The organism is Caenispirillum salinarum AK4 (assembly GCF_000315795.1).
Taxonomy (GTDB): Bacteria; Pseudomonadota; Alphaproteobacteria; order Rhodospirillales; family Rhodospirillaceae; genus Caenispirillum; species Caenispirillum salinarum.
The window spans coordinates 1-57,205 of record NZ_ANHY01000006.1 but is presented as its reverse complement, the minus strand read 5'-3'; the positions used below and the strand labels follow the sequence as shown (position 1 = coordinate 57,205).

Here is a 57,205-nt window from a genome sequence, read left to right as displayed (position 1 = left end):
CAGCGGGCAGACGCGGTAACAGACGTCGCACCGCAGGCCCAGCATGTTCAGGCAGGTGGTGCGGTCGATGAGCACCGCCACACCCATGTCCGCCTTGGTGATGTCGGTCAGGCCGTGGTCCAGGGCGCCCGTCGGGCAGGCGACGACGCAGGGGATGTCCTCGCACATCTCGCAGGGCACGTCGCGCGCCGTGAAGAAGGGCGTGCCGATGGGCGCCTCGTCGGCCACCCCGGCCAGCTTCAGCGTGTCGTACGGGCAGGCGCGGACGCACAGGCCGCAGCGCGTGCAGGCGGCCAGAAAGTCCCGCTCGTCGGCCAGCGCGCCCGGCGGACGCAGGGCCTGGGCGGCCTTCACCGTGGCCTGGCCGGCGACGATGGTGTGCAGGCCCAGCCCGAAGACCGCCGCCACACCGACCGCCTTGGCGGTACCGGTGAGCATGGCGCGGCGGCTGGGACCGCCCTGTCCTGTTCCCTTGCGTGTCGTCATCTCTTAGTCCCCTCTCGGGAGGGGGCGGGCGGCGGTTCAGGGTTCTTCCGGGCCGCCGCCCGTCACTCTCCGCGCACCTGCGCTCAGGCCTTCACCACACGGCAGGCGGCCTTCTTGAAGTCCGTCTCCTTGGAGATCGGGCAGGTCGCGTCGAGGGTGAGCTTGTTCACCAGCTGGCTTTCATCGAACCAGGGGATGTAGACCACGCCCTTGGGCGGCTTGTTGCGCCCGCGGGTTTCGACCGTTGTGGTCACGGTGCCGCGCCGGGTCTGCAGGTCGACCGGCTGGCCGCGCCGCAGGCCGCGTTCCTTGGCGTCCAGCGGATGCATGAACAGCACCGCGTTGGGGAAGGACCGATGCAGTTCGGGCACGCGTCGGGTCATGGAACCGGAGTGCCAGTGCTCCAGCACGCGCCCGGTCACCAGCCACAGGTCGTACTCGTCGTCGGGCACCTCGGCCGGCGGCTCGTAGGGCAGCGCGAAGATCACCGCGCGGCCGTCGGGCTTGCCGTAGAACTCCACCTCCTTGTCACCGTTGACGTAGGGGTCGTAGCCCTTGCGGAAGCGCCACAGGGTTTCCTGGTCGTCCACCACCGGCCAGCGCAGGCCGCGCGACTGGTGGTACATCTCGAAGGGCGCCAGGTCGTGAGCCTTGCCGCGGCCGAAGATGGCGTATTCCTCGAACAGGCCCTTCTGGATGTAGAAGCCGAAGTCGCGGGCCTCGTCGTTGAGCTGGTCGTCGGCCAGTTCCGTCAGCGGGTAGGCGTCCACCTGGCCGTTGGCGTACAGCACGTCGTAGAGCGTCTTGCCGCGGTACTGCGGGTTGGCGTCCAGCATCTCGGCCGGCCACACCTCGTCGGTGGTGAAGCGCTTGGAGAATTCCACCAGCTGCCAAAGGTCGGACTTGGCGCCGTTCGGCGGGCTGACCTGCTGGCGCCAGAACTGGGTGCGGCGCTCGGCGTTGCCGTAGGCGCCTTCCTTCTCCGCCCACATGGCGGTGGGCAGGATCAGGTCGGCGGACAGGGCGGTGACCGTCGGGTACGGGTCCGAGACCACGATGAAGTTCTCGGGGTTGCGGTAGCCCGGATAGGTCTCCTCGTTCAGGTTGGGCGCCGCCTGCATGTTATTGTTGCACTGGACCCAGTAGGCGTTGAGCTTGCCGTCCTTGAGCATGCGGTTCTGCAACACGGCGTGGTAGCCGGGCTTTTCCGGGATCAGGCCGGTGGGCAGCTTCCAGACCTTTTCGGCGTAGGCGCGGTGGTCGGGGTTCATGACCACCATGTCGGCCGGCAGGCGGTGGGCGAAGGTGCCGACCTCGCGCGCGGTGCCGCAGGCCGACGGCTGGCCGGTCAGGGAGAACGGGCCGTTGCCGGGCTCGCTGATCTTACCGGTCAGAAGGTGGATGTTGTAGACGAGGTTGTTGGCCCAGGTGCCGCGGGTGTGCTGGTTGAAGCCCATGGTCCAGTAGGACACGACCTTCTTGGACGGATCGGCGTACAGCTTGGCCAGCGCGATCAGGTCCTTTTCAGGCACGCCCGAGATCTCGGCGGTCTTCTCCACCGTGTAGTCGGCGACGAAGGCCTTGAAGGTCTCGAAGTCGATGGGATCGGAGGCGCCCGCCTTGTCAGCGTTGGCGGCGGCCTGCTCCAGCGGGTGTTCGGGGCGCAGGCCGTACCCGATGTCCGTGGCGCCCTTGCGGAAGTTGGTGTGGGCGTTGACGAAGTCCCAGTTCACCGCGTCGTTCTGGATGATGTAGTTGGCGATGAAGTTGAGGATCGCCAGGTCCGAATGCGGCTTGAACAGCATCGGCAGGTCGGCCAGTTCGAAGCAGCGGTGCTCGAAGGTCGACAGCACGGCGACCTGACAGCCCGAGTGCGTCAGGCGGCGGTCGGTCAGGCGCGACCACAGGATGGGGTGCATCTCCGCCATGTTGGAGCCCCACAGCACGAAGGCGTCGGCGTGCTCCAGGTCGTCATAGCAGCCCATGGGCTCGTCGATGCCGAAGGTGCGCATGAAGCCGGCGACGGCCGACGCCATGCAGTGGCGGGCGTTGGGATCGATGTTGTTGGAGCGGAAGCCGGCCTTGAACAGCTTGGCGGCGGCATAGCCTTCCCACACCGTCCACTGGCCGGAGCCGAACATGCCGATGGCCGTCGGACCCTTATCCTTCAGGGCCTGCTTCCACTTCTCGGCCATGATGTCGAAGGCCTCGTCCCACGACACGGGCTCGAAGTCGCCTTCCTTGTCGTAGACGCCGCCCGACTTGCGCAGCATGGGCTGGGTCAGCCGGTCCTTGCCGTACATGATCTTGGACAGGAAGTAGCCCTTGATGCAGTTCAGGCCCTTGTTGACGGGTGCATCCGGGTCGCCCTGGGTGGCGACGATGCGGTCGTCCTTGGTGCCGATCAGCACGCCGCAGCCGGTGCCGCAGAAGCGGCAGACGCCCTTGTCCCACTTGATGTCGGAGGTGCCGGCGGCGGCCTTGGCGGCCCCGGCGGGAAGGCTGACGCCCGCCACGGCGGCGGTGGCGGCGGCGGCGTTGGCCTTGATGAACGTGCGGCGGGTGGTCTTCATGCCTCGATCTCCCCTTCCAGGGCCTTGGCGTCCTCGAAGTGATGGAAGACGAGGGAGGACGCCGCCACCCCGTCCCAGTCGTTGATCTGACGGATGCGGTCCAGCGCGCTGGCCTCCTCCGTATCCTCCACCACGACGACCAGGCGGCCGTCGTCGGTGGCGGCATGGACCTCGCAGCCCGTCGTCGCGCCCAGGCGCTCCGACAGGGCCGCGCTGCGGTCCGGGCGGGCGTGCACCAGCAGCCCGCAAATGTTGACGAGCGCCGCGTTCAGCGGCGGCGCCTCGCGTTCGGTGCGTTCAAAGCGTCCCGTGCGCATGGGTCGCGTCCCCTCCTCAGGCGGCGAAGGTCACGGCGACGGCCCCCGCCGGGCACGGCCCGACGCAGGCACCGCAACCGGTGCAAAGGTCGGGGTCCAGCTCAGGGCTCGAGCGGCCGCCGACGGAAAGACGGAAACGGATGGCGCCGGCCTCGCACTGCTCGCCGCACACGCGGCAGACCACGCCCGCCGCCGAAAGGCAGCCGGCGCCGATCGCGATGCCGTGCGTCCAGGCGGGGCCTGGCGCGGCCTCGGACGCGGGGCGGATGGCGCCGGGGCGGCAGGCATCGGCGCAGGCGCCGCAGAACTCACAACCGGCCTTGGAAAAATTGACTTCCGGCACGCCAGAGGCCATGACAATGACGCCGGTCGGGCAGGCATCGGCGCAGTCACCGCAGCCGCTGCAGGCGTCCAGGAACCGCCGTTCAGGCAGGGCGCCCGGCGGCCGTACGGCCTCGACGGTGCGTGCCCCGGCCAAACGGCGGAACAGGCCCCGGCGGGTCACCTTCTGGTCTGATACTGCGGTATTGGTTGCGGCCATGACGGCCTCCGGCACAAAGCGTTTATGGCACCTTTGTACTGCCGAAAAGTCCGCATATCAACTGAGGGGATTGCTCGGATTTTCGTCCTACCGCGCCGCTCGGGATTGCAGTTTTCAAGGACTTAGCCGCCATTTCCGCCGAAGCCGTTGGGTTACAGCGGTTTCACCTCAGTCAAGAGAGCACCATGACCTCCCAACCGCGCCGAGAAACCATTCGCTCTAATACAGTACCTTCGGACCGACCCTCTTCCTGGATGACGCGCCGCTACGTGCTGGCCCTGGCGGCGGTGGCCCTGCTGGCGGTGTCGGGTCTGGCGGCCTTTCAGGCCATGGCGGCGGCCTATGACAGGACTTTGGCGGTGGTGAACATCTCCGGCCGGCAGCGCATGCTCAGCCAGCGAATCGCGCTCTACGCGGATTCGCTGGCCGATGACGAATGCCGCCGCCCCCGCACCGAATGCGTGGCGGACCTGGCCGAAGCGATTGAAACCTTCCGCCGCGCCCACCACGGCCTGGCCTACGGCAGCGAGGTCCTGGACGTCCCCGGCCCCACCAGCCCCGCGATCTCGGCCCTGTATTTTTCCGGCGAGCCGTCTCTTCACCAGCGTGTGCTGCGTTACATCAATGCCGCCGAACAGGTGGTCGACGCCGCGCCCGAGGACCTGACGCCGGACCATCCGGCGGTCGCCTACATCCTGACCCAAGGTCCCGGTCCCCTTCTCGAGTCCTTGGACCAAGTGGTGCTTCAGTATCAGTTGGACGGCGAGGAAGCCTACGAAACCCTGCGACGGCTAGAGATTGCGGTGGTCACCCTGACCCTGCTGACCATCCTGCTGGAGGCGTTGCTGATCTTCCGCCCCATGGTCCAGCGCACGCAGACCCAGTTCGACCACATCGAGCGCATGGCCGAGCATTTGCGCCGCGCCAACGAGACGCTGGAACAGCGCGTCGCGGCGCGCACACGCGATCTGGCGGACGCCAAGGCCGACGCCGACAAGGCCAATCAGGCCAAGTCAAAGTTCCTGGCGGCAGCCGGTCACGACATGCTCCAGCCCCTGCAGGCGGCGGAGATGTTCGCCGGCCTGCTGGCGGCCGAGCCGTTGTCCACCCGCGGCGAGTCGCTGCTTGCGGAGTTGCGGCGCACCCAGGACTCCCTGCGCCATCTGGTGCGGTCGGTGCTCGACGTCTCGAAGCTGGAGGCCGGCACGGTGACGCCCAGTTTCCAGCCGGTGCCGGTGCGCGCCCTGCTCGACGGCCTGGCGGCCGAGTTCGGACCACAGGCGCTCGACCGGGACCTTCGCCTGAATGTGGTGGCGCCCGACGTGGCGGTGGAAAGCGACCCGATCCTGCTGGAGCGCGTGCTGCGCAACCTGGTCGGCAACGCGCTCCGCTACACCGATGCCGGCGGCGTGGTGCTGGGCGCCCGCGTGCGCGGCGACCGGGTGTGGCTGCAGGTGGTCGACAGCGGCGTCGGCATGGAAACCAACGACCTCAACCGCATCTGGCAGGAGTTCGTGCAGGTCGGCACCAAGGCGCACGACCGCAGCGAAGGCCTGGGTCTGGGCCTCGCGATCGTGGAGCGCCTGTGCCGCCTGCTCGGCCACCGGGTGTTCGTCAACTCGCGCGTCGACCACGGCAGCTGCTTCACCGTGGACTGCCGGCGCACCGACCTGCCGCAGGACGCCTGAGCCCGGCCTCAGCGCCCCGTGCTCGAGTGGCCGGGGAACTGCGAGGTCATTTCCTGGATCCACTGCAGGAAATCGGCATTGCCGTCGTCGATGGAAATGGAGACGACGCAAGGGCAGTCGTAGGAATGGACCTCCTTCACCCGCGCGATGACGTCGTCGACCATGCCCTGGCGGGTCTTGGCGATGAAGGCGACCTCGTCGTCCTCCTGCACGGCGTCGTCCCACCAGTACAGGGACGTCATGCCGCCCAGGATGTTGACGCAGGCGGCCAGCCGTTCCTCCACCAGAACCCGGCCGACCTTCTTGGCCTCCTCGGTGGAACCGGCGGTCATATAGATGAGTACGGGCCTCGACATGGACTCCTCTCCCTCCTGCCCATAGACTCCGGCGCGATGCCCGGCTTGAGGGGGACGCACGCCGATGGGGTCTGGGAAAATGGTGAGTGATCAGGGTGTTAAGGTCAACGCTTCAGCCAATGAAGACGCTCCGACTCCGGTCGCCTTGACAGCGGCGCAGCATCGCTGGCTGGCGCGCGGCCTGGCGCAGCCGGGCGGCAAGCTTCCGTTGTTCGACCGCAACGGACGCAAGGTCAACGCCGCCATGATCCGCCGATGCATCGACAAAGGCCTGGCCGAGCCGTGGTTCGCCAACCCGCTCAAGCCCGACTGGCTGGTCTGCAAGCTGACCCCGCTCGGCCGCGCATCGGTCCGCGCCGCCGGAACCCCGCCCGAAGCCGCGCCGGACGACTTCTACGACAGGTAAAGCCGCAGCAGGTCCACGGCCTCTGCCACCCCCGTCGGTTGGGCCGGCACCGGTCGCGGCGCCTGCAACACCGCCTGTAGTTTTTCGGCGAAGGCACCGGTCCGGAAGGCGTCATCGTAGATCTCCTCCACCGCCACATGGCGGGCGGCCCACCCCATCATGTGCGGCGTTTCCGGCCAGTCGTTGCGGGAGCGGTACAGAAGGGGCGTGCCGGCGCAGGCACATTCCGTGACCGTTCCGTACCCCGGCTTGGTCACGACGGCGTCGACGGATGCCACGAGTTCGGGAAACGTGAACGGAAGATGGTCGCCCTGCACCATGTCGGGATGCCCGGCGCAGGTGTCCGGCCCGCGGTGGATCAACCGCCATCCGGGGAACCGCGGCCACGCCTCTACGGGCAGGGGCCCGCCGACGCCGCCCATGGTGATCAGCGCCAGCCGAGTCCCCTCCGCGACGCCCAGAGCCGCCTCGAGCGCCGCCCGTCGCGGCGCCGCGCGGGCGCAGATCGGACCCACGGCGCGCGCCGGAATGCCTTTCGCCATGGGCACGAAGGGCGTGGTGGCAAGAAACAGGTCGCAGGCGGAATAGATCGCCTCAAGCCGCTCTTGGATGCTGCGGCCGCCGGGCATGTCGCCGCAGTAGGTGCCGAAGATCTGCCCCCAGTGGAACGGGGCCAGCCCGACGGTCGGAATGCCCAGCCGTCGCGCCGCCTCCACCGGAACGAAGCCGACATTGGAGACCACCAGGTCCGGCGCGAAGGCCCGCTGGCGGTCCATCTCCTCGGCGACGACGGCCTCGAACCGCTGGAACAGGTCCTGGTAGCGGACCAGGCTGGCCTCGGGATCGACCGTGTTGGGGTCGCTGTTGACCATGCCCGGGTCGGCGATGGCCCTGTCGTGCAGTTCGGGCCGCACGGGCAGCCGAGCCCGCACCCACGGCTCGGGCGGTCCTCCGGCCACTCCCAGGCGCAGACCGGGAACAGCTTCGGCCAGCGCCGAAAGGACTTGCACGGTGATGGCCCCATGGCCGTACCCGTGGGGCGTGATGGCGGCGTAAAGGGCGGGCATGGCGGGCTCCGGAGGGGCTGACGGCGGGTGGGTCCGTTCTACCCCCGGCACGGCCGGCCGGACCAATGAAAAAAGGGCGCCCCGGCGGGACGCCCTTCTCCATCGTCTTTGCCCGCTGCCGGGCCATCGGTCAGCCGCGCAGCCGGCTCCGCACCGTCACGGCGAGGAAGGCCAGGATGCCGGCGGCGGCGACAGCAGTCAGCATGTCGCCCCACCACAGGCCATAGTCGGCGGCAGCCACCCGCCCGCCCAGGAAGGCGACGAAGGCGGACGCCCCAAGGGCGGACACCGCCGTCGGCGCCACCAGGCGCGCGATGGCGAAAACACCGGCCCACACGGCCGCGAGCAGAAGCAGCAGTACCATCATCAGCACACCCATTTCATCCCAAGGCACCAACGACGACGAAGGGCGCCCTGTGCGGACGCCCTTCGGGTCGAGTGCGAAAACACTCAGCTGTCGTCGAAACGTGGTCGGAGCGGCGGGATTCGAACCCACGACCCCTTGACCCCCAGTCAAGTGCGCTACCAGGCTGCGCTACGCTCCGGGACCAAGTCTCGCTTCAGGGAGCCCCCTGAAGAGGCGCGCACTATAGCGGCACCCCTGCCGCTTGGCAACGCCTTGTTTGAAGAAATTTAGGGGGCTTCGCCGTTTCGCGAAACCCCCTGTGTTTCAATACCTTCAGGCCGCTTCCTGACGCCGCAGTTCAGCCTGCAGCTCATCCCGCAGGCCGACCAGCTCAGCCAGTGCCGCCTCCAGCTCGCGGCGGTCTTCGGCGCTGAGCGGCGGACGCCCCGGCGCCACCTCCGGCTCGGGCGCGGGACCGGCCTCGGCAGCCGGGGCCGGGTGTTCGCCCTCGGGCTCCGGCGCCGCCGCGAACGGCAGACGCGGGGACCGGTCGTCGGCCTGCGTGGCACTGTCGGGCGCCTGCTCCTCCTTCGGCGCCTCGCCGGCCTGCTGCCGGGCCTCGGCGGCGGCCTCCACCTTCTCAAGCGTCGCCGGCAGGGGCTGCTCGTCGGCCATGAGCGCCTTGACGCCCTTTTCCCGCAACAGCTTCTGCACGCCCTTGATGGTCAGGCCGTCATCGTAGAGCAGCGCCCGAATGCGGCGCAGCAGGACCACGTCCTCGGGCCGGTAGTAGCGCCGGCCGCCGCCGCGCTTCATGGGACGGATCTGGGTGAACTTGGTTTCCCAGAACCGCAGGACATGCTGCGGAACGTCCAGGTCGGAAGCCACCTCGCTGATGGTGCGAAAGGCGGATTCGGACTTCGCCCCGTTGCGGCGCGCGTCCGTCGACTCGGTCATCTAATCGGTCCTTCTCGTGACGCGCCGGCGCCGGCTCCGTCGCCCAGTCAGTGATGCTGGCCGGAACCGTTCTTGGCGCTGTCGTTGATCTGGCTTTTCAGAAGCTGCGACGGCCGGAAGACCAGGACCTTGCGCGGCAGGATGGGAACCTCCTCGCCGGTCTTGGGGTTGCGGCCGATGCGCTCGCCCTTCTGGCGGACGGAAAAGCTGCCGAAGGACGAAATCTTCACGGCCTCGCCCTCCGACAGGGCGGTCGAGATCTCGTCGAGCACCATCTCCAGAAGCTCGGCGGATTCGTTCCGCGACAGGCCCACTTCCTCGTAGACGCGTTCGCTCAACTGCGCGCGGGTAATGGTTCTTCCGGACATGGCTTCGCCCCACTTCCCTGTGTCTCCCCTAAACGGAAGCACGCTTTGGGAAATGCGTCAATATCAACATCTTGCGGGTTGATCTTTATCCACCCGGAAGGCGGAGAAAAAGGGGTGGATGTTACCGAAAAAGGGGCGGAAACCATGTGGTTCCGCCCCTTTGTCTTACATCCGAACCAGCGCCGAGCCCCAGGTGAAGCCGCCGCCCATGGCCTCCAGCAGGACCAGGTGGCCGGGCCGGATTCGCCCGTCCTTCACCGCCTCGTCGAAGGCCAGCGGGATGGAGGCGGCCGAGGTGTTGGCGTGGTGGTCGACGGTGACCACGACCCGGTCGGGGTCCATGCGCAGCTTGCGCGCCGTGCCGTCGATGATGCGCTTGTTGGCCTGGTGGGGAACCAACCAGTCGATGTCGTGGGCCTCGATGCCGTTGGCCTCGATGGCCTCCTGCACCACCTGCGCCAGATTGACGACGGCGTGGCGGAAGACCTCCTTGCCGGTCATGCGGAGGTGGCCGACGGTCTGCGTAGACGACGGGCCGCCGTCGACGTACAGCAGGTCATGCTGCGTGCCGTCGCAGTGCAGGTGGGTGGACAGGATGCCACGGTCGGTGTTGGCGCCCTCGCCTTCCTCCGCCCGCAGGACCACCGCGCCGGCACCGTCGCCGAACAGCACGCAGGTCCCGCGGTCGTTCCAGTCCAGGATGCGGCTGAAGGTTTCCGCGCCGATGACCAGCGCACACTTCGCCTGGCCCGCCTTGATGAAATTGTCGGCGGTGGTCAGGGCGTAGACGAAACCCGAGCACACCGCCTGGATGTCGAAGGCCGGCGAGCCCAGACACCCAAGGCGCGCCTGCACCTTGCTGGCGGTGGCGGGAAAGGTGTTGTCGGGCGTCGCGGTCGCCAGGACGATCAGGTCCACGTCCTTGGCATCGATCCCGGCATGCGCCAGGGCCGCGCGGGCGGCATGAGTCGCCAGGTCCGCCGTCGTCTCGCCATCGGCGGCGATGTGTCGCGAACGGATGCCGGTGCGCTCGACGATCCACGCGTCGGTGGTGTCGACCTTTTGCGCCAGTTCCTCGTTCGTGACGACCCTCTGCGGCAGATAGGAGCCGCAGCCGGCGATGACGGAGCGAATGATCATGCTTATCCCGAAGCGGCTGAGGGAGAGGATGACTCCGCCGGACCCGACAGGGTCGGCGACTGCGCCAGATGCGCGCACTCCTCGCGGATGCGTTCGTTGAGGCGGTTCTTGATCAGATCCACGGCCACGCCGATGGCGTTGGCGAAGCCCAGCGCGTCGGTGCCGCCGTGACTCTTGACGCAGATGCCGTTGAGCCCGATCAGCATGGCGCCGTTGTAGCGCCGCGGATCGGTCCGCTGTCGCACCTTCGCCAGCGCCCCCTTGGCAAGCAGATAGCCGATCTGCGCCAGGACGGAACTGCCGAAGGCATCCTTGAGGAACTTGGTGTACAGCTTGGCGGTGCCCTCGGCCGTCTTCAGCGCGACGTTGCCGGTAAACCCGTCGGTCACCACCACGTCCACGGTGCCCGCCCCGATGTCGTCGCCTTCCACGAAGCCGTGGAAGCGCATGTTCAACGGGTGGTCCCGCAGGATCTGATGAGCCTCGCGCAGCGCATCGGTCCCCTTCAGGTCCTCGGACCCGATGTTCAGGAGGCCGATGGACGGCTGCACATGCCCCAGCAGACACCGCGAGAACACCTCGCCCATGATGGCGAACTCGACCAGGTTGTTGGCCTGGACCTCGGTGTTGGCACCCAGGTCCAACATCACGCTCTCGCCCCGGATGGTGGGGATGAGGGTCGCGATGGCCGGCCGGTCGATCCCCGGCAGGGTCCGCAGGGCGAGCTTGGCCATGGCCATCAGGGCCCCGGTGTTGCCGGCCGAGACGACACCTGCCGCCTCGCCGTCCTTCACCGCCTTGATGGCAAGGCCCATGCTCGACTGACGACCGGTGCGCACCGCCTGCGAGGGTTTTTCCTCGTTGGAGATGACGCGGTCGGTATGCCGGATGGACACCCGGTCGCGCATGTCCTGCGGTACGAGGGGCGCAATGCGGCCCTCGTCGCCGAACAGGACATACTCGACATCCGGGTAGCGCTTCCGCGCGATTTTCATGCCCTCGACCACCATATGAGGGGCGTGATCGCCCCCCATGGCATCCAGGGACAAGGTGAGCCGCTCGCTCACTGGCCTAGCACCTTCCGTGGCTCTACCAAATGCCTCGATTGGCGCCTCAGGCCTCCGCGCCCGCGACGACCTCGCGACCGTCGTAGTGGCCGCAGGCAGTGCAAACGTGGTGCGGACGAACCTGCTCGCCGCAGTTCGAGCACTCGTTCACGTTGGCGGCGCTCAGCGCGTGGTGGCTGCGGCGCATGTCACGGCGGGACTGGGACGTCTTCTTCTTGGGAACGGCCATTTTCTGTCAACTCCAGCTTGGGGCCACGGGAAAGCCTGCCTATTTAGCGGAAAAGCGTTCGCCGGGCAAGCCGTGGGCACGAATGTTTCAACGCAATTTGTCCTTCAGGCCCTGAAGGGCCGCGAAGGGGGTGTTCGGCAGGGCGTCGGGGCCGTCCTTCTCGATCCCTTCCGGGACCTCGACGGCCGCATCGGCCTTGCGCGGGAACGGGTCGAGCGCCAGCGACAGGTGCTCGGCCACGATTTCACCGACATCGACCACCCCGCCAGGCCCGAAGGGCTCCGGCGGATCGGCGGCCTCGGCATCCAGGTGAATCTCCTGGCCGGGTTTGTAGTCGGCTTCCGGCCCGAAGAGCATCTCGAAGTCTTCCTCGACCCGCGCCGGCAGCGGCTCCAGCGTCACCACGCAGGTCTGCACCACATCGGCGCGGAACCGTCCGGCGAGGCGCACCATGGGACCACCGGCGACAAGTTTCAAATGAATTTCCGCCTCAAGCGCGTCGATCGCCTCGAGTTCGAAGCGCTCGGCCAGGGCGGCGCGCTCCTCGGGCTTGGCCGACAGCGTCTCGACCAACCCTTCGGGCGGGATGCGGTCGGGATGGACGGGACGCGAAAATTCCGGGGTGGGCTCGCCGGTGGTCATGCAGGAATCTCGTAGGTCTGGGTGGTCGGGCTCATCACGCCGCGGCACCCTCGCGCGGCGGGAACGGCCCGGTGTCTGCGGTCAGGGCGTCCATCGGCGCGTCGGCCAGGGCGGCGGCCGTCTGCTCCATATAGGCCGCAAGGCGCTCCACCGCATCGTCCGACGGAGTGCTGTTGCGATAGATATTGTCGCGCAGCGCCTGGCACAGGCCGTCATGCCCGGCAATGAAGCCTTCCTCGTAGAGTTGGGTGCGGCCGTAGAAGGCTTTCGCCATGCCCTTGACGTGCTTGCCCACCGACAAATCGCCCACGCCCATCTCGCGCAAGGACCGGTCCATGTCCTTGAACATGACGTCGAACACCGCCTGGGAGAGTAACTCGCCTTCCTCGCCCAGAGCCGCCAGGCGGCGGAACAGCAGATGCGCGTGGATGACGATCATGTCGAAGCGGCCGTCGACGGTGTCGGGCACCTCGCAGGCGTCATAGAACCACGGGTCGCGCGACCGGTTGACCAGTCGCACGTACAGGTCCTCGGCACGGCGGCGGCGGCGGCGGGTCGTGGCGGAGAAGCGGTCGAAGATCATGCGGGCGGCTCGGGTTCGGCAAAGACGGGACTTGCGGACGGATGATCGGCAGCGATGCCACGGCCCGGGCGGGACACACCGTATTCCGGTCGGTCGCCGTTCTGTGTTACATGCTGCAATCAGGACTACGACGCAAGGCCGCGGGCGGATGCTTATCGCAGAACCGCCGCGGCGACAAGCTTCTGGATGACCGAGCCTGGATGACCCGCCGATGACCAGCCGCCCCCGCCTCCCCCTCCGTGCCGCCGGCCGCGTGGCGACCGCCGTGGTGCTTGCCGCGGGCCTCGCCGCCTGCGCCGCCGACGTGAACCCGCGCGGCAACGAACCGGCCGCCGAAGTGCTGTCGCAGATCGAGCCCGGCACCCACACGCAGGCGCAAGTGCGTTCCATGCTCGGATCGCCGTCCACCACGTCCACGTTCGGCGACGAAACCTGGTACTACATCAGCGCCAAGACCACCCAGTGGGCCTATCGCTCCACGCAGGAACTGGACCGGCAGGTGGTCGCCATCTCGTTTGCGCCCAACGGCGTGGTGAAGGACATCCAGACCATGGACAAGTCCGCCGGCCGCGAGGTGGACATCGTCGACCGCGAAACCCCGACGCCGGGCAAGGACGAAACGATCCTGCAGCAGATGCTGGGCAACCTGGGCCGCTTCAAGAAGGAGTAGCCCGCAGGCCGCCACCGCGGCCGCCGGCACAAGACAGGAAAGGCCCCGGGAACGCCTGCCCCCGGGGCCTTTCTCTGTCCAGCGTCGGCACGGCCTAGAGCCCGGCGACGACGGCCAGCAGCAGGATGGCGACGATGTTGGTGATCTTGATCATGGGGTTGACGGCCGGGCCGGCGGTGTCCTTGTAGGGGTCGCCGACGGTGTCGCCCGTCACCGCGGCCTTGTGGGCTTCGGACCCCTTGCCGCCGTGGTTGCCGTCCTCGATGTACTTCTTGGCATTGTCCCAGGCGCCGCCGCCGCTGGTCATGGAGATGGCGACGAACAGGCCCGTGACGATGGTGCCCAGAAGCATGGCCCCGAGCGCCGTGAAGGCCTCCCCCTGGCCGGCGAACGCCCAGACCAGCAGATACAACGCGATGGGCGACAGCACCGGCAACATGGACGGCACCACCATTTCCTTGATGGCGGCCTTGGTCAGCATGTCGACGCAGCGGCCGTATTCCGGCTTGCCCGTCCCGTCCATGATGCCCGGAACCTCGCGGAACTGACGGCGCACCTCGTTCACCACCGAGGCCGCCGCGCGGCCCACCGCCTGCATGCCCAGCGCGCCGAACAGGTAGGGCATGAGGCCGCCGATGAACAGGCCGATCACCACGTAGGGGTTGGACAGGCCGAAGTTCACGGGGATGTCGGGGAAGTAGTGTTTCAGGTCCTCCACATAGGCGGCGAACAGCACCAGCGCCGCCAGACCGGCGGAGCCGATGGCGTAGCCCTTGGTGACGGCCTTGGTGGTGTTGCCGACCGCATCCAGCGCGTCGGTGATCTTGCGCACGTCCTCCGGCAGGTCGGCCATCTCGGCGATGCCGCCGGCGTTGTCGGTGACCGGCCCGTAGGCGTCCAGCGCCACCACCATGCCCGCCAGCGCCAGCATGGTCGTCGCCGCCACGCCGATGCCGTAGAGGCCCGCAAGGCCATAGGCCAGGATGATGCCGATGCTGATGACGATCACCGGCAGGGCCGTCGCCTCCATGGAGACCGCGAGGCCCTGGATGACGTTGGTCCCGTGCCCCGTCTCCGACGCCCGCGCGACGCTGCGCACGGGCTTGTATTCGGTGCCCGTGTAGTACTCGGTGATCCAGACGATCAGGCCGGTCACCACCAGCCCGACCACCGCGCAGCCGATGAGGTCGAGGTCGGAGACGAACCGCCCGTTGGTGTCCTCGATGGGGCCGGAGACGCCGAACAGGAAGCCCGTCGCCAGCACGATCAGCACCAGCGACATGAGGGCGCAGGCGATGAAGCCCTTGTACAGCGCCTTCATGATGTTGGCGTCACCATCCTTCAGCTTGACGAAGTAGGTGCCAAACACCGACCCCACGATGCACACCCCGCCGATCAGCAGCGGATAGACCATGGCCGCCATCTGCGCCTCGCCGACGAAGAAGATGGAGCCGAGCAGCATTGTGGCGACCACCGTCACGGCATAGGTCTCGAACAGGTCGGCGGCCATGCCGGCGCAGTCGCCGACGTTGTCGCCCACGTTGTCGGCGATGACGGCGGGGTTGCGCGGGTCGTCCTCGGGGATGCCGGCCTCGACCTTGCCCACCAGGTCGGCGCCCACATCGGCGCCCTTGGTGAAGATGCCGCCGCCAAGGCGTGCGAAGATGGAGATCAGCGAGGCGCCGAAGGACAGCGCCACCAGGGCCTCGATCACGCCGCGCACCTCAAGCCCGGCCCACAGCAGGATGCCGAAGTAGAGCGCGACGCCGAGAAGCCCGAGGCCCACCACCAGCATGCCGGTCACGGCGCCCGACTTGAAGGCCACGCCCAGCGCGTCGTTCAGGCCGCCGGAACGGGCGGCCTCGGTCGTGCGGACGTTGGCGCGCACGCTGACCAACATGCCGACGAAGCCCGCGACGCCCGAGAGGATCGCCCCCAGGAAGTAGCCGACGGCCACATGGAAGCCGAGCCGCAGGCCCAGCAGGATGCCGATGATGACACCGACGATGGCGATGGTGCGGTACTGGCGGTTGAGGTAGGCCTGTGCGCCTTCCTGCACCGCCGTGGCGATCTCCGTCATGCGCTCGGTGCCGGTGGGCAGCGCGATGATGGCGCGGATGGAATAGCCGCCGTAGGCGACGGCGAGAATGCCGCAAAGAATGACAAAAACAATGACGCCGGCCATATGGATGCCTCCCCGTTTCGCGATGGGCGAAAACGATGGCCCGCTCCGGCCGGCGGGCGCGTTGCGTCGGTTGAGCGAATCACCCCACCGACCGCGCGGGACTTCGAAAGCCTGCCAGAGCCTCCAAACACTTGCAATGAAGGAATAATTTTCGCCATACGTTCGTATGGGCCATACTTGGGGCAGCAAAACTGACCGGTGACGCGCTGCCGCATTACGACTTGCGGATTACTTCGCGCCGATTTCGCGGGTGCCCGGCGGAACAGCGGCAGCGGCCCTGCCCCAGCGGTGTCAGGCCACCATGCCCGCAATGCCGTCCCAGGTCAGCTTGGCGCCCGTCAACGCGAGAAAGAGGTAGACGGCGCGATAAAACAGGTCCTCCCGCACCCGGTCGTGCGCCCACACCCCCAGCCAGATTCCCAGCGGCGCCAGCGGCATGAGCACCAGCGCCGTGCCCAGGTTCCCCGTGTTCAACTGGCCAAGCCAGGCGTAGGGCACCAGCTTCACGTAGTTGACGGCGGTGAAGAAAATCACCGTCGTGGCCTGGTAAACGGTCTTGTCCAGCTTGAGCGGCAGAAGGTAGACGTTCAGCGGCGGTCCGCCGGCGTGAGCGACGAAGCTGGTGAAGCCCGCCACCGCGCCCCAGAACCCGCCCTTGGCGACGTTGTGCCCGGCGGCCGGCGGGTCGTGGCGGCGCAGCCGCTTCCAGGCCCAGTTGGCCGTGAAGCCCAGCGCAACCGCCCCGATGATCAGGCGGATGGCGTCCGCGCTGAGCAGGTGGAAGGTGGCGGTGCCAAGCGCGATGCCCACCATCGCGGCGGCGATGAGCAGCCGCATGGCGCGGTGGTCCCACCGGCGGCGATAGGTCCAGACGTTGACGACATCCATGACGCAGAGAATCGGCAGCATGATCGCCGCCGCCTGCACCGGACTGATCGTCAGCGCCATGAGCGGCACCGCCAGCACCCCCAGCCCGCCGCCGAATCCACCCTTGGAGACGCCGGCAACCAGCACCGCCGGAACGGCGGCAGCATAGAACCAGGGGTCGGTGATCACGGCGGCGCAGGCTCCGGTCGACGGTTGCGGCAGATCGTCCCGCCATAGCGGCGCATGGCCGGCGGCTCAAGGGCCGCTTGGCCGCCGGCGCGTCAGGCCGGCTCGAGCACGTCTTCCGCCGGTCGGGTCGTGCCGGCGCCACCCTCGGCGGCACGCAGGGTGAAGTGGACGGTGGTGCCGTCTCCCGGCTCGGACTCGAGCCAGATGCGCCCGCCGTGGCGTTCCACGATCTTCTTGCATATGGCCAAGCCGACGCCCGTGCCGGAATACTCGTCGCGGCCGTGCAGGCGCTGGAAGATCATGAACACGCGGTCGAAATGCTTGGGGTCGATGCCGATTCCGTTGTCCGCCACACTGAAGCGCCAGATGCCGGCCTCCTGCGGTGCGGCAGAAACGCTGACGCACGGCGCGACGCCTGCCTTGTGGTATTTCAGCGCGTTGCCGATCAGGTTCTGGAACAGCCGCACAAGCTGCCCCTCGTCGGCCATGACGCGCGGCAGCGGCCCCACCGAGACCTCGGCCGCGGCCTCGGCGACAGCGATGCTCAGATTGTCGAGCGCGGCCTGGGCGGCCTTGGCGGCATCGCGCGGCTCCAGCGGCTTGCCCTGGGTGCCCACGCGGGAATACTGCAGCAGATCGTTGATCAGCCCCTGCATGCGGTGCGCCCCGTCCACCGCGAAACCGATGTATTCCTTCGCGTCCTCCGGCAGCACCCCGCCGTGGCGTTTCTCCAGCAGGCCCATGTAGCTGGAGACCATGCGCAGCGGCTCCTGCAGGTCGTGGCTTGCGACGTAGGCGAACTGCTGAAGCTCGGCGTTGGAGCGTTCCAGGTCGCCCAGCAGTTCCTCCAGCCGGCGGTCGGCCTCGCGCCGCTCGGTGATGTCCTCCACCAGCCAGATCGTGCCCCCGCGGGTGCTGTGGTGTTCCAGCGTCGCGCCGTTGGTGCGGCACCAGAACAGAGAGCCGTCCTTGCGCCGCATGCGGTGCTCGCCCGTATAGCGCCCGCTCGTCTCCAGTGCCGCACGCACGGCGGCCAGGAAACGGTCATGGCCGGCGGTGTCGGGGAACATGTCCGCCGCCGAGCGCTGCGTCAGTTCAGTGGCGCTGTAGCCGAACAACTCGCTGAAGACGCGGTTGGCGCGCACAAAGCGGTCCCCGCGCAGGAAGGCGATTCCCTCGCCGGCCGAGTTGAACATCGCATCCTGTTCGTCCAGCGCCCGCCGCAGGCGCTCCTCCAGGCGCTTGCGCTCGGAGATGTCGCGATAGAACCAGACGCGCCGCGCCGGCTCGTCCTCCGTGGGCGGCACCACGCGCGAGAAAGCCTCGAACACCCGCCCGTCGGCCATGGTGATCTCGTCCCAGGTCGCTGTTCCGACGGCGCCGTCGGCGTCTCCGGGCAGCTGGTCGGAGTCGCTGTCGGGATCGACGGCCGCCGAGGTCAGCGCCCGCATGCGGGCCTCGAACGCCGCCGGCGCCTCCACGGCAGACCGCATACTGAACAGCAGCGCCTCGCCGTCGCCGCCGGACAGCAGGTCGGGCGCCAGGTTCCACATTTCGGCGAAGCGGCGGTTGAAGCCGGCGATGCGCCAAGCGCCGTCCAGGATCACCACACCGTCGGGCGTGGTCTCCAGGTGGGTCGCGAGCAGCCGGTGGCGGTAGGCCAGTTCGCGCTCCGCCCGGACCCGTTCCGTGATGTCCTCGGCCATCAGGATCACTTCGTCGACCGTGCCCGAGGCGTCGCGAACGGGATAGAGGAAGGCCCGCACCCACTGCGCGGCGACGCCGCCGCCGGCCTCCAGCAGGACTGCGGGAACCTCCACCGACTCGCCGGCGCCCGCCCGGCCCAGCAGGTCCACGAAGCCGTGGGCCGCGAACTGGGGATCGTCGAGCAGGTTCGACGGTGCCGCCGCGGCACCACGCAGGGCCCGCCATGCGGCATTTGCGCGGCGGATCACGCCGTCGGGCCGCAGGACGAGGGTAGCCCAGGGACTCTGCTCGAACAGCGAGCGGAAGCGGATTTCGGAATCCCGCAGCGCCCGTTCGGCCTCGCGCCGCTGGGTGATGTCGTGAACGATGGAATACAGCAGCCGCCGCCCCTGCACCACAATCGGGCCGGAGCACACCTCCACGTCCCGCACGGCGCCCGAGGCGGTGCGGTGGCGGAAAACGAATTCGGTGCGGCTTTCCTCCTCGGCGCGGCGCATTTCCTCCGCCACCTCGGCGGGCGAGAGGGTGTTGATGTCGCCGATGGCCATGCGAGTGAGCTGCGCGGCCGGCCAGCCGTAGAACCGCTCGGCAGCGGCATTGGCCTCGACGATGCGGCCGTCGCTGGGGTCGATGACCAGTTCCACGGCCTTGTTCCCGGCGAACAGCATGCGGTAGCGCTCTTCGCTTTCCTTGAGCGCTTCGGTCATTTGCGCGGCCAGTTTCTCGGCCCGCATGCGGCGCGTCACCAGAAGCCACGTGGCGAGCGTCATGACCAGCGTGAAGGCAAGGCCCGCGGCCAGCTCCACCCGTCCGTGCATGGCGAGGCGCCCCGCCGTCAACGTCTCGCCCTGGGCCACCGCCAGGCGCCACACCCGCCCGCCGACGACGACGGCAGACGACTGGTGCAACGCCGCATCGTCTGCTGTGTCCTCCGCCGCCAGCAGGCCGAGGGCCTCGGGGGACCCGGCTTTGTAGAACGGTGCGGCACCGGCCGTCGCATCGCTGACGGCGACGGCATAGCCGTCCAGCCCCGTGCGGCCGAACACGCTGTCCAGCAGAAGGGTCGACGACAGCCCCAGGGCGACCACGCCGCGATAGGTGCCGGAGTTCGGATCGCGGACCGGCGCGACCATCACCATGTCGGCCGCCACGGGAGCCCCCGCTCTCCGAAGCGGCCCCTCGAACCGGCCGCTCAGCACAAGCTCGTCCGATGCCCGCGCTTCGCGTATGGCCTGAAGCACCGCCGGCGCCCCGAACACGGGACGGCCGAGCAGCGACGACAGCCGCTGCTTCGGCGCGGCCAGGGCCACCACATAGGCGTCACCATCGCGGGCGGCGCCCTTCTCCAGCCGATAGAAGGCCAGGCCGACGACGCCGTTGGCGCCGCTGCCCAAATCCAGCCGCCGCGCGAACGACTCCCAGGCCTCCCCGTCAAGGACGTCGAGGCCCTCGACGAATCCCTGGGCGGCGCGGACCGTGGTTTCCAGGTGATGTATCCGCTCCATCAGGCCGCGCTCGATGCGGCGGGCGCCGCGCTCGAACTCAAGGTTGACGACCCGGGCGCCGGTGATCGCGTCATAGCGCCAGGCAACAACGGTCAGGACGAGGCAGAACACCGCCACGCCCACCACCGCCAAACGCTGCCACATGCGCCCAATCATGATCGCCCGTCTTTTCCGTCGGCCCGCCTCCGCTTCTGGGGCGAACGCCACGATCAAGCGTATCAGACTGCGCTCGTTTTAGGTATATGCTGACGGAACGTCCCGCGTACAAGGCAGCGGCGCCCCGGCTGCATGGGACGCCGCTGGCAATGACATCGGACAGTCGGCCGTCCGAACGGCCGTTACTGGGACTGAGCGCCCGGCTCCGGCGTCTCGGCGACCTGCTGGTCGGTGGCCTGGCGCCACGCCTGCTGCAATTCGCTCAGCGACTGCTCGAGGTCGCCTTCCGCCTGCTGCCATGCGTCGCCGGTGGCGTTTTCGGTCGCCTGCCAGGTCTGTTCGACTTCGGTCCAGGCGCTAGAGACGGCTTCCCCGGCCTGCTCGCTGAAATCGGTGTTCTCGACCCGCTCCTCCCAGCGGGCGACCCGGCGCTCCATGATCTCGCGGCGGTCGCCGGCCTCGTCGCCGATCCACGACGCATAATCCGCCGTCGGTTCGTAAGCGGGCATGGCCTCAAGCTGCTCTTCGGTCATGGTCACCTTGAAGACCGGTCCACCGAAGGCATCGCCGGCCGGGCGCATCTGCACCTGGTCGAAGGGCAGCGCCACATCCTTGTCGCCGATGCCGATAAAGCCGCCGACCGAGATGACGACCTTGCGCACCTGGTCCTGCTGGCCGATCACCATGTCCGTCACCTCGCCGATGACGTCGCCCTCGGCGCCGTAAACGTCCGAGCCGATGAGGTCGGAGGTCTGCTCGGGCAGCACCTGCCCCTCGGCCTCGGCCTGCTGCACGGACATGGCGTTGCCGTCCTCGATCCAGCCGGCGTTCTCCTGAACCTGGGCCTCGGCGCCCGCTTCGCGCTGGGCCGGCTGGGCGTCGTCGGCGGCCAGGGCGGGCGCGGCCATGGACAGGCTGAGCGCGGTCGCGACAAGAAGCTTTCGCATCCTGGGGTCTCCTTCCCGTTCGTCTGGGTGCGTCTATTGGGACAGGGCGACCGGATCGGTTGCCCGGGCGCCCTCGGCTGCCCCTGAAACGGGCATCGCGACCGGCCGTTCGTGAAATGTAACCCCGACCTGAGAGAGGGCCCGCCGGCTCGCGCGCCGGTGGTCGCATCGAACGCGGGCGCCCCGCGCGGCGTTATCTTGGCGTTTCGACCGATGCGGCAAGGAGGCCCGCCCGCCATGGCAGCCCGTCCCTACTGGAAAGGCCACATCCGGCTGGCACTGGTGTCGTTCCCGGTGCGGCTGTATGCCGCCGTGACCGGCACCAACAAGGTCAGCCTGCACCGCTACCACCGTGACACCGGCGAGCGGGTGCGGAACCAGCTCTATGTTCCCGACCACGGTCCCATCGAGCGCGACGAGGTGGTCATGGGCGCCGACGCCGACGGGTCCTTCGTGCCCATCGAGAAGGAGGACCTGGACGAGCTGAAGGTGGAGAGCCGCCACACCATCGACCTGTCGCACTTCGTCGATGCCTCGGACGTGGACGCGATCTACTACGACAAGCCGTACTTCGTAACCCCGGACGGCGACATCGCCAACGAGGCCTATGTCACCATCCGCGACGCCCTGCGCGGAGCCAGGAAGATGGCGCTGGGACAGATCGTGCTGGGCGGCAAGGAGCACATTGTCGCCATCCGCCCCTGTGGCAAGGGCCTTCTGCTGGAAACGCTGCGCTATGCCGAGGAACTGCGCGAGGCCGAGGAGTACTTCGCCGAGGTCGAGGACGTGAAGCCCGACAAGGACCAGGTGAAGATGGCCCAGCAGCTCATCGAAAGCCGCGCCGGAGAATTCAAGCCGGAGACCTTCCACGACCACTATCAGGACGCTCTCAGGGACCTGATCGAGGAACGCATGCAGGGCCACGAGGGCCCGGTGGAAAAGGGCGCCGGCAAGCCGAAGAAGGGTCAGGTCATCAACCTGATGGACGCGCTGAAGAACAGCCTGAAGGAAGAGGACAAAGGCGGCTCCGGCGGCGGCAAGAAGGCGCCGGCCAAGAAGAAATCGGCCTCGGGCTCCTCATCGGCGTCGAAGTCCGGCACGCAGAAGAAGCGCGCCACGGGGTAACCGCCGATGGCCCGCACCGAGACCGCAAGCCCCGACGTCCGGGCCGCCGATGCGCTGGCGGCCTATGTCGCCAAGCGCGATTTCTCCAAGACGCGCGAACCGCCGGCCCACAAACCGAAGCGCCGCCGCAAGAGCGAGCCGCCCGTCTTCGTGGTGCAGAAGCACGCGGCGACCCGCCTGCACTACGATTTCCGACTGGAGATCGGCGGGGTGCTGGTGTCCTGGGCGGTCACCAAGGGGCCGTCGCTCGACCCGGCGGACAAGCGCCTGGCGGTCCACACCGAGGACCACCCCATGGACTATGCCGGGTTCGAAGGCACCATCCCCAAGGGCGAGTACGGCGGCGGCACGGTCATGATCTGGGACGGCGGCACCTGGGAGCCCATCAAGGACGAGGACCCCGCCGAGCAGGTCAGGAAGGGGCGGCTGGAGTTGCGCTTGCACGGCCAGCGCATGTGCGGCGACTGGGCACTGGTGCGCATGGGCGGCCGCAAGCCCGCCGACAAGGGCAAGGACAACTGGCTGCTCATCAAGATGAAGGACGATTTCGCCCGCCCCGGCGACGGCGCGGCCCTGGTGGAGGAATACACCACCAGCGCCGTCACCGACCGTCCCATGAACGTGATCGCCGAGGAAGAGGGCGAGGATTCCACGCCCGCCACCACGAAACGCGCCACGGCGCTGGCGAGGAAGAAGGCGCCGGCGAAAGCGAAGAAGCCGCAGCAGAGCGCGGAGATGCCCGACTTCGTCAAGCCGCAGCTGGCCACGCGCGAGGAAAAGGCGCCCGCCGCCGATGGTTGGCTGCACGAGATCAAATACGACGGCTACCGCCTGATCGTGCGGGTCGAGGACGGCCGGGCCCGCATCTACACGCGCAACGGCAAGGACTGGACGGACCGCTTCAAGACGCTGGCCGCCACGCTGGCGGACCTGCCGTGCACCTCGGTCATGCTGGACGGCGAGGCGGTGGTGCTGGACGAGCACGGGGCGTCGGACTTCGGGCTGTTGCAGGAGGCCCTGTCGGACAAGAAGACCGACGCGGTGGTGTTCGAGGTCTTCGACTGCCTGTTCCTGGACGGCGAGGACCTGCGCGAGTTGCCGCTCATCACGCGCAAGGAACGCCTGAAGGTCCTCATGGCAGAGGCCGACACGGCCGGCGGGGCGACCGTGCGCTACTCCGACCACATTGACGGCGCCGGCCCTCGGGTGTGGGAAAAGGCCTGCTCCATGCGTCTGGAAGGCGTGATTTCAAAGCGCCGCGACCGGCCGTACCGCTCCGGCCGCGGGACGGACTGGATCAAGTCCAAGTGCGTGGAGCGCCAGGAATTCGTCATCGGCGGCTATACGCTGCCGTCCAAGGGCGGCCAGGGCATCGGGGCGCTGGCGCTGGGGTACTACGACGCCCACGGCGCGCTCACCTACGCCGGCAAGGTCGGCACCGGCTATACCGCCGCGACGTCGAAGAAGCTGCGCGCCCTGCTGGAGCCCCGAGAACGCAAGACCAGTCCCTTCACCGGCGGCACGGCGGGAGAAAAGGACATCCGCTTCGTCCGCCCCGACACCGTGTGTGAGATCGAATACGCCGCCTGGACGCGCGAGGGCGTCCTCCGCCATGCCGCCTTCAAGGGCCTGCGCGAGGACAAGGAGGCCAGGGACGTGGTCCTGGAGCAGCCCGCCGAGAGCCCCGGCGAGGCGGGGTTCGTCGACGCCGTGGAAGCGGAAGCCGAGCCCGAGCCGGAGCCCGGCCCCGAACCGAAGAAGGCCCCGGCGAAGGGCATGGACAAGGCAGGGGCGGCGAAGGACGACGCCGCCGCGCCGACCTTCCACGGCGTGAAGATTTCCAACCCCGACCGCGTCATCTACCCCCAGCAGGGCCTCACGAAGCGGCAACTGGCGGAGTACATGGATTTCGTCGCACCCCGCATGCTGCCCTTCGTCAAGGACCGGCCGCTCGGCCTGGTGCGCTGCCCCGAGGGGCGCGGCGAGCAATGCTTCTTCCAGCGCCATCCGGGCATGGGCCTGGGGAAAAGCGTCTCCGGCACGCCGGTGACGGAGAAAGGCAGGACCAAGACGCATGTCATGGTCACGGACGAGGCCGGCCTCATCGGGCTGGTGCAGTCGGGCGTCATGGAAATCCACCCGTGGGGCGCGCGCGCCGACGACCTGGAGCACCCCGATGTCATGGTCATCGACCTCGATCCGCACGAGAGCGTGCCCTTCAAGGACGTGCGCGCCGCCGCCCGCGACGTGCGCGACCGCCTGTCCGACCTGGGGCTGGAAAGCTTCGTGAAGACCACCGGCGGCAAGGGCCTGCACGTGGTCGTCCCCCTGCCCCAGCGGCGCAACGACTGGGCGGAGGTCAAGGGTTTTGCGCAGGCCCTGGCCAGGGCGCTGGCGCAGGAGGAGCCGGATCGGTTCGTGGCCGTCATGACCAAGGCCAAGCGCACGGGACGCATCTTTATCGACTACCTGCGCAACGGCCACGGTGCCACCGCCGTCGCACCCTACAGCAGCCGTGCCCGCGAAGGCGCGCCGGTGGCGGTGCCGGTGACATGGGAGGAATTGTCCCGCGTGCCGTCGGGCGACAAGTGGACGGTGGAGACCCTGCCCGCCCGCCTCAAGCGCCAGAAGGCCGACCCGTGGGCGGGATACTTCGACGTGCGCCAGTCGCTGACGAAAAAAGCCATGCGCGCACTCGGCATGAAGGTCTGACGCCAAGCCTTCACAAGGGCTTGGTTTCCCGGCATGATCCCCCGAAAGGCGTGCCTCGTTCGGATCAAGAGGCCGCCCTGGGGACGGAAACGGGACGGCCATGCAGCACAACGGACCCAAATACCTGCGCGGGATCTCCGGTCAGGTGCTCGACGCCATGGTCGCCAGCGTCCAGGCCAAGGCGGGCGACGGCCATGTCTCGGTGGAGACCCTGCGGGGCGTTGCCCAGGCGCTGAAGTCCAGTCCCGAGTTCGACGCCTTCTATCAGCACGCCTACGACACCCTGTACGAGGCCATGGAGCGCCAGACCCGCATCGAGCAGCGGCGCAACGCGCTGGGCCGGCTCATGGTGCATCCGCTGGCGCACCTGCTGAACGACGAAACCTTGTCGCGCGAGCACCTGCCGAACCTGTTCCACTTCTTCCAGCTGTCGCTGGGCGACCAGCTCGCGCATTACGCCGAGACCTGCAACGAGGTGCTGGACCTGGTGATCGCCGAACAGGGCGACGACTTTGCGTGGGACGATTTCTACGCCCACCCCGACGCCCGCATCGTCCAGGCCAAGGTGCTGTGGACCATCGTCAAGACGTTCCGAAACTTCGAGGGCCGCCGCGACTGGTTCATCAAGCTGATGCAGTACCACCCGTCGTCCATCAGCCTGGGGCAGCACATGTTCATCAACACGCCGCGCCCGCCCGAAGGACACGCCGCTCCACCGTTCGGGCACGGCGAATTCCAGGTGCTGCTGAGCGCCCTGGTCTCGCCGCTGGCCCACCTGTCGACGGCGGACAAGGCCATGCTGCACAGCGCCCTTGACGATTTCGACGAAGCCCAGTTGAACGCCTTCCTGGAAAAGCTGGAGGGTTGAGGCCGGTAAGGCGCCGGCCCTTCCCGCCCCTTCCGGTGGAGGTTCAGGCCACCCGTATGTCGCCCAGGAAGCTTTCCACCTCGCCCCGCAGCGAAGCCGATTCCCGCGTCAGCATCTCGGAAGCGTCCGTCACGCGGCCAGCCGCGCTGCCGGCGGCCGCCGCGCTGGAGCGCACGCCGCTGACGTTCTCCGCCACCGTGGCCGAGTCGGCCGTGGCGCGCTGCACGTTCTCCACGATCCCCTTCATGGCCAGGCCCTGGCCCTGCACCCGGTCGGCGACCCGGTGGGCGATGGTGTCGGCCTCGCCGTTGACGCGCACGATGGCGGCGATGGCCTTCTCCGCCTGACGGGTTTCGGCCTGCACGGCGGCGATCTGCTCGGCGATCTCGTCGGTGGCGCGGCCGGTCTGGGTGGCCAAGCTCTTGACCTCATTGGCGACCACGGCGAAGCCCTTGCCGGCATCGCCCGCGCGCGCCGCTTCTATGGTGGCGTTCAGCGCCAGAAGGTTGGTCTGCTCGGCGACGGAGGTGATGAACTCCAGCACCTCGCCGATGCGCGTCGCCGCCGTGCCAAGCTTGACCATGATGGCGTCCGCCTCCTCGGCCCGGGTCACGGCCTCGCGGGCGATGCGGGCGCTCTGGGTTACGTCGTCGTGGATTTCCGACAGGGCCGCCGCCAGATCCTCCGCCGCCTCGGCCACCAGGCGCACGTTGCGGTCGGCATCCTGCGCGGCGGCGACGGTGGCCTGGACCTGCTGGTCGGTGGAGGTGGAGGCGGCGCGCATGTCCCTGGCCGTCGCCATCATCTCTTCGCAGGCCATGGACAGCGTGTTGAGCACGTCGCGCACAGAGCCCTCGAACCGGCCGATGGCATCCTCGATGCTCTGGCGGCGGCGGTCGCGCAGGTCCTGCTCGTGGGCGCGCTCGGCGGCCAGCTTGTCGGCCTCCAGCAGCCCGTCCTTGAAGACGTTCATGGCGCGCGCCATGCCGCCGATCTCGTCGCCCCGATCGACGCCGGGAATGGCGATGGCGCGGTCGCCCTCTGCCATGCGGCGCATGGCGCCGTCCAGCGCGCCGATGGGCCGGGTGATGCTGCGCACTAGGAACACCGCCACGATGGCGTAAAGCACGACGATGACGCCGCCGGTGCCGACCATCATGAGCGTCGTGTCCTGCCGCACCTGCTTCTGGGCGGCCAGTGCCTCGGCGATGCCCTGGCGGGTGAAGGCGAACAGGGCCTCGAAGTCCGGGCGCAGGGTGGCGAACCGGGCGTCGAGCACGGCCGATGCCTCCGACAGCTCCAGCCGCTTGTCGGCGTAGGCCATGGTGTCCTTGCGATAGCCCTGGCCGAGTTCGGTCAGTCGGGTGCGGGTATCGTTGTCCAGCGGGGCCTCGAACATGCCGAAGTCGAACTCGTTGAAGGCCTTCTTGTGCTGGCCCAACTCCGCCGGGTCCTCGGTCAACATGAACGTCAATTCGTGGCGGCGCATGCGCTGAAGGCGGGCGTCCAGGCCATCGACGCCGGGCCATTGGCGCAGTTCGTCCTCCACCGCGCGCGTCGACGCCGTCAGCCGGCCCCACAGGCCGTCCCCGGGCGAAAGGCCCAGCTCCCGGCGCAGCGTTTCCACCGCGTCGAACTCGGCCTGCACCTCCGCCAGACCGTCGCGCAGATGGTCGACCGTCCTGGCAACGCCGGCGGCCTGCGGGCGGGCGGCGACGGCTTCCAGAGCGTCGCGCACATCCGCCAGACGGGTCCGGAAGGCCGCCGCCGCGCCGTCGTCCAGTTCGTTCAGGAAATCGCGCTCATCCAGGCGCAAGCGGGCCAGGGCGGTTTCCATGCGGGCGGTTTCGCCGGAAAGCTGGCGGAACGACTCCATGCGCTCCAGCGCCGAATCCAGCCGCGCCTGCCCCACCAGGTAGGCTCCCGCCGCCACCGCCGAGGCCAGGAGCGCGAGCCCCGCCAGAAGGGCGATGCGCACGCCGATGGGCAGGCGCGCCGCCATGTTCTGAAGGGACGGCATGCCGCCCCCGACCCGTCGACCGCCGACAGCCAATGATCCCGCCATGCCCTGATCTCCCCAATCCTGTCGGGTGCACTCCCTTGGATCGGACGCTAGGATGCGGGCGGTATGGGATCAACGGCGCTTGCGTGAAGAGTTGATGGCGCGGCGATGACAGAATGCGAAGGTCGCCGCGCCAAGAAAAGCGGGGACGGGATGACCGCTTCCCGTCCCCGCACGATCAGGCACCCTCCCCCAAGGCTGTCCTGACCGCGTTCTGTTCCATATCAGACACTTAAGCCGCTTCCTTAGCGCCCTCTGTCAGGACGGCGATCGCCTCGGCCAGCGGCATCCGCAGGACCGTGATGCCCTGTTCGGCGAAGAACTTGACCTCGTTCTTCGTCGGTTCGGCGGGCAGGACGCAGATGTGCGGCCCGCGCGACCGCTTCATGATCTGGCGGGCGTAGGTGCGCAGCATCTGGTCGTAGAAGCGACAGCCCAGGAACACGAAGCCCCGGTCGGTGCGCAGGTCCTTCACCACGTCGGGGATGGGCGTCTGGATGTCGATTTCCGTCAGCACTTCCACGTAGTCGCTGTCGGAGATCAGGTAGTTGGCGGCCGGCGCGACCGATCCGTGCGGCTTGTAGAGAACCGTGTTCCATGCCGCGACGGCGTCCTCCTCAACCTCCGCGCCGTCGGCATCGAAGGTCTTGCGCCAGATGTCGCGCCACTCGCCGTTGCGTGTCACGCCCTGGACCTGGCCCCAGTCGCCGGGCGGCCGGGCGGCCTTCAGCGCCCCGGCCATGGCGCCGTCATACCAGGTGTCGATGATGAGAGGCAGGCGGTCCTGCGCCGCGAGCCACCGGTGCAGCGGCGTTGGCGTCACCGGCGGGCCGAAGATGTCGGCCAGCAGCTTCATGAGCGTCACCCGATGGCGGCGGCTTTCGATGTATTGCGCCACCGACCACATGTTGCCCCGGATGCGCCCCGGCACCGCCACCCTGGCATTCAGCCGGTCGGCCAGGTCGCGGGTGGAGACGGGCACCGGCGCCTCCGCGCCATCTGCCGTCAGCAGGTCGGGGCCGAGCACCGGGATCAGGGTCCCCGCGGTCAGGCGGACCCGGACGTCGTCAAGGACGGCGCGGGAATCGGTCTCGGGCAGCATGGTGGCGGACATGGGGCGCCTCCGGCGGTCGTCGGTGGGTTGAGGGGAAGCGGGCGACGATCAGTCGTCCACTTCCGCCAGCTTGCGGGCCTCGACGGTGATGGGCATGCGCGTGTCGTCGGCCATTTCGGGCATCTGGAAGCGCCAGCCGTTGGAGAGCGTGATGATCCCGCCCCAGATGCGGCCGTTGTCCATCTCGACGACCTTTTCCTCCATGTCCTTCTTGGGCACGTAGGCTTCGTAGTAGTCGTCGACCTTGCGGATGGTCACCTTCATTGCGCAGCCTCCTCTTTCACTTCGTCCAGTTCGTGCACGCGCATGCCGACGACGTAACCGCGGTCAATCCAGTCGACGCCGTAGATGTAGTAGCGCTGCAGGAAGGTGCCGATGGAGTGGACGTACCCGACGTCCCCCTTCTTCACCAGAACCTCGCCGATGTCCTTGCCGGGGAAGGTGCCGTCGTTGCGCACGTTCTTGCGCGAGACGACCTTCACGCCGTACTCGAACACCGGGTCGTTGTAGATTTCGATTTCGTCGGGATCACGCATCGGGGGAACCTCCATTGCCGGGGCGGGATGCGTCCACGGCCAGCACGATGCCGGTCGCGGGAGGGGCGGCGGCGGCGACCGTCCCGTCCGCCTCGCGATCGAGGCGCTGCAGGCGGTCACGCGCCATTTCTGCCACCAAGGGGTCGTCGTCGGCGGCCAGGGCGGACAGATGGCGGGGATCGATGCGCTCGGCCACGGCGTGGCGCACGCGCATGTCCGGGTCTTCGATCAGCACCGCGAGCTGCTGGGCCGACAGCCGGCGCGCCACGTCCAGGCGCACCAGCGGGTCGACGTCCCAAGCCATGGCCATGAGCCATTCCTCGCCGATACGCCGGGCAACGGCGCGGCGCACCTCGGCCTCGGGGTCGTGCATCATGAGCGGCAGCATGTCGTGCGGCAGGCGGCGCGCGACGACCATGCGGACGTAGTAATCATCGTCGGTGCTCAGCGGCACCAGGTCCGGGCCGGTCAGCCGGGCGGCGACGGCCACGCGGACCTTGCGGTCGGGATCGGTGCGCAGCCGCATGCCCTGGCGCGCCGGAAGCCGCATCACCGCGCCCGCCCGCACCTCGGGGTCGGGATCGTTGAGCAGGGCCGGCAGGCGGAAGATGCTGGCATGCTTGGTGGCAATGGCGCGCACCTCGAAATACGGGTGGGCGAGAACGGCGTCGGAGGCCTCGGGATTGGTGTCGAGAAAGCGCTCGATCCGCTTGGCGTAGCGGTCGTGGACACAGGCCACCATCGGCTTGCAGAGGCCTTGCGCCCGGATGCCCTCGCGCCAGGCACAGGTCGCGCAATCCACCGGACTTCCCAGCCAGTCCAACGCCTCGGACGGTTCGCCGGGCCGCAGGCGGGCGCGGGCGTCCGGCGCCGTGTGCTTGTTTTCCTGGTCCGTGGCCGACATGGTTTCAGCCCCTCTACGCCCGTGTCTCGTGTCTCCGGTGTCGGAGAAGACCGGGCAGCGGCGGCGGCACAAGGCCCCCAGAGGCCGCCGCCGCGCCCGTCGCCCGTTACGCCGGCACGCAGGTGCCGTCGACCGGGCAAACCGAGGCACACTGCGGGGACCCCTGGTCCTCGCACTCGGTGCACTTGGCTGCGTCGATGATGTAGGTGTCACCCTTCATCTTGATCGCCCCGTTGGGACACTCGAACTCGCACGCCCCGCACACGGAGCACTGCGACTGAATGATCTGGTAAGCCATTGAGAAAACTCCCTTATCGTTCCACGGACGCGGGTACTGTGGAAGCGGACCTGTGCGCCGGTCAGGCGCTGGCCCGCCCGGCATCCACCGACCCCACCGAAGCGGTGTAGTAGGCGCCGATGGAGGACTCGATGTACTCGTAGGCATAGGCGTCGGAGACGACGATCCCGGCCTCCTCCAGCCGCTCGCGCGGGCAGTCGCCGATCTTGGCGGTCAGCACCGCCGTCACGCCGTCCAGCGCGCCGATGATGGTCTCCAGCCGATCGTCCTCGCCGAAGCCGCCCAGGCAGTAGTTGTCCGCCCGGCGGTGGCCGACGAAGCGCACGCCGTCGCAGTCCACCTCGTAGACCTGGAACTCGGTGGCGTGGCCGAAGTGCTGGTTGAGGCGTCCGCCGCCCTTGGTGGTGACCGCCACCAGCATGGGCGCGGCGTCCGCGCCAGTGTCGACGGCGTGGGCCAGGGCATCCTCGGCGGCGGCGCGGGCCTTCTGGTGGTCGGCGCGCTCGGCCTCCACCACCTCGCGATAGAGGCGGCGCTTCTCCGGGTCGTAGGCGACCGCCTCTCCGATCTTGTCCAGCGTGAACTCCTGGCCGCGATCCTCGCCCAGCAGGCCGACCGCGTCGGCGCGGCACTGGCGGCAGTGGCGCATGAGGTTGGCGCCGTCGGCCAGGTCGTCCTGGAGCGCCTTCAACTCCGCCGCCGTGGGACCCCGTTGGCCGGTCAGGCCGAAGTGCGTGCCGTGCTCGGGCGCGGAAATCAGCGGCATGATGTTGTGCAGGAAGGCCCCGCGCTTCTTGACCTCGGCGTTGACCACCTTCAGGTGCTCGTCGTTGATGCCGGGGATCATGACCGAGTTGACCTTCACCAGGATGCCGCGCTCGGTCAGCATTTCCAGGCCCTGCATCTGGCGTTCGTGCAGGATGCGGGCGGCCTCCACCCCATGGATGCGGCGCTTGTCGAAGAAGATCCACGGATAGATCTTCGCGCCGATCTCGGGGTCGACCATGTTGATGGTGATGGTCACGTGGTCGATGTTGTGCCGCGCGATCTCCTCCACGTGGTCCGGCAGGGCCAGGCCGTTGGTGGAGATGCAGAACTTGATGTCGGGAAGCTGCGTCTCGACCAGTTCGAAGGTCTCGAAGGTCTTCTTCCAGTCATAGAGGCTGTCGCCCGGACCGGCGATGCCCAGCACGGACAGCTGCGGCACCTCGTTGGCGACCGCGATGACCTTGCGCGCCGCCTGCTCGGGCGTCAATCGCTCGGACACCACGCCCGGACGGCTTTCGTTGGCGCAGTCGTACTTGCGGTTGCAGTAGTTGCACTGGATGTTGCAGGCCGGTGCGACGGCCACGTGCATCCGCGCGAAGTAGTGGTGGGCTTCCTCGCTGTAGCAGGGATGATCCTTGATCTTTTCCCAGATCTCGGCCGGCATGTCGGCCGGGCCGTCGGACGAGCCACAGGAAGACGACGTGCAGCCGCCCTTGGCAAGGTCCTGGCGCATGGTCTCGGCGCTTTCCGGCGCCTTGGCGATGCTGTCCAACGAGATAACCTGGCTCACGGGCGGCCTCCTCGGAGTGGGTTGGCGTTCGCCCACCTCCTCAGCAAGGCCCGTGCCAGTCTGTAAGTGGCTGTTTTTTATGAGTTGTTGGAGCGATGTCGTGTGTCGCACCCATGACACCGCTGTCGCAACCCCGACAAGCGCGACATCGCTTCGCCCCTGCCAACGCAAACGGCCGGACACGTGGTCCGGCCGTCGGATGCGCGCGGAAGCAGGCGGTCAGAGCCGCTTGACCTCTATATTGTACTTTTTCAGGGCGTAACCGATCTGGCGGGGTGTCAGGCCCAGCATCCGGGCCGCCTTGGCCTGCACCCAGCCAGACTTCTCCATGGCCGCCACAAGGCGCTCGCGCGGGGTGAGCCCGCCGCCGTCCTCGTAGTCGTCGTCCAGCAGGTGGTCGTCGGCCGGGGCTTCCACCGGCGCTATCGGCGGCACGGCGGCGGCCGGCGGGGAGCGGCGCATCGGAGCCTCCCCCGGCGACGACGGCCGGGCGCCGGACACCGCGCTCAGAGGCACGCGCTGCCGGCGGGCCTCCATGGGCGCCATGCCGCCGACAGGCATTCCAGAGGCGTCCGCCCGTTCCTGCCAGAGAACCGACGACAGGCACTGATCGCGCTGGCACGGCAGGTCCACGTCCTCGATCACGTCACCGCGGGTCATGGTGGCGACGCGGTTCACGCAGTTCTCAAGCTCTCGGACGTTGCCGGGAAAATGGCAGTGCTGGAACACGCCCATGGCGTCGGACGCGATGTCCAGGCTGCGGCCGTTTTCCTCGTTGAAGCGGGCGAGGAAGTGCTCCACCAGCGCCGGGATGTCCTCCTTCCGGTCGCGCAGGGGCGGCAGGAAGACCGGCACAACGTTGATGCGGTAATAGAGGTCGGCGCGGAACTCGCCCGCTGCCACGGCGGCCTCCAGGTTCTTGTTGGTGGCGCAGACCAGGCGGAAGTCCACATGCAGGGTCTTGTTGCCGCCAACCCTCTCAAACTCCCCTTCCTGCAGCACGCGCAGCAGCTTGGCCTGAAACGAGGCGCTGATTTCCCCGATCTCGTCGAGGAACAGCGTGCCGCCGGCAGCCTGCTCGAACCGACCCTTGCGGTCCTGCGTCGCGCCGGTGAAGGCGCCCTTTTCGTGGCCGAACAGCTCGCTTTCCAGCAGCGTCTCGGGCAAGGCGGCGCAGTTGACCTTGATGAACGGCTTGTCGACCCGCGGGCTCAACGTGTGGACCGCGCGCGCGATGAGTTCCTTGCCGGTGCCGCTCTCGCCACGCAGGAGGACGGTGGACCTGGTCGGGGCCACCTGCTGGATTTCGGCGAACACGCGGCGCATGGCCTTGCTGTCGCCGATGATGTTGCCGATGGCGAGATCCTCGCCGTCCACCCCCTGAAGGTCCTCGCGCAGGCGCTTTTCCAGCGCCACCTTCTCGCGCATCAGGCGGTCGCGGTCGTTGGCGACGGAATGGTGCATGCGCACGGTCTGGCCGATCAGGTTGGCGACCATGGTCAGGAAACGCACGTCCGTCTCGAACTTGAACTGAAGGTCGGACTCCCATTCCCGCTCGATGGACAGCAGGCCGGCCGACTCGCCGTTGATCTTGATGGGCACCGCGATGACGGAAATGACGTCGCCGGCCTCGGCATCGGCATGGGACAGGTAGTTCTCGAAGGCCGGGTCGGTCACGGCGTTGCCCACCACCATGGGCACGCCCGATCCGATGACACGGTCGATGACCGCCGGCGGAAAGCCGCACTGGCCGTCCATCACCGCCCGCCGCGACAGCCCCGACGCCGCCAGGATGCGGATGTCCTTGCCGCCCTCGCCCTGCAACGCCACCACGCCACGCCGCATCTGCAGATACGACGACAGCAGGTTCAGCACATCGTGCAGCGTTTTCTCGAGGTCCAGGGACGAGCCGAGGATCTTGCTGATCTCGTAGATGCTGATCAGCGATAGGGCGTCGCCGCCGGTCGCGTTGTACTTCATCAGTTCACCCTCCATTCGGTGAACCCAACCCCACTCCGACGGAAGTATAGGGGACGACGCTGCATCGCAGCAACCAGACAGTGAATGCGGTTGCGCCGAAAATAGTTTCACAACCATATGATCGTGGTTTGAACGGATCAGCGCTCCCCGCCAAGACGCCCTCGGAACAACCCCAGGTTCCCCGTCAGCGCCATAACCCGTTTAAGCATTTTCATTTGAGATGAAGGGCTTACCTTTTTTTCGGCCGAAAGTCCTATGCCTGCGCCATTTGGGCGTCGGGCTTGCCTTTTGGCCGGAAACCCAACACAGTTCCATTAATAAGCGCAGCAAAACGGGATGCCGGGGGGACCAGCGTGGGTCCGGCAGACCCGGGCAGGGGGACTTCGGATGACGACCAATGAAGAGATCGAACGGCTCAAGGCCCAGCGATCTCGATTTATCGCCTTCGCCTTTGCCGGCAATGACGTTCTGGTGGAACTGGATTCCGACGGCGTCATCTGCTACTGCGCCGGCACGGTCGACTCCGTGCTCGGATGCGACGCCAAGACCCTGCGCAGAACCCCGATCCACGACCTGATCGGCGACCGCGACATCCTGACGTTCGACGAGATGATGGTCCGCCTGCGCCGCACCGGCCGCCTGGACCGCATTCCCCTGCGCTTCAAGCCGCCCGAGGGGAATGAGCGCCGCCTGACGGTATCGGCCATCATCCTGCCCGAGACCCCCAACGCCACCTATCTGGCCCTGTCGCCCCTGCGGGGCCGCGAGGCGCTGGAGCCCGAGGAGGACGTGAGCGAGACGGTCTCGGTGGAGGATTTCGCCCACCGACTGTCGGAAAAAATTCGCGGCGGCTCGGCCGACGACAGCCAACTCACCCTGCTGGACCTGACCCCCGACAAGCTTGCCGACAGCCTGCCGGCGGAACGGGCCGAGCAGTTCATGGGCTCGGTCATGGACTACCTGCGGGCCTGGTCGGTGGACGGCGACGGCGTCGGTCGCCTGGAGGACGGGTCGGTCGGCGTGCTGCACGACGGCGCGTTGAACGGCGACGAGATCAGCCAGAAGCTCAACGACATGCTCTCGGTCTTCGACCCGGCCGCCAAGCCGCTGGAGATCAACGCGGCCACGGTGGCCATCGACGCCGACGAGCTGTCCGAGGACGACCTGTCCAAGGCGCTGGTCTACACCATGAACTCCTTCGCCAAGCAGGGCGCCGACCTGGAACTGGATTCCCTGTCGGCGGGCTACAAGCAGGCCATGGAGGAAACGCTCGGCAAGGTCGCCACCTTCCGGCGCGCGGTGGGCGGCGAGAACCTGGCGCTGGTGTTCCAGCCCATTGTCGACATCGCCAGCTGGCAGGTGCACCACTACGAGGCGCTCGCCCGGATCAACAACGGCGAAAAGCTCATCCCGCCCGCCCGCCTGATCGGATTTGCCGAGGAGTTCGGCGTGGTGGAGGAAATGGACATGGCCGTGATGAAGAAGGCCTTTTCCATCCTCACCACCAACCGGGGCATCCGCTCGGGCGCCCGGCTGGCCGTGAACCTGTCGGGCCGGTCGATGCAGAGCAACGCCTTCATCGCCGACCTGTTCAAGATGATGAAGGAACACGAACACCTGCTGCCGCGCCTGCTGTTCGAGGTCACCGAAAGCCACGAAATGACCGACCTGCCGCGCGCCAACCAGGTGATCCGCAAGTTCCGCTCCATGGGCTGCGGGGTGTGCATCGACGACTTCGGCGCCGGCGCGGCCGCCTTCCCCTACCTGAAGGCGCTGGAGGTGGACTACGTCAAGATCGACGGCAGCTACATCCGCGATGCCTTCCACACCCGCCACGGCCGGCCCTTCCTGCGGGCCATCTCGGGCCTGTGCCGCGACCTGGGCATGCAGTGCATCGGCGAAATGGTGGAAGACGCCGACACCATGTGGCTGCTGCGCGAGCTGGGCATCGGCTACGGCCAGGGGTGGTTCTTCGGCAAGCCGGCGCAGGACGTGTCCAAGTTCAGCCTGAGCGGCCAGCCCGGGCGCTCCAGCCAGCGCGTCGTCACCGCCGGCTAGGGCAGCCGCAGCCGCGGTTCGCGCGTCTTTCCAGGCATGATGATGCCTCTTCGCCCCCTGGCGGTGCTCGCCCTGTCCGCCGTCCTCGCCGGCCCAGCCCTTGCGGCGGACGCCGACCTGCGCGCCTTGGCGCTGGACCTGGTCAACGACAGCCGCGCCGACCACAGCCTTCCCGCCCTGACCCTGACCGAGCCGCTGAACGAGGCGGCCCGCGCCCACGCCGCCGACATGGCCGCCCAGGGCTATTTCGCCCACCGCGCCCCCGGCGGCGGCACGGCGCTGGACCGCTACCTGGAAGCGGGTGGCACCGAGGCCAAGATGGTGGCGGAGAACATCGGCCGCTGCGCCGGCTGCGGGCCCGCGCCGACGGCGGAACACGTCCGCTCCTTCCACAGCGACTGGATGGACAGCCCAAGCCACCGCGAGAACATCCTGCACCCGGGCGTGCGCCGCTTCGGCTACGCCCTGGTGCCCGATCCCGACCGCGAGGGCCTGGTGGCGGTACAGACCTTCGCCGGCCCGGGCCTTGCGGCACCCGAAGCCGATGCGGCGCCCTTGACGCCCGAGGAAGCCGCCCGCATGGCCCTGGAGCGCATCAATGAGGCACGGCGGGAGAAAGGCGTGGAGCCCCTGACGCTGGCCTCCGACCTCTCGGCCGCCGTGGCGGACCAGGTGCCCGAGGACCTTTCCGCCTTCACGCCGAGCAGCCTGCAGGCGCCTCAAGTCGGCGGCTGGATGGGCGGCGGCCGCGTCTTCCTCGCCGTCGGCCGGTGCGGCGGCTGCGGCACCCGGGTGACGGCGGCGGACGTGGACCGCTTCGTCGGCCACTGGCTGGAGGCGGACAGATACGCCGGACCCTTGCTCGACGCGCAGTACGAAACCCTCGGCTTCACGCTGAAGGCCGACGGCAGCGGCCGCAAGGTGGCCGTAGCGGCGGTGGCGGGAGGATAGAGGGGTGCGAGGGAGCCGACGCGGCCACCTCGCGCTCCCCGCGGTGAGGGGGATGGTTGGCGTCGGAGCGAGCCCCGGCTTTCCTTCAGGCGGCGGATACGTTAAGCTATTGTTTTAAAACGCAAAATGCCTGTCATTCCTGCGGACGCAGGACTCCACATCCGCTGTCAAACACACAAGACACGGTAGCGCGGGCGCGGCTGTCACCGACGGCGGATGGATTCCCGCCTCCGCAGGAATGACGGTTTATCATTCAAAATCAGATTGATACAGCCGCCCGCGAAGGTGGCGCTTAATCTTCGGGCTCTACGGGAGCGCCTTCCAAACAAACCCGCCCCTCCCCCAACCGAGGGAGCGCGAGGGAGGCCGGGCCTCCCTCGCATCACCATTCCGGCGCAGCCGGAAAATTACGCCCCGGCCTGGCCGCCCTTGGCCATGCTGCGCAGGACGAACTTCTGGATCTTGCCGGTGGAGGTCTTCGGCAGTTCCACGAAGCGGACCTCGCGCGGGCATTTGAAGTGCGCCAGGTGTTCGCGGCAGAAGGCGATCAGGTCCTCGGCGGAGACCGCCTGGCCCTCGCACAGCTCCACATAGGCCAGCGGCGTCTCGCCCCACTTGTCGTCGGGCTTGGCGACGACGGCGGCGGCGTTGACGGCGGGGTGCTTATGCAGCACGCCCTCCACCTCGATGGACGAAATGTTCTCGCCGCCCGAGATGATGATGTCCTTGGAGCGGTCCTTGAGCTGGATGTAGCCGTCATCGTGCATGACGCCCAGGTCGCCCGTGTGGAACCAGCCGCCGGCGAAGGCTTCCTGGCTGGCCTTGGGGTTCTTCAGGTATCCCTTCATGGTGATGTTGCCGCGCATCATCACCTCGCCGATGGTCTCGCCGTCGGCCGGGGTTTCCTGCATGGTCTCGGGGTCCATGACCGTCAGGCCTTCCTGCACCACGTAGCGCACGCCCTGGCGGGACTTGCGGGCGGCCTGCTCCTCCACGGGCAGGTCGTTCCACTCTTCCTTCCAGGCGCAGACGGTGGCGGGGCCGTAGGTTTCCGTCAGGCCGTAGACGTGGGTGACGTTGAAGCCCTCGCGCTGCATCCGCTCCAGCACGCTGGCCGGCGGCGGCGCGGCGGCGGTCATGACGTTGACCTTCTGGTCGAATTCGCGCTTGTCGCTGTCCTTGGCGTTCACGATGAAGCCCATGACGATGGGCGCGCCGCAGAAGTGCGTCACCTTTTCGTCGGCGATGGCGTCGAAGATGTTCTTGGCCGTCACCTTGCGCAGGCACACCGAGGTGCCGCCGATGATCGCCAGCGTCCACGGGAAGCACCAGCCGTTGCAGTGGAACATGGGCAGCGTCCACAGATACGTGGCGTGCGGCGGCATGCTCCAGGTCACCACGTTGGACATGGCGTTCAGGTAGGCCCCGCGATGGTGATAGACGACGCCCTTGGGATTGCCGGTGGTGCCGGACGTGTAGTTCAGCGCGATGGCCTCCCATTCGTCCTTGGGCCAGCGCCAGGCGAAGTCCGGCTCGCCCTCTTCCAGCAGGGCCTCGTAGGTCTTTTCACCGATCAGGTCGCCGACGTCGCCGGCCTCGCTGTCGTCGATGTCGATGACGGGGATGTCGCGGCCCAGCTTCTCCAGCGCTTCCTTCATGGTGCGGCTGAATTCGCGGTCGGTGATGACGAACTTCGCCTCGCCATGGTCGAGAATGAAGGCGATCGCCTCGGCATCCAGGCGGATGTTCAGGGCATTGATGACCGCGCCCGTCATGGGGACGCCGAAGTGGGCCTCGTAAAGCTCGGGCGTGTTGGCGGCCATCACGGCGACCGTGTCGCCGGGGCCGATACCGCGCTTGGACAGGGCCGAGCCCAGTCGCTTGGCGCGCTCCATGGTCTGCTTCCAGGTGTAGCGGCGCGCGCCGTGGACCACCGCCGGGCGGTCCGGCCACACGAGGGCGGCGCGTTCCAGGAACTGGATCGGCGTCAGGGCGACGAAGTTGGCGTCGTTCTTGTCCAGGTCGTGGGAATAAGGGCTGGAACCAGACATCGGGGGAATTTCCTTGCGCTGGTGACTGGGAAAGCGGTGCGGATGCTATCGTCAAGCCGCCGTCTTCACAACAGAAACACGGTCTTGCGCCTGCGCGGTCCGCGCGCCAGGATGCGCTCTTTCCGCCGGATGCCTTTCCGCGAGCCGAAACCGCCCCATGACGGCCCCACCTCCTCCGCCAGACTCCAACGCGCAAAGCCCGCGGCTGCGCTCGCGCCTGCCGGTGGCGCTGCGGCTGTCGATGCTCTACGGCGCGTTGTTCTCGGTGATCGGCTTCCATATGCCGTACTGGCCGGTGTGGCTGGAATCGCGCGGGATGGGGCCGGGCGAGATCGGCATCCTGCTGGGCGCCATGACGTGGGCGAAGGTTCTGGGCAACCCGCTCGCCGGCCGCGTCGTCGACGCCACAGGCCAACGGCGCAGCCTGATGATCGGGCTGGCTGCCGTCAGCGTCGTGGCGTTCCTGCTGTTCGTGCCGGCGGAAGGCTTCTGGCCGCTGCTGGGCCTGAGCCTGCTGACCGGCATCACCCTGTGGGCGATCATGCCCCTGTCGGAAAACCTGACCCTGCTCACGGTCTACGAGCGCAAGGGCCTGGACTACGGCCGTATTCGCCTGTGGGGATCCCTGACTTTCATCGCCGCTTCCATGCTCGGCGGCCGGCTGCTGGGCATCTTCGCCGCCGACGCCATCCTGTGGGCGATCATCGGCTGCGTCGTCCTGACGCTGGCGACCACGCTGCTGCTGCCCGACGTGCGCACCCGCGCCGGCGGGGACACGGGACCACCGCCGCCCGTGTGGCCGCTGCTGCGGCATCCGGCGTTCATCACCTTTCTGGTCTCGGCATCGATCATCCAGGCGAGCCACGCCGTCTACTACGGCTTCGCGACCCTGCACTGGCGCGGGGCGGGGCTGGACGACGGGCTGATCGGCATCCTGTGGGCGGTGGGAGTGATCGCCGAGGTCTGCCTGTTCGCCTTCGGCAACCGCGTGGTCGCCGCGCTGGGGCCGGGCCTGCTGATCCTGCTGGGCGCGGTGGGCGGCCTGGCGCGGTGGAGCGTGCTGGCCGTCACCACCGACCCCTGGGTGCTGGTGCCGGTGCAGACGCTGCACGCTCTCACCTTCGCCGCAACGCACCTGGGCGCCATGCACGTGATCGCCCGCGCCGTGCCCGGGGTGTACTCGGGCCGGGCACAGGGGATCTATGCGTCGCTGGGCCTGGGCGTGGCGATGGCGATCGCCATGGCGGCCTCGGGCTCGCTGTACGAGGCCTTCGGCGGCCGCGCCTTCCTGGCGATGACCGGCATGGCGGCGGTGGGGTTGATCGCCGCACAGATGTTCCGGGCGCGGTGGAGCGGCGGAGAGCTTGAGCTTCGGCGGTGATGTGCCTGGCCCTCCGTCCGGGTGCGGGAATAGTCACCAAGACACCAGGAACACCAAGAGAGCGGGAGAACGCGGATCAGCCGCTTCCGGTGACGCGAGTGCTTTCCGGCTGCGCCGGAATTGACGATGCGAGGGTGCCAGAGGCTCCCTCGCGCTCCCTCGTCGCGTTGGAGACGTCACGTCCCGCAGACTGGGAACGCCGACCAGCGAGCGGATGACGGCCCGCCTTCGCGCGCTGTCGCGGCGGCTTCCTGGTGGTTCGTCCGAACAACCACCAAACCCTTAAGCCGCAGCATCAACCATCAGCACACCGTTTTGATGCCCTTCGGGCCTTGGTGGCCTCGCCGCACCACGCCAGCCGTTGACGCACTCTCCGGGCAAGAAAAAACCGCCCCTTCCACCAACGGCGGAATATCATGCGGCGGTTTCCTCGGCCTTGCTCTTGCTGGAATTGACGTAGGCGACGGCGGCGTGCTCGCTGCAATAGGGCTTGCCGGGAATCGCTTGGGCGCCGCAGAAGTGGAAGCCCGGCTCCCGCGGGTCGCCGAAGGGCCAGCGGCAGGTGGGGCCCTGCAGTTCCATGATGGCGGGCGTGGGCTCCGCCGGCTTTTCGGGCTTTTCAGGCTTGGCGGCCTTGCGCGTGCGCTTGATGGGCGACGGACGCCCCTTCAGGCCAAGACGGTGGGCCTTGCCGACCACCGCATTCTTGGAAACACCGAGACGCTTGCCAATTTCCCCCGTGGTCAGCCCCTCGCCCCACAGGGTCTTGAGAAGCTCGATCCGCTCGTCGGTCCAGACCATTGATCCCCAACCTCGCAGAAATCCGTTTAACGCATGCCGTCAGCCCCGAGGGATGGTAGCGGGAAAGCTCGCCCTGCGCAACGAGTGGTAACGACCCTTCTTCGCACTTTCTCGTAATATGTTGATCCCGCTCAAGTTTTTGCTGCTCAACAAGGCATGTCGCGGGCCCGGAACGGCACCGGGCCGACCCCTGAAGGACCGGCCCGGCTTAAGCGCCACCTCAAAAGAAGCGGCGAGTGCTCTGATAATGCTGGATCATCCCGGCGTCATGCCCCGCAAGCGCTCGGAACGGCGGCGCAGCAGCTCCACCAGCGTCAGCAGCGTGATGGACAGCAGCACCAGCAGCGTCGCCACGGCCAGGATGGTCGGGCTGATCTGCTCGCGGATGCCCGACCACATCTGGATCGGGATGGTCCGCTGCTCCGGGCCGGCCAGGAACAGCACCACCACCACCTCGTCAAAGCTGGTGATGAAGGCGAACAGGGCGCCGGAAATCACGCCCGGCGTCACCAGCGGCAGGATCACGCGGAAAAAGGTCCGCGTCGGGTCTGCCCCCAGCGAGGCAGAGGCCCGCGTCAGCGTGTGATCGAAGCCCGTCAGCGTGGCCGTCACGGTGATGACCACGAACGGAATGCCCAGCGCCGTGTGCGCCAGGATCACGCCGACGAAGGTCTGCGCCAGCTCGATCTTCGAGTAGAAGAAGAACATGGCGGCGGCCGAGATGATCAGCGGCACGATCATCGGCGAGATCAGGATCGCCATCACCAAGCTGCGATAGGGCATGAACCGGCTGGACAGCCCCAGCGCGGCAATCGTGCCCAGCACGGTCGCCAGGATGGTGGAGAAGATCGCGACGATGAAGCTGTTGCGGATGGACCGCAGCCATTCGTCGGAGGTGAAGAAGTCCTCGTACCACCGGAAGGAATATCCCGCCGGGTCGAAGCTCAGCATCGCCTCGGTGAAGGTGAAGTACGGCTCGGCGTTGAAGCTGAGCGGGATGATCACGAGGATGGGCCCGATCAGGAACAGGAAGATCAGGGCGCAGAGGACCCGGAAGATGTAGTACCAGGCCTTTTCGGGTGCAGTTGCGTTTTCGGGCGCGGCCATGGTCCTACCCCAGCTTCATGTTGTCGACGCCGACGAGGCGGTTGTACAGCAGGTACAGAATCACCACCGCCGCCAGCAGGATTGAGGCGATCGCCGCCGCAAGGCCCCAGTTGAGCGAGCTTTGCATGTGGTAGGCGATGAAGTTGGTGATGAAGCGGCCCGACTGGCCGCCGACCAGGGCCGGCGTGATGTAGTAGCCGATCGACAGGATGAAGACGAGAATGCCGCCTGCACCGATGCCAGCCAGCGTCTGCGGGAAGTAGACGCGGCGGAAGGCGTAAAGCTGCGAGGCGCCCATGGACCGCGCAGCCCGCAGATAGCTGGGCGGAATGGTCTTCATGACCGAATACAGCGGCAGGATCATGAACGGAAGCAGGATATGCGTCATGGCGATGATCGTGCCGGTCTGGTTGTGGATCATCTGCAGGCGCCCATCGTCGGAGATAAGGCCGACGGCGACCATCATGTCGTTGAGCACCCCCTGGCTTTGCAGGATGGCGATCCAGGTGGTCGTGCGCACCAGCAGGCTGGTCCAGAACGGCAGCAGCACCATGATCATCAGCAGATTCGAGATGCGCATGGGCAGGTTCGCCAGCAGATAGGCGACCGGATAGCCCAGCAGCAGCGTCAGGAACGTGATCAGCAGGCTCATCCACAGGGTGCGGATGAACAGGTCCACGTAAAGCTGCATGTATTCGGGTTTTTCGACGATCTCGCCCTGTGCGTTGTACTCCATGTCCAGGGCGGCCAGGTAGTACGACAGCGTGTAGGGGTCGGACTCGCGCTGGATCACGTGCCAGATGGCCGGATCGCCCCAGTCCTCGTCGATGTCGATGAGGAACGCCTTGGCGTTTGCCGGCATCTCGGCGTTCCGCACGTTGCGCGCCGTCTTCATGATGAGCGAACGGGCGCCGGATTCCTCGTAGTTCAGGCGGGTCGCCACGCGGCCGATGGACCGGTTCTGCGCGCCTTCCTTGATGTCCTGGAAGGCGGCCGCGAACACGGTCTCGGGCGGCAGCCCCTCACCGTCCCAGCCCTCGATGGCCGCGACGGTGCGCGACAGCTCGGTCGGCACCTCGGGGTTGTCCACCGAGCGCGACAGCATGTCGAAAATGGGCATCACGAAGGACACCACAAGGAACACGAACAAGGGCGCCACCAGCAGCATCGCCTTGATCTTGCTCCGCCGCAGTTTGCGGCTCAGGCTGACCTTGAGCGGCGTGCCGTCGGCGGTGGTCATCACCGTCGGTTCGGCAACCGCTTCCTCCGGTCGGCGGTTTGGGTAGTCGGCGGGCCGGGGCCCGCTGGAGATCGTCGACACCGAATGCCTCCCAGGATCTCAAGCAAACACGCAAGACGGCGGGATCGCGCCGCCCCGCCGCCGCCCGCCGCGCGCCCCCGAAACGGGCGGCACGGGACGGACGGACAGGCGGACGGACGGCGGGCGCGGCGCGGTCCCGTGAGCCGCCTTACTGCGCCAGCCAGGCGTTGAAGCGCTCGGTCAGCTCGTCGATGTTGTCGGCCCAGAACGCGTCGTTCTTCGGCAGCGCGTTCTCGAAGTTGGGCCCGTAGGTCGGCATGTGCGGCTTCATTTCGATGCCGGTCTCGGCGTGGGTCGAGACAAGCTTGGCCGAGGAGTTGCGGGCCGGACCGTACGAGATGTACTTGGCCTGGTCGGCCAGGCGCTGGGTGTCGGTGGCGAAGTGCAGGTAATCCTTCACCTTGTCCAGCTTGCCGGCGGGCACGACCCAGCCGTCCAGCTCGAACACCTGACCGTCCCAGATGATCTCGAAGGGCTGACCCTCGTTCACGGCGGCGTTGAAGATGCGGCCGTTGTAGGCAGACCCGAAGGCGACTTCCTTGTCAGCCAGCAGCTGCGGCGGCTGGGCGCCCTCTTCCCACCAGATCACCTCGTCCTTGATGGTGTCCAGCTTGGCGAAGGCGCGGGCGACGCCTTCCTCGGTCTCCAGCATGTCGTAGACCTCGTCGGCCGGCACGCCGTCGGCCATCAGGGCCCATTCCATGTTGTTGATGGGCTTCTTCATCAGCGTGCGCTTGCCCGGATAGTCTTCCAGGTTGAACACGTCGTCGATGCTGTCCGGCTGCTTGTCTTCCGGGAACATCTCGGTGTTGAAGGCCACGATGTTCGAGTAGACGATCTGCGGAACGAAGCATTCCGTCAGCGAGCCCTCGATGAAGTCCTCGCTCGGCGGCGTGCCGTCCGGCGCGTCGGCGAGCATCTCATCGTGGTTGATGGGCTCGATCAGGCCCTCGGAGCAGGCCACCAGCGCATCGGCGGGCAGCATGTCGACCAGGTCCCAGGTCACGTTGCCGGCCATGGTCTGCGCGCGCAGGCCGGCCAGCGCGTTACCGGACTTGTCGATGTTGATGATCTCGTCGCCGGTCTTTTCCATCCACGGCTCGTGATAAGCCTTCTGCTGGCTCATCGTGTAGGCGCCGCCCCAGGACACGATGTTCAGGGTTTCGGCGTTGGCGGCGGTGGTCGCGCCGAAAGCGACGGCGGTGACGGCACCGGCGGCAACGGTCTTCAGAAGAGTGCTCTTCTTCATGAGATGAAGGTCTCCCTGTCCTTCTTGAAATCGCCAGGCGGCGTCCGCGCGAATGCGGGACCACCCTGGCCTCGTAAAGGGGGAGCGACGCGACTGACCGCGCCGCGCCCCCGTTCCGGTCCGCGCGGGTTCCCTTGTTGACGGCTTTTCGGGTGGGAACCCGCGCGCGAACGCTTGAACGAATGCGCGCGCCTCAGGCGTCGAGGGCGCGGCAATCCTCCAGGGCCCAGCCCACGGTGATCCGCTCGCCCTGGCGGTGCGGGCGGACGTTGGCGGCGTTGGGCGTCTTGATGACGAATTCGCGGTTGCCCAGCACGTTGACGCGGGTGCGGTGGTGGTCGCCCAGGTAGATGACCTCCTCCACGTCCGCCTCGAAGATGTTGGGCAGCGAGCCCGGCTCGGGGTCGATGACGACGCGCTCGGGCCGCAGCGACAGCGTGGACCGTTCGCCGGTCTTGCTGACGTTGACCGGCAGCGCCTTGATCTCGGCCCCGCCGTCGACGCGCACCACGCATTTGCCGGCGGCGCCGTCCATCTCCACCACGTCGCCCACCAGCGTGTTGTTCTCGCCGATGAAGCGGGCGACGAAGGCATTGGCCGGGCGTTCGTACAGCTCCTGCGGGGTCGCGAGCTGCTGCACCACGCCGTCGTTGAACACCGCGATGCGGTCGGACATGGTCAGCGCTTCCGACTGGTCGTGCGTCACGTAGATCATGGTCACACCCAGGTTTTCGTGGATGTGCTTGATCTCGAACTGCATTTCTTCGCGCAGGTTCTTGTCCAGCGCGCCCAGCGGTTCGTCCATCAGGACCACGTCGGGCTCGAACACCAGCGCCCGGGCCAGCGCCACGCGCTGCTGCTGGCCGCCCGAAAGCTGGGCCGGCCGGCGGTCGCCGAAGGAGCCCAGGCGCACCATTTCCAGCGCGCGCTGCACCTTGGCGGCGCGTTCGGCCTTGGGAAGGCTGCGGACCTCCAGCGGGAAGGCCAGATTCTCCGCCACCGTCATGTGGGGAAACAGCGCGTAGTTCTGGAAAACGATGCCCAGGCCGCGCTTGTGCGGCGGCATGGAATTGATGGGCGTGCCCTTGAGCAGGATGTCCCCGTGGGTGGGGACCTCGAAGCCCGCCGTCATCATCAGGCAGGTGGTCTTGCCCGACCCGGACGGCCCGAGGAGCGTGATGAACTCCCCCTTCGCGATGTCCAGATTGAACCCTTTCACGACGAGCGTTTCGCCGTCGTAGCTTTTCTGCACGTCGCGGAACGACACGAACGCGGCGTCCGTCGACCCATCCGCACCGGCGTGCGGCGGTTCGAGAACGTCCGTCTGTTCAGATGGCGGCATAAGGCGCCCTCCTCCTTACCTCTCCTACTGTGAACCGCCTCCCTGGCGGGCACCGGCGGCGTGCCGGCGCGGCTTGTTATGGTTCGCCGCGTTGCCTTCCGGGATCATGTCCGATGGCACGCCTGTGACATCGGCGACACGACTGGGCCGCAGCTTCTGCGTATACAACTAAGCCCATTTTCCACGGAATGGAAGCCTTTCGGTGCCATTTCACCCCTCCGGGACGGGATGGGAGACCCCGAAATGGCGCCGGAACGCAGGGGTTCCGGGGCTTCTCGTCCTTGTACGGCAGTCGGTTATCGGGCGCCCCAATGGTCACGGCGGCCCGGTCGAGTTCTCGTGGTGAGAGCAAAAAAAAGGCCGTGCACCCGGCACGGCCCAAGTCTAGGGAGGAAACGTCCAAGAAGCAGCCGGGGCGATGCGCGGGGCGCCTCACCCCCTTGCTGCGATGCACAATATGACTCTCCGGCGCGCCGCTGTAAAGCCTTTTTTGCACCGCACCATTCTCGATTAGTCGAAATGACCGCTCGCGCCTTGCGCGTCACAGGCGATGTGCAGGCGTCAGAGCTGCCAGCCGTTCTCCAGGGCAATCCGCACGGCCTGCGTGCGGTTGGCGGCACCCATCTTGCGATAGATGTTGCGAAGGTGCACCTTCACGGTGATTTCCTGCAGCGTCAGGCTTTTTGCGATGGCCTTGTTCGTCTCGCCCTCGATCATGTGTTCCAGGATTTCCCGCTCGCGCGCCGACAGCAGCCCCAGGGGATTGGGCTTTTTCGGCGGGGCCTCCCTGAGCAGAATACTCTCGCCGGAGCCACCTGCGGCCTCGATGGCACTGGCGGGGAAGTACCGCTCGCCCAGCAGCACCAGGCGCAGAGCGGCCACCATGGCCGGCCCCGGCATGGTCTTGGGCAGGTAGGCCGCAAGCCCCGCCCGCGCCACGGCCAGGATGTCGTCCACCGCCTGGGACGCCGAGAGAACCACCACAGGCGCGGGCGCGAAGGCCTTGGTGACGCGGGTCAGGCAGGCCGCGCCTTCGACGCCGGGCATGCGCAAATCCATGATGACAAGGTCCGCCGCCGGCGCCCCGGCCAGAAGACCGTCAAGATCGCCATGCTCCTCGATCTCCACCGAGTCGGCAAGTTCCTCCAGGAAAGGCCTCAGCCCGGATCGGACCAACTCATGGTCATCGGCCAGAACGACGCGCATCGATTCCCCTCGTCTTTTCAGTCACCTTGATCGGCGATCCTGTCTCGCCAGATGTTTTACGTTTGAATTAGTCGCCTGTCACGCCTCACGTCTCGCGGAGCATCCTCCGGCGGCGCAAGCCGTGCGCGAAGGTACTTTTCCCGGGGGCGCCCGGAGTGCTATGAAGACCCGATCGAAAAGGGGATGGGCATTCGCATGGTGCAGTCGCTGCTGACCTGGACGGACAAGATGAGCGTCGGCGTGGAGACGCTGGATGCCGACCACAAAAAGCTCATGGGCTTCGTCAACGAGCTTCACGCCGCGGTGAAGACCCGCGCCGGGGCCGAAACCGTGGGCCGCATCCTGGACGAGTTGATTGCCTATACAGAATACCATTTCGAAGTCGAGGAACAGCTTCAAAAGCTGGCCCGCTTTCCCGACCGTGCCGCCCACCGCGAGAAGCACGAGGCCCTCAAAGCCAAGGTCTACCAGTTGCGCGACACCTTCCGCGCCGACCCCGAGTCGCTGAACAACGTGAAGGTGTTCGACTTCCTGTCGGATTGGCTGGTGCGCCACATTCTGGGCGATGACATGAAATACGCGCCCTACCTGGCGAAGGCTGCAAACCGGGCGCCCCCGGCCTGACGGTCCGGCGCGCTATACCGCCAGGATGTCGTCCTCCAGCGGGTGCCAGCCGTCGCGGCTTTCGATCTCGACCACCCACAGGTCCTCGTCATAGCGGGCCTGGCGCGCGATGTAGGCGTCGGCCGTCGGCTCATCGACGGGCTGCGGCCCCGTGCCCCGCATCCAGCCGCGCCGCCCGCCGGCGTCGGTGACCGGCGTCAGCACGGTACAGCCGGAGTCGAAGGCGTTCACCTTCACCAGCAGCGCCCCCGCGTCGGGGTCGCCCTTGCGCACCACCATCGCCGGCACAGCGCGCGTTTCGCACTGGCGAATGATGGCCTGCACGCGCAGGCGGGTCTTCAGTCGGCTGTCCATGCGTCCCCTCCGGATACGGGCGGCCCTTGTACCCGCCCCGAGACACGCGCCGCAACGGCTCTTTTCGAAAGCCCCCGCAGCGCGTTACGGTTTTTACGCAGTCATCGCCATCGTATCTCCGAACGCAGGAGGAATGCGTCGTGATCCTCGTCGGCCGCAACCTGTCGCCCTACACCCGCCGGGTCGCCGTAAGCCTTGATTTGATGGAAATGCCCTTCGAACGCCGCGAACTGGCGACGGCCACCGATGTCGAGGCCATCAAGGGCTACAATCCGCTGGGCCGTGTTCCCGCCCTGGAACTGCCGGACGGCGAGGTGCTGATCGAGTCGGCGGCCATTCTCGACCACCTGGACGAGATGGCTGGTCCCGGCCTGCGCCTCACCCCCGTCGCGGGGCCCGCGCGCCGCGCCGTCATGCGGCTGTGCGCCTTCGCGACCGGGGCGATGGACAAGGCGGTCCAGGCCTACTACGAGGAAACGCGCCGTCCGGAGGACGTGCGCTGGCCCGCCTATGCCGCGCGCGGCGACGACCAGGTGCGCGCCGGCCTGTCGGAGCTGGAGAAGGCCGCCCGCACGGCCGCCGACGGCGGCAGCGATTGGCTGGTCGGCGACCGCCTCACGCAGGCCGACGTCACGGCGACGGTGACGCTGGATTTCGTCAACACGGTCCGGCCCGGCCTGATGACCGACGGCGACATGCCGGCCCTTCACGCGCTGGCAGAGCGCTGCAACGCCCTGCCGCCCTTTGCAAAAACCCGCCCGTAACACCCTACCCCACAACAAGAAAAAGCGAGTAAGCGTCTCATGTCCGCAGCCAACACGCCTCGGTCCGGTGGCCGCATCCTGGTAGACGAACTGGTGCGCCACGGCGTCGATACCGCCTACTGCGTCCCCGGCGAGAGCTATCTCGCCGTGCTGGACGCCCTGCACGACGCCACCGTGCGGGTGATCACCGCGCGGCAGGAGGGCGGCGCCGCCTTCATGGCCGAGGCGCACGGCAAGATGACCGGCCGCCCCGGCATCTGCTTCGTCACCCGCGGACCCGGCGCCACCAACGCCTCCATCGGCGTGCATACGGCATTCCAGGATTCGACGCCCATGATTCTGTTCGTCGGCCAGGTGGCCCGCGACCAGATGGAGCGCGAGGCCTTCCAGGAAATCGACTACCGCCGCATGTACGGCGAGATGACCAAGTGGGTGGCGCAGATCGACGATGCCCGCCGCATTCCCGAATTCGTCAGCCGGGCCTTCCATACCGCGACGGCCGGCCGCCCCGGCCCCGTGGTGCTCGCCCTGCCCGAGGACATGCTGCGCGACGTGGTGGAGGCACCCGAGGTGGCGCCCTTCCGCACGCCGGTGCAGCCGCATATCTCGTCGGCGGACCTCATGGACCTGCGCGACGAGTTGTCGCACGCCAGACGCCCCTTCATGATCCTGGGCGGCGGCGGCTGGACGCCCAAGGCCGTGAAGGACATCCAGCAGTTCGCCGAGCGCCAGAACCTGCCGGTCGGCTGCTCCTTCCGCACGCAGCACCTGTTCGACAACGACCACCCGCTGTATGCCGGCGACGTCGGCATCGGCATCAACCCGGCCCTGGCCGAGCGCATCAAGGCCAGCGACCTGCTCATCGTGGTGGGCGCGCGGCTGGGCGAGATGACCACCGGCGGTTACGAGATGCTAAAGCCGCCGAAGCTGCCGCAGCACCTGGTGCACGTGCATCCGGGCGCCGAGGAACTGGGCCGCGTCTTCCAGCCCGACCTGGCGATCAACTGCGGCATGGAAAGCTTCGCCCACGCCGCCAGCAGCGTGAAGCCGGTGAGCTACGCCGCCCGCGAGGACTGGGCGAAGGCGGCCCGCGCCGATTACGAGGCGTGGAACGACCCCACACCCGTGACCACGCCGGGCACCGTGCAGATGGGCGCGATCATGGCATGGCTGCGCGAGCACCTGCCCAAGGACGCCGTGATGTGCAACGGTGCCGGCAACTATTCCGTCTGGGTCCATCGGTTCCACCGCTACCGCGGCTTCCGCACCCAGGCCGCCCCGACCAACGGCACCATGGGCTACGGCGTGCCGGCGGCGGTCGCGGTCAAGGCCGCCAACCCCGAGCGCACCGTGGTCGCCTTCGCCGGCGACGGCTGTTTCCAGATGAACGGGCAGGAGCTGGGCACGGCCGTGCAGTTCGGCCTGCCGTTCATCACCATCGTGGTGAACAACGGCATGTACGGCACGATCCGCATGCACCAGGAGCGCACCTATCCCGGCCGCATCTCGGCCACCGATCTGGTGAACCCGGACTTCGTGATGCTTGCGAAGGCCTACGGCTGCCACGCCGAACTGGTGGAAAAGACCGAGGACTTCGCCCCGGCTTTCCAGCGCGCCGAAGCCAGCGGCAAGCCGGCGCTGATCGAGGTGCGCATCGATCCCGAGGCCATCACGCCGCGCGAAACGCTGAGCGGTATCCGCGAAAAGGCGTCAGCGAAGGCGTAAGGGAGGTCGGCCGGGCCCGGGCGGATGACGCCCGGGCCTTCCGGCCTGCGTCTTGGGACTAGTCGTTCGGCCATTCCAGGCGGACCGGACCTTCATCGAGCACCAGGCGCCCCTGCACCTGCCGCATGAGGCTTTGCGAGATGCGCAGGCCGATGCCGTCCTTGCGCAGGTTGGCCGCCGGCACGCCCGTGCCGCCATCCTCCACCACCAGTCGCGACCAGCCCGACTCCGGCCCCGGCCCGAGGACCACCGTGATGGGCGGTCCGCCGTGCTCCACCGCGTTGACCAGCACTTCCATTGCAGCGATGGCGAGCGGGATGGCGTCCTCCAGCGACACCTCCACAGGCTCGAGCCGCGTCTTCAGCGACGGGGCCATGTCGGGCTCCACCTGGCGGCGCGCTTCCTCGGCCATGTCCGCGATCAGCGCATTGAAGTCCACCACCACGCGCCCGCCCTCGGCATCGTCCGGCACCACGCGGGCCAGTGCATAGGCGGCGGCGGCGGCGGACATGCGCACCTCCAGGCGCTGCAGCGTCGCCTGCGATGAATCGCCGCCCTGGCGCATCTGCAGGCGCAACAGGCTGAGCAGCATCTGCATGGTGTTGCCGATACGGTGCCGCGTTTCGCGGTACAGCCGTTCCCAGTCGACGTCCTGAGCCATGGTTCCTCCCCAAGATCGGCGATCGCATGGCGCGGGCGCCGGGATTCGTTGGCGTTTCCCCCTGGAACGCGAAAGGGGCGGACCAGGTGGCCCGCCCCTTCGTATACTGCCAGAGGTAATCGATCAGTCCAAGGACCCGACGATTTCCTCGGTCATCTTCTTGGCGTCGCCGAAGAGCATCATGGTGTTGTCGCGGAAGAACAGCTCGTTGTCGACGCCGGCGTAACCGGCCGACATGGAGCGCTTCACGAACAGCACCGTCTTGGCCTTCTCCACATCCAGGATGGGCATGCCGTAGATGGGGCTCTGCGGGTCCGTCTTCGCCACGGGGTTCGTCACGTCGTTGGCGCCGATGACATAGGCGACGTCGGCCGTGGTGAACTCGTGGTTGATCTCCTCCAGCTCGAAGACCTCATCGTAGGGGACGTTGGCTTCGGCCAGCAGCACGTTCATGTGGCCCGGCATGCGGCCGGCGACGGGGTGGATGGCGAACTTCACCTCCACGCCCTCGTCCTTCAGCATGTCGGCCATTTCGCGGACCGCGTGCTGTGCCTGGGCGACCGCCATGCCGTAGCCCGGCACGATGATGACCTTGCTGGCGTTCTTCATGATGAAGGCCGCGTCGTCGGCAGAACCCGCCTTGACCGCCCGGTCGCCGCCGGCACCGCCGGCCGCCGCCGCGGCATCGCTGTCACCGCCGAAGCCGCCCAGCACCACGTTGAAGATGGAGCGGTTCATGCCCTTGCACATGATGTAGGACAGGATCGCACCCGAGGAGCCGACCAGCGCGCCGGTGATGACCAGCGTCGAGTTGCCCAGCGTGAAGCCGATGCCGGCCGCCGCCCAGCCCGAGTAGCTGTTCAGCATGGAGACGATGACTGGCATGTCCGCGCCGCCGATGGGCAGGATCAGCAGGAAGCCCAGCGCCAGCGCCAGGATGATGATGAGGAAGAACGCCGTCTCGCTGCCCGAGGCCGCGAAGAAGGCGACCAGGACCACCAGCAGGATGGCGAGCGCGCCGTTCAGCGGGTGCTGCATGGAAAACACCAGCGGCTTGCCCGAGACCAGCCCCTGAAGCTTGGCGAAGGCGACCAGCGAGCCGGTGAAGGTGATCGCGCCGACCGCCGTGCCGATGGACATCTCGATCAGCGAGCCCGCGGCGATCTCGCCCGGCGTGCCGATGCCATAGGCCTCGGGGTTGAACAGCGCCGCCGCGGCCACCAGCACGGCGGCAAGACCGACCAGCGAGTGGAACGCCGCCACCAGCTGCGGCAGGGCCGTCATCTGGATGCGCAGGGCGATGACGGTGCCGATGGCACCGCCAATGATGATGCCGAGAATGATCCACACATAGGACGTCACCACCGGCGACATCAGCGTGGTGATGATGGCGATGGCCATGCCGACCATGCCGTAGATGTTGCCCTGACGCGCCGTTTCAGGGCCCGAGAGCCCTCGCAGCGCCAGGATGAACAGGACCGACGCCACCAGATAGGCGAGGATCGTGAAGCTTTCGACTGCCATAGTGAGCGGTCCCCCCTTACTTCTGCTTCTTCTTGAACATCGACAGCATCCGCTGGGTGACCATGAAGCCGCCGAAGATGTTCACGCTGGCCAGCACCACGGCGATGAAGCCGAGCACCTTGGAGCCGGAGAACATCTCGGGACCCGCCGCCAGCATGGCGCCGACGATGATCACCGAGGAAATGGCGTTGGTCACCGCCATCAGCGGCGAGTGCAACGCGGGGGTCACGCGCCAGACCACGTAGTAGCCGACGAAGACGGCCAGCACGAAGACCGTCAGAAGCCAGTAGAACTCGCTGGGACCGGCGGCCGCCTGGCTGGCGGCCTCAGCGGTCATCTGCGACGCGGCCTCCGCAAGGGCCCGCGCCGTGGCCGCCATGCCCTCGGCCTGTTCGGCCAGGGACTTGGCGCCCTGTTCAATCACGTCCTGGTTTGCCATCACGCGCCTCCCTCGCTCTTGTCCTTGTCCTCGGCGGGCGTTTCATCCGCCTTCGGTTCGGGCTTGGGCTCGGGTGTCGCCGCGGCCTGATCCTTCAGCATGGGGTGGACGACCTCGCCGTCGCGGGTCACGCAGGTGCCCTTGATCAGTTCGTCGTCCCAGTCGATTTTCAGCGCCTTCGACTCCTTGTCGACATGCGGCGTCACGAAGTTCAGCAGGTTCTTGGCGAACATCATGCTGGCGTCGGAGGCGACGCGCGAGGCCATGTTGGTGTGGCCGATGATGATGACGCCATGCTTGGTGACGACCTTGTCAGGCTCGGTCGCTTCGCAGTTGCCGCCCGTCTCGGCCGCCAGGTCGACGATGACCGACCCCGGCTTCATGGTCTTGACCTGCTCCTCGGTGATCAGCGTGGGCGCCTTCTTGCCCGGGATCAGCGCGGTGGTGATGACCATGTCGGCCTTCGTGAGGTGCTCGCCGACGATCTTCTTCTGCTTCTCGAAGTACTGCGGCGGCATCTCCTTGGCGTAGCCGCCGGCCGTCTCGGCTTCCTTCTCCATCTCCTCGTCGACGACCACGAACTTGCCGCCAAGGCTCTGCACCTGTTCCTTGGTCGCCGGGCGCACGTCTGTGGCGAAGACGACCGCGCCCAGGCGCTTGGCGGTGGCGACGGCCTGAAGGCCGGCGACGCCGGCGCCGAACACCAGCACGCGGGCCGGCGGCACGGTGCCGGCGGCGGTCATCATCATGGGCATGGCGCGGTTGAAGGTGGACGCGCCGTCGATCACGGCCTTGTAGCCCGCCAGGTTGTTCTGGGAGCTGAGAATGTCCATGGACTGCGCGCGGGTGATGCGCGGCATCAGTTCCATGGCAAACGCGGTGATCTTCTTCTTGGCGAGCGCCTCGACGCACTTGCGCTGGGTCAGCGCCTGCATCTGGCAGACCAGGACCGCGCCTTCCTTGTAGTTGGCAAGCTCGTCGCCGCCCTCGCCGCGCACCAGCGGGCGCTGCACCTTCAGGATGACGTCGGCATCCTTCACCGTGTCGGCGGCCGAACCGCCGATGGTCGCACCGGCGGTCTTGAACGCGTCATCGGTGAAGGCCGCGCCCTCACCGGCGCCGGTTTCGACCACCACGTCGAAACCCAGGCCAACCAGCTTTTTCACCGTGTCCGGCGAAGCGCCCACGCGAAGTTCCCCTTCGCGCCGCTCCTTCGGTATGGCGATTTTCATCCGGTTTATCCCCTTTATTGTCTGTGCCACGCCTGCTCCGGTATGGCCCCACCATGGCGTTTCGCAGCGCACAACGCAAGCGGGGTTGCCGAAGCGGATGCCTCCCACATCCGCGCAGCGCCTAGAGTATTAGGTTTACCTCATAAACGTAACCCACCCGTTCGGGGCGGATTCGCCGCAGCCGAAACGTTGATGAAAATTCCCCCCGGCCGACTCGGGTACCTGAACGAATTGTCTTTGACGCAGGGGCCGGCGCGCAAGACACTAAGCGAAAACATGCCCTAAAGTACCACTCGGGAGGCTCTGTCCATGTCCGCGACGCACGCGATGCCGTCCAACCAGGAAACGATCTTCACCGTCGACCCCGTGCCGCTGAAGTACGGCCACGGGGCTTTGGCCGAAATCGGCGACGACGCCAAGGCCATGGGCATGACGCGCGTCGCCCTGTTCACGGACCGGACCGTCGGCGGGCTGGAATGCGTCGCCACGGCGCGCAAGGCGCTGCAGGACGCCGGCATGGAGGTGCTGCTCTACGATACCGTGCGGGTGGAGCCGACCGACCGGTCCTTCGCCGAAGCCGCCGCCTGGGCCCAGGACGCGGGTGTCGACGGATTCGTCTCCGTCGGCGGCGGCTCGGTCATGGACACGGCCAAGGCCGCCAACCTGCTGAGCACCTGGCCCGACGAGTTGATGGCCTACGTCAATGCCCCCGTGGGCGCGGCAAAGCCGGTGCCGGGGCCGCTGAAGCCCCACATCGCCTGCCCCACCACCAGCGGCACGGGCAGCGAAACCACGGGCGTGGCGATCTTCGACCTGCCGGAGCGCCAACTGAAAACCGGTATCTCCAATAAGCTATTGAAGCCGCGGCTGGCCGTGGTGGACCCGACCGCGACCTATTCCCTACCCGCCGGAGTGGTGGCGGCGACGGGGTTCGACGTCCTGACGCACGCCATCGAAAGCTACACCGCGCGACCGTTCAACTCTCGTGAAAAACCCGCGACTCCGCTCGCGCGCCCGCCGTACCAGGGCGCGAATCCGTGGAGCGACGGTGGCGCGCTGGAAGCCATACGCCTCGGCGGCACCTATCTGGAGCGCGCCGCGCTGGACCCGAACGACACCGAAGCGCACGATTTCCTCACCTTCGCCGCCACCCTGGCGGGCATGAGCTTCGGCAACGCCGGCGTGCACATCCCCCACGCCATGAGCTACGCCGTCGCCGGCCTCAACCACGAATTCCGCGCCAAAGGCTATGAGCGCGAGGGCGGCATGGTGCCGCACGGTATCTCGGTGGTGGTCAACGCCCCGGCGGCGTTCCGCTTCACCGCCGACGCCTGCCCCGACCGCCACCTGACCGCCGCGGCCGCGCTCGGCGCCGACATCACCGACGCCGCCCCCGACGATGCCGGCGAGATCCTGGCGACGCGGCTCGCCGAGATGATGCGCAAGACCGGCCTGCCCAACGGACTGACCGAAATCGGCTACACCGACAACGACATCCCGGCCCTCGTCAACAGCGCCTGGCCGCAACAGCGCCTGCTCGCCCAGGCCCCCAAGCCCGTCACCGAGGACGACCTGGCGGACCTGTTCCGGGATGCTATGCGGTACTGGTGAGGCGAGGCCCAGTGCCGCGCGGCGCCGCTTCATCGGCTGGCGGTTGTTCTTGAACCGCCAAGAAACCAAGGCTTTCCGGCTGCGCCGGAATGTTTATGCGAGGGAGGCACGGTCTCCCTCGCGCTCCCGCGTGAAATTGGGCCGGGCACGAGGGCAACCACCGGCCCTCACCCCAAACAAAACCGGGAGCGCGAGGAGCCGTGCTCCTCGCAAAACCCCATCGCGCGCCGCGCGACGCGGCCCGACGCCTTCAGTCCGACAAAGGGAAACGATGCGAGGGAGGCACGGCCTCCCTCGCGCTCCCGCGTGAAGTTGGGCCGGGAACGAGGGCGGCCACCGGCCCCTCACCTCCAAACAAATCGGGAGCGCGAGGAGCCGTGCTCCTCGCAAAACCCCATCGCGCGCAGCGCGACGCGGCCCGACACCATCAGCCCGACAAAGGGAAACGATGCGAGGGAGGCACGGCCTCCCTCGCGCTCCCGCGTGAAGTTGGGCTGGGAACGAGGGCGGCCACCGGCCCCTCACCTCCAAACAAATCGGGAGCGCGAGGAGCCGTGCTCCTCGCAAAACCGCATCGCGCGCAGCGCGACGCGGCCCGACACCTTCAGTCCGGGTCCCGTCCCAGCGAGTGGTGTAGGAGCTGAGGCTGATCCGC

General features: G+C 67.6%; 51 protein-coding genes and 1 tRNA gene (1 of these 52 cut by a window edge). 13 read left to right on the top strand and 39 right to left on the bottom strand.

The window, feature by feature from the left end:
- From napG to napF, 4 genes are all read right to left on the bottom strand, one after another.
- On the bottom strand, positions 1-486 hold the 5' portion of the coding sequence (gene napG, locus C882_RS06640; RefSeq protein ID WP_009539807.1) for a ferredoxin-type protein NapG. It extends 327 nt beyond the left edge of the window; the window shows 486 of its 813 coding nt (coding positions 1-486); its start codon is at positions 484-486; the stop codon falls past the left edge of the window.
- An 83-nt stretch (positions 487-569) separates the two neighbouring features.
- Positions 570-3,059: a nitrate reductase catalytic subunit NapA gene (gene napA / locus C882_RS06635; RefSeq protein ID WP_009539806.1), complete on the bottom strand. Its 2,490-nt coding sequence runs from the start codon at positions 3,057-3,059 to the stop codon at positions 570-572.
- The gene (locus tag C882_RS06630) at positions 3,056-3,376 is read right to left on the bottom strand and encodes a chaperone NapD (protein WP_009539805.1); all 321 of its coding nucleotides are present in this window, start codon (positions 3,374-3,376) and stop codon (positions 3,056-3,058) included. The genes napA and C882_RS06630 overlap by 4 nt, the downstream gene beginning before the upstream one ends.
- Before the next feature lie 16 nt (positions 3,377-3,392).
- Positions 3,393-3,917 (bottom strand): ferredoxin-type protein NapF, encoded by a 525-nt coding sequence (gene napF, locus C882_RS06625; protein WP_009539804.1) that lies wholly within the window; start codon positions 3,915-3,917, stop codon positions 3,393-3,395.
- A gap of 254 nt (positions 3,918-4,171) precedes the next feature.
- Here napF and C882_RS06620 point away from each other — a divergent pair, with 254 nt between their 5' ends.
- On the top strand, positions 4,172-5,605 hold the full coding sequence (locus tag C882_RS06620) for an ATP-binding protein (protein ID WP_009539803.1): 1,434 nt from the start codon (positions 4,172-4,174) through the stop codon (positions 5,603-5,605).
- Between the two features lie 8 nt (positions 5,606-5,613).
- On the opposite strand, the gene cutA is transcribed toward C882_RS06620, so the two are convergent.
- Positions 5,614-5,961: a divalent-cation tolerance protein CutA gene (cutA, locus tag C882_RS06615; protein ID WP_043644072.1), complete on the bottom strand. Its 348-nt coding sequence runs from the start codon at positions 5,959-5,961 to the stop codon at positions 5,614-5,616.
- 145 nt (positions 5,962-6,106) lie between these two features.
- On the opposite strand from cutA, the gene C882_RS06610 reads away from it, so the two are divergent.
- A complete protein-coding gene (locus C882_RS06610; RefSeq protein ID WP_009539801.1) occupies positions 6,107-6,367 on the top strand; it encodes a hypothetical protein in 261 nt (86 codons plus the stop codon).
- Here C882_RS06610 and C882_RS06605 read toward each other — a convergent pair.
- From C882_RS06605 to C882_RS06560, 10 genes are all read right to left on the bottom strand, one after another.
- Positions 6,355-7,434: a hypothetical protein gene (locus tag C882_RS06605; RefSeq protein ID WP_009539800.1), complete on the bottom strand. Its 1,080-nt coding sequence runs from the start codon at positions 7,432-7,434 to the stop codon at positions 6,355-6,357. The two genes, C882_RS06610 and C882_RS06605, sit on opposite strands and share 13 nt — an antisense overlap.
- 130 nt (positions 7,435-7,564) lie before the next feature.
- The gene (locus tag C882_RS06600) at positions 7,565-7,807 is read right to left on the bottom strand and encodes a hypothetical protein (protein WP_009539799.1); all 243 of its coding nucleotides are present in this window, start codon (positions 7,805-7,807) and stop codon (positions 7,565-7,567) included.
- Positions 7,808-7,902: 95 nt separating this feature from the next.
- Positions 7,903-7,979 (bottom strand) — tRNA-Pro (locus C882_RS06595).
- Positions 7,980-8,113: 134 nt separating this feature from the next.
- Positions 8,114-8,737, bottom strand: a complete 624-nt coding sequence (locus C882_RS23905) for a MerR family transcriptional regulator (RefSeq protein WP_009539798.1) — start codon at positions 8,735-8,737, stop codon at positions 8,114-8,116.
- A 47-nt stretch (positions 8,738-8,784) separates the two neighbouring features.
- A complete protein-coding gene (locus C882_RS06585) occupies positions 8,785-9,105 on the bottom strand; it encodes an integration host factor subunit alpha (protein WP_009539797.1) in 321 nt (106 codons plus the stop codon).
- Between the two features lie 165 nt (positions 9,106-9,270).
- Positions 9,271-10,242 (bottom strand): beta-ketoacyl-ACP synthase III, encoded by a 972-nt coding sequence (locus C882_RS06580; protein WP_201448349.1) that lies wholly within the window; start codon positions 10,240-10,242, stop codon positions 9,271-9,273.
- A 5-nt stretch (positions 10,243-10,247) separates the two neighbouring features.
- Positions 10,248-11,312, bottom strand: a complete 1,065-nt coding sequence (gene plsX, locus C882_RS06575) for a phosphate acyltransferase PlsX (protein ID WP_043644067.1) — start codon at positions 11,310-11,312, stop codon at positions 10,248-10,250.
- Between the two features lie 46 nt (positions 11,313-11,358).
- The gene (gene rpmF / locus C882_RS06570) at positions 11,359-11,541 is read right to left on the bottom strand and encodes a 50S ribosomal protein L32 (protein WP_009539794.1); all 183 of its coding nucleotides are present in this window, start codon (positions 11,539-11,541) and stop codon (positions 11,359-11,361) included.
- An 87-nt stretch (positions 11,542-11,628) separates the two neighbouring features.
- Positions 11,629-12,183 (bottom strand): YceD family protein, encoded by a 555-nt coding sequence (locus C882_RS06565; protein ID WP_009539793.1) that lies wholly within the window; start codon positions 12,181-12,183, stop codon positions 11,629-11,631.
- Between the two features lie 34 nt (positions 12,184-12,217).
- Positions 12,218-12,766: a ubiquinol-cytochrome C chaperone family protein gene (locus C882_RS06560; RefSeq protein ID WP_009539792.1), complete on the bottom strand. Its 549-nt coding sequence runs from the start codon at positions 12,764-12,766 to the stop codon at positions 12,218-12,220.
- Between the two features lie 211 nt (positions 12,767-12,977).
- Between C882_RS06560 and C882_RS06555 the strand changes: the two genes are divergently transcribed.
- The gene (locus C882_RS06555; RefSeq protein WP_009539791.1) at positions 12,978-13,436 is read left to right on the top strand and encodes an outer membrane protein assembly factor BamE; all 459 of its coding nucleotides are present in this window, start codon (positions 12,978-12,980) and stop codon (positions 13,434-13,436) included.
- 94 nt (positions 13,437-13,530) lie between these two features.
- On the opposite strand, the gene C882_RS06550 is transcribed toward C882_RS06555, so the two are convergent.
- From C882_RS06550 to C882_RS06535, 4 genes are all read right to left on the bottom strand, one after another.
- Entirely contained in the window at positions 13,531-15,621 is a 2,091-nt protein-coding gene (locus C882_RS06550; protein WP_009539790.1) for a sodium-translocating pyrophosphatase, read from the bottom strand.
- Between the two features lie 291 nt (positions 15,622-15,912).
- Positions 15,913-16,677, bottom strand: coding sequence for a sulfite exporter TauE/SafE family protein (locus C882_RS06545; RefSeq protein ID WP_009539788.1), 765 nt, complete (start codon positions 16,675-16,677; stop codon positions 15,913-15,915).
- 92 nt (positions 16,678-16,769) lie between these two features.
- Positions 16,770-20,045: a PAS domain S-box protein gene (locus C882_RS23005; RefSeq protein ID WP_009539787.1), complete on the bottom strand. Its 3,276-nt coding sequence runs from the start codon at positions 20,043-20,045 to the stop codon at positions 16,770-16,772.
- 182 nt (positions 20,046-20,227) lie between these two features.
- Complete coding sequence (locus C882_RS06535; protein ID WP_009539786.1) at positions 20,228-20,992, bottom strand: PRC-barrel domain-containing protein; 765 nt, start codon at positions 20,990-20,992, stop codon at positions 20,228-20,230.
- A gap of 237 nt (positions 20,993-21,229) precedes the next feature.
- On the opposite strand from C882_RS06535, the gene ku reads away from it, so the two are divergent.
- The 3 genes from ku to C882_RS06520 all read left to right on the top strand — a co-directional run bounded on the left by ku (position 21,230) and on the right by C882_RS06520 (position 25,697).
- The gene (gene ku / locus C882_RS06530; RefSeq protein ID WP_009539785.1) at positions 21,230-22,117 is read left to right on the top strand and encodes a non-homologous end joining protein Ku; all 888 of its coding nucleotides are present in this window, start codon (positions 21,230-21,232) and stop codon (positions 22,115-22,117) included.
- 6 nt (positions 22,118-22,123) lie between these two features.
- A complete protein-coding gene (ligD, locus tag C882_RS06525) occupies positions 22,124-24,829 on the top strand; it encodes a DNA ligase D (protein WP_009539784.1) in 2,706 nt (901 codons plus the stop codon).
- Positions 24,830-24,929: 100 nt separating this feature from the next.
- Positions 24,930-25,697: a hypothetical protein gene (locus C882_RS06520; protein WP_009539783.1), complete on the top strand. Its 768-nt coding sequence runs from the start codon at positions 24,930-24,932 to the stop codon at positions 25,695-25,697.
- Positions 25,698-25,740: 43 nt separating this feature from the next.
- On the opposite strand, the gene C882_RS23000 is transcribed toward C882_RS06520, so the two are convergent.
- The 8 genes from C882_RS23000 to nifA all read right to left on the bottom strand — a co-directional run bounded on the left by C882_RS23000 (position 25,741) and on the right by nifA (position 34,149).
- Positions 25,741-27,717: a methyl-accepting chemotaxis protein gene (locus C882_RS23000; RefSeq protein ID WP_009539782.1), complete on the bottom strand. Its 1,977-nt coding sequence runs from the start codon at positions 27,715-27,717 to the stop codon at positions 25,741-25,743.
- Between the two features lie 274 nt (positions 27,718-27,991).
- Complete coding sequence (locus C882_RS06510; RefSeq protein ID WP_009539781.1) at positions 27,992-28,873, bottom strand: SIR2 family NAD-dependent protein deacylase; 882 nt, start codon at positions 28,871-28,873, stop codon at positions 27,992-27,994.
- Between the two features lie 48 nt (positions 28,874-28,921).
- Entirely contained in the window at positions 28,922-29,137 is a 216-nt protein-coding gene (gene nifT / locus C882_RS06505; RefSeq protein ID WP_009539780.1) for a putative nitrogen fixation protein NifT, read from the bottom strand.
- On the bottom strand, positions 29,134-29,409 hold the full coding sequence (locus C882_RS06500; RefSeq protein ID WP_009539779.1) for a nitrogen fixation protein NifZ: 276 nt from the start codon (positions 29,407-29,409) through the stop codon (positions 29,134-29,136). Before C882_RS06500 ends, nifT begins: the two co-directional genes overlap by 4 nt.
- Complete coding sequence (locus C882_RS06495; RefSeq protein WP_009539778.1) at positions 29,402-30,313, bottom strand: 4Fe4S-binding leucine-rich repeat protein; 912 nt, start codon at positions 30,311-30,313, stop codon at positions 29,402-29,404. Before C882_RS06495 ends, C882_RS06500 begins: the two co-directional genes overlap by 8 nt.
- A 106-nt stretch (positions 30,314-30,419) precedes the next feature.
- Positions 30,420-30,611: a 4Fe-4S binding protein gene (locus C882_RS06490; protein ID WP_043644062.1), complete on the bottom strand. Its 192-nt coding sequence runs from the start codon at positions 30,609-30,611 to the stop codon at positions 30,420-30,422.
- Positions 30,612-30,672: 61 nt separating this feature from the next.
- Complete coding sequence (nifB, locus tag C882_RS06485; protein WP_009539776.1) at positions 30,673-32,169, bottom strand: nitrogenase cofactor biosynthesis protein NifB; 1,497 nt, start codon at positions 32,167-32,169, stop codon at positions 30,673-30,675.
- 219 nt (positions 32,170-32,388) lie between these two features.
- The gene (gene nifA / locus C882_RS06480; protein ID WP_009539775.1) at positions 32,389-34,149 is read right to left on the bottom strand and encodes a nif-specific transcriptional activator NifA; all 1,761 of its coding nucleotides are present in this window, start codon (positions 34,147-34,149) and stop codon (positions 32,389-32,391) included.
- Positions 34,150-34,536: 387 nt separating this feature from the next.
- Here nifA and C882_RS06475 point away from each other — a divergent pair, with 387 nt between their 5' ends.
- Positions 34,537-36,207: an EAL domain-containing protein gene (locus tag C882_RS06475; RefSeq protein WP_009539773.1), complete on the top strand. Its 1,671-nt coding sequence runs from the start codon at positions 34,537-34,539 to the stop codon at positions 36,205-36,207.
- A 36-nt stretch (positions 36,208-36,243) separates the two neighbouring features.
- Entirely contained in the window at positions 36,244-37,158 is a 915-nt protein-coding gene (locus C882_RS22995) for a CAP domain-containing protein (protein WP_009539772.1), read from the top strand.
- 407 nt (positions 37,159-37,565) lie between these two features.
- On the opposite strand, the gene C882_RS06465 is transcribed toward C882_RS22995, so the two are convergent.
- Positions 37,566-39,209, bottom strand: coding sequence for an acyl-CoA synthetase (locus C882_RS06465; RefSeq protein ID WP_009539771.1), 1,644 nt, complete (start codon positions 39,207-39,209; stop codon positions 37,566-37,568).
- Between the two features lie 157 nt (positions 39,210-39,366).
- Here C882_RS06465 and C882_RS06460 point away from each other — a divergent pair, with 157 nt between their 5' ends.
- Positions 39,367-40,590, top strand: a complete 1,224-nt coding sequence (locus C882_RS06460) for an MFS transporter (protein ID WP_009539770.1) — start codon at positions 39,367-39,369, stop codon at positions 40,588-40,590.
- Between the two features lie 414 nt (positions 40,591-41,004).
- On the opposite strand, the gene C882_RS06455 is transcribed toward C882_RS06460, so the two are convergent.
- From C882_RS06455 to C882_RS06430, 6 genes are all read right to left on the bottom strand, one after another.
- Positions 41,005-41,391: a GcrA family cell cycle regulator gene (locus C882_RS06455; protein WP_009539769.1), complete on the bottom strand. Its 387-nt coding sequence runs from the start codon at positions 41,389-41,391 to the stop codon at positions 41,005-41,007.
- Between the two features lie 255 nt (positions 41,392-41,646).
- A complete protein-coding gene (locus tag C882_RS06450) occupies positions 41,647-42,498 on the bottom strand; it encodes an ABC transporter permease (RefSeq protein ID WP_009539768.1) in 852 nt (283 codons plus the stop codon).
- Positions 42,499-42,502: 4 nt separating this feature from the next.
- Positions 42,503-43,819 (bottom strand): ABC transporter permease, encoded by a 1,317-nt coding sequence (locus tag C882_RS06445; protein ID WP_009539767.1) that lies wholly within the window; start codon positions 43,817-43,819, stop codon positions 42,503-42,505.
- A 148-nt stretch (positions 43,820-43,967) separates the two neighbouring features.
- Positions 43,968-45,068, bottom strand: coding sequence for an extracellular solute-binding protein (locus C882_RS06440; protein ID WP_009539766.1), 1,101 nt, complete (start codon positions 45,066-45,068; stop codon positions 43,968-43,970).
- A 193-nt stretch (positions 45,069-45,261) separates the two neighbouring features.
- Positions 45,262-46,410: an ABC transporter ATP-binding protein gene (locus C882_RS06435; RefSeq protein WP_009539765.1), complete on the bottom strand. Its 1,149-nt coding sequence runs from the start codon at positions 46,408-46,410 to the stop codon at positions 45,262-45,264.
- A 561-nt stretch (positions 46,411-46,971) separates the two neighbouring features.
- On the bottom strand, positions 46,972-47,616 hold the full coding sequence (locus tag C882_RS06430; RefSeq protein WP_009539764.1) for a LuxR C-terminal-related transcriptional regulator: 645 nt from the start codon (positions 47,614-47,616) through the stop codon (positions 46,972-46,974).
- Between the two features lie 195 nt (positions 47,617-47,811).
- Here C882_RS06430 and C882_RS06425 point away from each other — a divergent pair, with 195 nt between their 5' ends.
- Positions 47,812-48,240 carry a bacteriohemerythrin gene (locus tag C882_RS06425; protein ID WP_043644172.1) on the top strand — a complete coding sequence of 143 codons (429 nt, stop codon included), beginning with the start codon at positions 47,812-47,814 and terminating at the stop codon, positions 48,238-48,240.
- A 12-nt stretch (positions 48,241-48,252) separates the two neighbouring features.
- Here C882_RS06425 and C882_RS06420 read toward each other — a convergent pair whose 3' ends face one another.
- On the bottom strand, positions 48,253-48,594 hold the full coding sequence (locus tag C882_RS06420; protein ID WP_009539762.1) for a DUF1491 family protein: 342 nt from the start codon (positions 48,592-48,594) through the stop codon (positions 48,253-48,255).
- Between the two features lie 140 nt (positions 48,595-48,734).
- On the opposite strand from C882_RS06420, the gene C882_RS06415 reads away from it, so the two are divergent.
- Together C882_RS06415 and C882_RS06410 are read left to right on the top strand one after the other, a co-directional pair.
- Positions 48,735-49,358 carry a glutathione S-transferase family protein gene (locus C882_RS06415; RefSeq protein WP_009539761.1) on the top strand — a complete coding sequence of 208 codons (624 nt, stop codon included), beginning with the start codon at positions 48,735-48,737 and terminating at the stop codon, positions 49,356-49,358.
- 39 nt (positions 49,359-49,397) lie between these two features.
- Entirely contained in the window at positions 49,398-51,083 is a 1,686-nt protein-coding gene (locus tag C882_RS06410) for a thiamine pyrophosphate-binding protein (protein WP_009539760.1), read from the top strand.
- 58 nt (positions 51,084-51,141) lie between these two features.
- Here the strand turns inward: C882_RS06410 and C882_RS06405 are convergent, their stop codons facing one another.
- The 4 genes from C882_RS06405 to C882_RS06390 all read right to left on the bottom strand — a co-directional run bounded on the left by C882_RS06405 (position 51,142) and on the right by C882_RS06390 (position 54,939).
- Entirely contained in the window at positions 51,142-51,744 is a 603-nt protein-coding gene (locus C882_RS06405) for a histidine kinase dimerization/phosphoacceptor domain -containing protein (RefSeq protein ID WP_009539759.1), read from the bottom strand.
- Between the two features lie 123 nt (positions 51,745-51,867).
- Positions 51,868-53,268, bottom strand: a complete 1,401-nt coding sequence (locus tag C882_RS06400) for an NAD(P)(+) transhydrogenase (Re/Si-specific) subunit beta (RefSeq protein ID WP_009539758.1) — start codon at positions 53,266-53,268, stop codon at positions 51,868-51,870.
- Positions 53,269-53,284: 16 nt separating this feature from the next.
- Positions 53,285-53,647 (bottom strand): NAD(P) transhydrogenase subunit alpha, encoded by a 363-nt coding sequence (locus tag C882_RS06395; RefSeq protein WP_407637677.1) that lies wholly within the window; start codon positions 53,645-53,647, stop codon positions 53,285-53,287.
- 59 nt (positions 53,648-53,706) lie between these two features.
- Positions 53,707-54,939: a Re/Si-specific NAD(P)(+) transhydrogenase subunit alpha gene (locus C882_RS06390; protein ID WP_043644056.1), complete on the bottom strand. Its 1,233-nt coding sequence runs from the start codon at positions 54,937-54,939 to the stop codon at positions 53,707-53,709.
- A 309-nt stretch (positions 54,940-55,248) separates the two neighbouring features.
- Here C882_RS06390 and C882_RS06385 point away from each other — a divergent pair, with 309 nt between their 5' ends.
- Positions 55,249-56,550, top strand: coding sequence for a hydroxyacid-oxoacid transhydrogenase (locus tag C882_RS06385; protein ID WP_009539755.1), 1,302 nt, complete (start codon positions 55,249-55,251; stop codon positions 56,548-56,550).
- The last annotated feature ends 655 nt before the right edge of the window (positions 56,551-57,205 follow it).

Coding starts and splice junctions, on each gene's coding strand:
- C882_RS06465 (WP_009539771.1), bottom strand. CDS start 39,209: ATGTCTGGTTCCAGCCCTTATTCCCACGACCTGGACAAGAACGACGCC.
- C882_RS23005 (WP_009539787.1), bottom strand. CDS start 20,045: ATGATTGGGCGCATGTGGCAGCGTTTGGCGGTGGTGGGCGTGGCGGTG.
- C882_RS06520 (WP_009539783.1), top strand. CDS start 24,930: ATGCAGCACAACGGACCCAAATACCTGCGCGGGATCTCCGGTCAGGTG.
- C882_RS06430 (WP_009539764.1), bottom strand. CDS start 47,616: ATGCGCGTCGTTCTGGCCGATGACCATGAGTTGGTCCGATCCGGGCTG.
- C882_RS23000 (WP_009539782.1), bottom strand. CDS start 27,717: ATGCCGTCCCTTCAGAACATGGCGGCGCGCCTGCCCATCGGCGTGCGC.
- napA (WP_009539806.1), bottom strand. CDS start 3,059: ATGAAGACCACCCGCCGCACGTTCATCAAGGCCAACGCCGCCGCCGCC.
- C882_RS06560 (WP_009539792.1), bottom strand. CDS start 12,766: ATGATCTTCGACCGCTTCTCCGCCACGACCCGCCGCCGCCGCCGCCGT.
- C882_RS06565 (WP_009539793.1), bottom strand. CDS start 12,183: ATGACCACCGGCGAGCCCACCCCGGAATTTTCGCGTCCCGTCCATCCC.
- C882_RS06585 (WP_009539797.1), bottom strand. CDS start 9,105: ATGTCCGGAAGAACCATTACCCGCGCGCAGTTGAGCGAACGCGTCTAC.
- C882_RS06405 (WP_009539759.1), bottom strand. CDS start 51,744: ATGGCTCAGGACGTCGACTGGGAACGGCTGTACCGCGAAACGCGGCAC.
- C882_RS06410 (WP_009539760.1), top strand. CDS start 49,398: ATGTCCGCAGCCAACACGCCTCGGTCCGGTGGCCGCATCCTGGTAGAC.
- nifT (WP_009539780.1), bottom strand. CDS start 29,137: ATGAAGGTGACCATCCGCAAGGTCGACGACTACTACGAAGCCTACGTG.
- C882_RS22995 (WP_009539772.1), top strand. CDS start 36,244: ATGATGATGCCTCTTCGCCCCCTGGCGGTGCTCGCCCTGTCCGCCGTC.
- C882_RS06620 (WP_009539803.1), top strand. CDS start 4,172: ATGACGCGCCGCTACGTGCTGGCCCTGGCGGCGGTGGCCCTGCTGGCG.
- C882_RS06425 (WP_043644172.1), top strand. CDS start 47,812: ATGGTGCAGTCGCTGCTGACCTGGACGGACAAGATGAGCGTCGGCGTG.
- C882_RS06490 (WP_043644062.1), bottom strand. CDS start 30,611: ATGGCTTACCAGATCATTCAGTCGCAGTGCTCCGTGTGCGGGGCGTGC.
- C882_RS06495 (WP_009539778.1), bottom strand. CDS start 30,313: ATGTCGGCCACGGACCAGGAAAACAAGCACACGGCGCCGGACGCCCGC.
- C882_RS06390 (WP_043644056.1), bottom strand. CDS start 54,939: ATGAAAATCGCCATACCGAAGGAGCGGCGCGAAGGGGAACTTCGCGTG.
- ligD (WP_009539784.1), top strand. CDS start 22,124: ATGGCCCGCACCGAGACCGCAAGCCCCGACGTCCGGGCCGCCGATGCG.
- C882_RS06550 (WP_009539790.1), bottom strand. CDS start 15,621: ATGGCCGGCGTCATTGTTTTTGTCATTCTTTGCGGCATTCTCGCCGTC.
- C882_RS06385 (WP_009539755.1), top strand. CDS start 55,249: ATGTCCGCGACGCACGCGATGCCGTCCAACCAGGAAACGATCTTCACC.
- C882_RS06500 (WP_009539779.1), bottom strand. CDS start 29,409: ATGCGTGATCCCGACGAAATCGAAATCTACAACGACCCGGTGTTCGAG.
- C882_RS06420 (WP_009539762.1), bottom strand. CDS start 48,594: ATGGACAGCCGACTGAAGACCCGCCTGCGCGTGCAGGCCATCATTCGC.
- C882_RS06510 (WP_009539781.1), bottom strand. CDS start 28,873: ATGTCCGCCACCATGCTGCCCGAGACCGATTCCCGCGCCGTCCTTGAC.
- C882_RS06395 (WP_407637677.1), bottom strand. CDS start 53,647: ATGGCGGCCACGGCGCGGGCCCTTGCGGAGGCCGCGTCGCAGATGACC.
- nifA (WP_009539775.1), bottom strand. CDS start 34,149: ATGAAGTACAACGCGACCGGCGGCGACGCCCTATCGCTGATCAGCATC.
- C882_RS06400 (WP_009539758.1), bottom strand. CDS start 53,268: ATGGCAGTCGAAAGCTTCACGATCCTCGCCTATCTGGTGGCGTCGGTC.
- C882_RS06630 (WP_009539805.1), bottom strand. CDS start 3,376: ATGCGCACGGGACGCTTTGAACGCACCGAACGCGAGGCGCCGCCGCTG.
- C882_RS06440 (WP_009539766.1), bottom strand. CDS start 45,068: ATGAAGAAGAGCACTCTTCTGAAGACCGTTGCCGCCGGTGCCGTCACC.
- cutA (WP_043644072.1), bottom strand. CDS start 5,961: ATGTCGAGGCCCGTACTCATCTATATGACCGCCGGTTCCACCGAGGAG.
- napF (WP_009539804.1), bottom strand. CDS start 3,917: ATGGCCGCAACCAATACCGCAGTATCAGACCAGAAGGTGACCCGCCGG.
- C882_RS06460 (WP_009539770.1), top strand. CDS start 39,367: ATGACGGCCCCACCTCCTCCGCCAGACTCCAACGCGCAAAGCCCGCGG.
- C882_RS06605 (WP_009539800.1), bottom strand. CDS start 7,434: ATGCCCGCCCTTTACGCCGCCATCACGCCCCACGGGTACGGCCATGGG.
- C882_RS06435 (WP_009539765.1), bottom strand. CDS start 46,410: ATGCCGCCATCTGAACAGACGGACGTTCTCGAACCGCCGCACGCCGGT.
- C882_RS06535 (WP_009539786.1), bottom strand. CDS start 20,992: ATGCGAAAGCTTCTTGTCGCGACCGCGCTCAGCCTGTCCATGGCCGCG.
- C882_RS23905 (WP_009539798.1), bottom strand. CDS start 8,737: ATGACCGAGTCGACGGACGCGCGCCGCAACGGGGCGAAGTCCGAATCC.
- C882_RS06555 (WP_009539791.1), top strand. CDS start 12,978: ATGACCAGCCGCCCCCGCCTCCCCCTCCGTGCCGCCGGCCGCGTGGCG.
- C882_RS06475 (WP_009539773.1), top strand. CDS start 34,537: ATGACGACCAATGAAGAGATCGAACGGCTCAAGGCCCAGCGATCTCGA.
- C882_RS06455 (WP_009539769.1), bottom strand. CDS start 41,391: ATGGTCTGGACCGACGAGCGGATCGAGCTTCTCAAGACCCTGTGGGGC.
- ku (WP_009539785.1), top strand. CDS start 21,230: ATGGCAGCCCGTCCCTACTGGAAAGGCCACATCCGGCTGGCACTGGTG.
- C882_RS06450 (WP_009539768.1), bottom strand. CDS start 42,498: ATGGCCGCGCCCGAAAACGCAACTGCACCCGAAAAGGCCTGGTACTAC.
- rpmF (WP_009539794.1), bottom strand. CDS start 11,541: ATGGCCGTTCCCAAGAAGAAGACGTCCCAGTCCCGCCGTGACATGCGC.